Here is a 57671-nt window from a genome sequence, read left to right as displayed (position 1 = left end):
GAGAAAGGATAATAAAATGAAAAGTAGACTAAAAAGAAAAGTAAGCAAAAAATATTTAGCTGTTACTCCAACTAGAATGTTGGAGGACAGATATATATTACAAGGCGGAACCTTTATGGTAGGTTTCGATAAGAATACCTGCCGTAAAAACAGTAGAATTTCTAATAAAATAAGAAAGGAGTTTCGAGATGAAATTGCTAATGCCCGTTTTGGTATATTAGTAAGTATGCAAACAATAAGCCTAGAAAGAGATTGATTGAAAATAGGCTCATTATAAAAGAAAATAGTGAAGATGAAGAAACTTTTGATTTACCATTTTAATTAAAAAAAATGCCACCCTGATATGGGTGGTTATTTTTTAGTAGTCTCATCAGTTGCAAGCGTCTCATTAGCTCCTTCCAGAGTCAGTCGCTATTAGTTTGATTTTGTAGTGTTTTTTCACTATAAATTTATCATTACGAGGAGGACATAAAAATGTTCACTTTAATCATTACTATCATTGTTAAGGCTCTGTTTTTAGTAGGTATTGTTATTCCCGTAACAGTTGTTGCAGGAATGGCACAATACGCTGGAATCCGTTCCATTCTTAGTGCTAAGTACAGAGCGTATACGGTGAAATTGATGAATTCTGCAGGGCAAGAGTGGAGCCCTGCATACACTGTTTTGGGAGCAATTGTTTTGGCTCTCATAGCAATTGGTATTTGGATGTCCTTTCTGTCTCCAGATACTTGGGTAGCAGATTTTCAATAAAGGAGAAATTTATAATGAATTCAAAAACAAAGACATTAATAAATAAAATCCTGTCTGCAACAGAGTACATGTTGCGGACGGGATATAAAATCAAAAGAGTCCTGACTATTCACGAACTTTTTTACGGAACAGTCGGGATGTTAGCGTTGTACTCGATTTTGAGTATAACGTTCAAGTTACTCCCCTTCTTTACAGTTAGCGATTTAACTTGGTATATCGCTAACTTCTTAGTAGGAAGTTTTATAGTATATGAATTTATCAGCTTTGTGACAGGAGTAATTAAAGTGCTCCTGACCTTAGCTGGTATTGTTAAAGATTAATAAACTTCAGTAGTTGTCATCATCAGTCACCTAGTTATTAGGTGGCTTTTTTATTATAACGCATTCGCTCTTAAATATCCTACTAACTTGAACGATCAGCCACGGAAGATAATTTATCTGTTAGAGAAACGACACTTTAGTTAACAACAAATAAACTTGCTCAGAAACATTTTTGCTCTTTATAAGCTCCCTCCTGAGTCGGTCGCAATTAGCGTGATTATGTAGTAAGTAGGTTTAATTATAAATCTTATATTTTGAAACATTAGCTCCCTCGCGGTCGCTATTAGTTTGATTATGTAGGAGAAGTAGTGACCTACAAAAATATCATTAATTTTGGATTGCCCATAGAGGCAGAAAGGAGACATCATTATGTCATTTAACGTAAACACAGTAACATTAGCAGGTCGTATTACAAAGGAAATTCAGTTACAACAATCCCAAAACGGTACCGTATTTACAAGAGTAGGTATCGCTACTGACGGACGGAAACGTAAGGATGGAAAAACTCCAACAAACTTTATTTATGTGACCGTCTTTGGTCAAAGTGCAAACTTCTTAGCTCAATACGCTAAGAAAGGTACGACTATTTGGCTTGAAGCGCGATTAGAGCAAAATGTTTGGACAGACCAACAAACAGGACAACAACGTTCTCGTTTGGAAGTCTTATCAAATAATGTACAAATTGTGCACAACGCACAAGGAGTACAACAATCTCAAGTTGCACCTCAACAATTTAACCAAGCTCCTGTACAGCAAGCTTACACACAACCTCAAGCTGCACCTCAACAATTTAATCAAGCTCCTGTGCAACAAGCCTACACACAAGGTCAAGCACCTGTGCAACCACAAACAATGGAGCAAACTACTGTTAATTCAACAGACGTTCCGTTCTAAAGAAGTAGCCATCCCATCTGGGGTGGTTATTTTTAGTCCCCTCTTTAGTCATATGCAACTCATTAGCTCCCTCCAAAGTCGGTCGCTATTAGCATATCTATGTAGTAATATATTAGGTATACATACGGAGGAACTACTTATGGGAAAAATTTACAATTTAACTGGTCATGACGTTAACGTACTGGGTAGTGACGACGAAAGCATTGCTAACATTGTTTCAGATGGACTTATCCGTCTGGATATTCAAGAAGTACAAGTCGCTTCATTGGGTAACATCCCAGTAATGGAACGTCACCCAAAACTTTCTGATGAAGCTATTAAAGTTTTATCAGAGTTACCAGAAGGCGCTAGTGTTATTATTAGTGCTCAAATGGTACAACACGTTCAATCCGAAAGAGCTGACCTCACAGTTTATACTGTGGGGAAAGCCGTTTTCGGAGAAAACCATAGTGTAAAAGGGGTTAAGTACTTAGTCCGTAACTAACCCCCTTTACCATATAATAACTACTTACTTATTTGTAGGTGGTTATTTTTTTAACTCATCCCTTATAAGCCATATCCTATTCATTTGCTCCCTCGGTCGCTATCTGTTTTTTGTTGTATTATTGTTTCTTACTCAGATTAATTGGAGGTTAACGATATGAAGAAAAGAATGCAAAGAAAAATTGAAAATTTAAGAAAGGAGGTTGAGGACTGTGCATGGCTGATGAATACAGCTAGTCCAGACGAACTAGCATATTACATGGGCGATGATGATATTGTGACTTACATGTTCGATTCTGCACAACTAAACTCTAAGAAAACATCAATTTTAGTTGGTGCATATCGTCAGATAATCAAAGAGTATAGATAACCCGAATCAACCTTTAATTATAAAAAGTATCCACTCACTTATTTGTAGGTGGTTTATTTTTTCGATAGCTCCCTTCTTCGGCGGTCGCTATTAGTTTCACTATGTAGTCCATTAAGGATTACTCTAGTAACACTTCTCTAGTAGAACTTTTTTAATCATATTCCCCCTCGCCACTCCTAGTTGAGTGGTTTGTTTTTCTGTTAGCTCCCTTCTTCGGCGGTCGCTATCTACTTTACTATGTAACAAATATACTATGTACTTATAGGTACGAGGAGTCCAAGAGCCATTTACATTATTTTATGTAAGTGGTTTTTTTGAGCTAAAGCTCATATCTTTTTTTCTGTGTAGAGGCATACTACATTACATTTTAATATAGAACATTGTTCAAGTTAACCGCTTATCTTTTTGATAGGTGGTTACTATTTAATTAGCTCCCAGCTTCGCGGTCGCTATTAGTTTTACTATGTAGCCTGTTAAAGGTTACTCTACTCATTTTTATCTTTATATTGTTTCTACATTTCCACTCGATAAAGAGTGGTTTATTTTTTTGATAGCTCCCAGCTTCGCGGTCGCTATTAGTTTTATCATGTAGCCCGTTAAGAGTTACTGAATTGATTTTTATATTTTTTTGCCACTTACATTGTAGGTGGTTTTTCTTTCCACTATAAATTTGGCGCAGGGTTAACCTGCTATTTTTCATTCTTTGAAATAAAATTTAGGAGGAGCTTTTTATGAGTAAAAACAACACTAAAGAAATTTTGTTTGCCTCTCTGCTGTTGAAAGATAAACTAATTAAACGTGAAGATGTCGACGAACTTGTGAAAATAATTAGCAATTCAGGATTTAATTCAGAATACCTAAAAAACAATTTCAAAGATAACATTCAGTACAATAAGTATATCTTAGAAATGAATAGGATTATTTTGTATTGTACACGGTATCGAATTAATATCATACCAACTGAATCGCTTAAAGAATATTCCAACGTTATCAGCGAAGAGCCATTACCTCTTATAGTCTTTGCGCATGGCAATTTAAATCTTATTAGTTCTGATTCAAAAATACAGTTATCATACGATGATGATATTACAAAAGTCTACAAAGACCAAATTGCTTTGTTTATTCAAACACACCTGAATAAGGTATATGTAATCAAAGATGATTATACAGGAAACTTAATTGCAAATGCACTTCGAGCAAACAACACTCCATACATTTTAGTTGCTAATGATTTCAGTAACCAATCAGCATCGAATGCGTTCAGAAACAATAGTTTAGTTTTATCATTCAGTTTATCTAATAATGTATATGAGCATTACAACAACGAACTTATTACTAAGCTAACATCGACACTTCTAGTATTAAATGGAGACGACATCGAACTTGTTAATAAGTACAATCAAAATCACTTAATGACATTTTCATTCAACACTAAGTATCTTAATACGTCCCTAGTTAAAAATAAGGACTCATTTAAAAGTAATGCACTTGCACTCTACTCTACTCACTAAGTACACAAAAAAATCAATAAATCTCATAGACTTGAGATAAAAATCAAAAATTACGACTCAAGTCTATAGACTTGACACTTTTCCGGTATATCAAGGTTTTTCAAGGCTGCGAGTCTCATAGACTTGAGATTAAGAACTGAAAAACGCACTTAACCCTTAGAGCCACATGCGATACAACTATTTTAACAAAAAAATCTCATAGACTTGAGCAAGGGCATAAAGAAATAGGGCACCTACAAAAGAACAAAACGCCTTTATATCAACAAAAACTCGGATTTTATAGGGCACCTTTTTGCTTTAAATCAATCTCATAGACTTGAGGTTGATTTTTTTATCATTGTAAGACTGTTTGTTTTTTTGTTTTTTTCTTAACCTTCTATGAAATCACTCAAACTAAGACACTAAAAAATACAAAATAAAAAATAAGTGTGCACAAAATATTGTGCACATTTATTTTTCAAAGCGCATTTTAAGATGATAATCTCTAAAAAATCAAACTTACTACAAGTTCAACCTTGGCCCACATGTAAAAACAAATACCTTCACATATAAAAAGTAAGATGTACCATTTGTTGATTCTAAACAATCGAAAATCTTCATCTAAGTTTACCTTAAGAGAACTAATGTTTGTCGAAAACATTTAAACATTTTCTACATTAACTTGACACTAAATAAAATTATATAACCCCCTCACCTATGAGCTACAATACTTTAATCTCTTCAAAGAGCACCTTATATAATATGTACCTAAAAATAAAAAAGGTACGATAAAACGTACCTTAATCAACATTATCAACAACTAATAGTTGTTGATTTTTTATTCTAAACTGAATTCTTCATCTGAAGAGTCATCATTAATATCTTCAGCATCAATTACTTTTTCAGAAGAAGGAGCTACTTCATTTGATAAATCAACATTATGTTCTTCCTTGTACATAGACATAAGTTCTAAGAAATCATCTAAATTAATGTCAGTAGGAATTGCATCCTTGTATTTAGCACGTGCATACTCTTCTTCAACTACACTTAAATTAGCAGCTACCTTAGTTAATCGATTAGCAAGCTTTTGTAAAGCTTTATGCGATTCAGTTTCCTTAACAGAGATAACCTTACCAAAATCAGGATCTTTCTCTAATGAATTTTCTAACGTAGAAACCATTCTTTCCAATTTACTTAACGTCAATTTATTTGAACGTGTTACTTTTCCTTTTGCCATATTTTATACACCTCATAAACTATTTATCAATTTTAATTTTACCTGTTGGCTTAAATAAACTACTCTTACCTACACTAGTTTGCTTAGCTTGTTGCAACTTAATGTATTTCAATTTGTACAAGTTAGTATTTTGTGTTACAAGCCAATCACGTTTAGCTTCTCTAACAGTATCCCATGCACCTTGTAACTCATATACCAATCGTTAGCCTGCTTACCACCAGTTGATACCGTTGTCGATGAAGAACCTTTCCTAATTTGTGCATCATCTGCATTTGTATTTGAAGTAGATACGCCGTCTTTATTAGTTAAAGATGGTGGGTAAATAATATCATCTGGATCAGTTCCAGAAATCTTACTACCGACTTGTTGACCATTTAGGTATTTCCCTGTCTTTGGATTTACATAGTCATAAGGTTTCCAGTTTTCTTTCATCCACTTAGGTTGAACTGTTATTGCATATCCAGCATTCTCTAAGTTACCTTTTAACTTATTAGCTGTTTCAGTATAAAGTTTAATTTGTTTTTTGTCTTTGGCAATACTCTTCTTAACATCACGTACATCACCAACATCAAATAGTTGAGTATATAACTTTACAGGTGTTTTAACTGATGAAGTAACACGTGAATTCTTTTTAATATTAGTTGCTCCCGGAGATACAGTGAACGTTAACATGTCATGTTTCTTAAAGTATTCTTCGAACCCTTTATCCCCTTGTACCGCAGAAATATCCGCATAATCTTGTTCGTTAGAATCAGCTGATCTTAATCTAAATCGGTTTTCAATATACACATTTAAAACTTCATTAGGAATTTTTTTAGCTGAATGAATAATTAAAACCCCACGACCAGTAGAACCAAATAACACTAAATTACCTGTTGGTTTGTATGTTAGTGGACCATAAGCAGACTTAACAAAAACTCTATAATCATTTGCATCAGTACTTAAATTCTTAATTGAATCAAAGCTAAATGGAATATATGTTGTTTTCCTATCCTTAGACCAGTGCATTTTATCGAGTGTTAATTGAGCCTTAGTTCGTGAAAATACCACTCTCTTACCCGCTGAAGTGACCGTCAAAGCTTCCTGCTTTTTAACGCTATAATTGTGATACAAGCACATAGAGGCAGAAAATATAAGTGCTACAAAACAAATAGCAAAGCTTAATGTTTGACGTTCAAACTTAGAATGTTTACCAAACGAAAGCCAACTATTTTTTTTCGTATTTGGTTTTTCTTCTACGACACTAGAACTTTTGTCAATTGAATCTTTTGCCAAATTGATTTCCTGTCAAATTAAAATAACCATACGTAACTATCACTTATTTAATCACTAAACACATGCTTGTTATCATAACATCAGCTAATTTATCCAAAGTTAGTTAGACCAGTTTACTAGATTAACTAACAATTCCAAAATTAACTTTTTTAATAACATCCAAACAAAAATCTTTACCATAAATTTTTGTTAAAGCCCCTAGCCTTGCTCCGTATTTTATTTTTTGCTAGTACATGAGAATTGGTTGTATTTTAAACGACAGTTATAATCTCTCCTTTCACAAAAAATTATACACTATTTTTTCGTTTTTAAAAAATATATTTACGCCATACTTAATCCAAATGTTTTTTAAAAAATAATCAAAAAAAAGAGACACCATCAGGCATCTCTTAGCTCTGCTGCATTTAATTTTAGTACCAACCGTGTGATTGCCAGAAATCCTTTGCTCCTGCCCATGATCCATAACGTGATGTAACATAATTATTTGCCACACGTTCTTGATTAGCTGCTGAATAGTCTCCACCTAAGTAACTATCTGTGAGTTGGTAGCGACCAATATAACGGCCATTACGCGCATTGTATGAGCCACCACTTTCACGTTGAGCAATCCATTCCTTAGCCGCTTGTTCTGAAGTTGAACCACCGTAGTTATTAACTGTCGCACTTTGAGTCGCAGATTGCGTTGATGCGTTGTTAGAATAGTTGTTACTGTAATTTGATGAGTAACCATTTGTAGTTTGTTGTTGGTAGTTGTAACTAGGTTGAGTATAATTTTGAGTTTGAGTGGTTGACACTTGGTTATCAACGGTAGCTGTAGTTGTTGCTTGTGTTTGTTGAGCACCAGTATTAGTTGAACCGTTACCGTGTAATTGTAACACTTGGCCCACTAAAATCAAGTCTGATGACAAGTTATTAGCACTCCTTAATTCAGATACAGTCGTACCATTTTCACTTGCAATTTTACCTAAAGTATCTCCTGCTTTAACTGTATAAGAACCACTAGAATTTGAAGTTTGTGCTTGTTGGCCCTCTCCTTCGATTGTTAATGTCACGCCAGGAAGAATCTTATTAGCGTCAGAAATATTGTTCTTAGTTGCTAAATCAGAAACTGTAACATTATTTTTTTGAGCAATTTCACTCAAAGTATCTCCAGTTTTGACTGTATATGTTGAATCTGCATTAGCTGAAATGCCACTTGCAACTAAACCAACTGCAAGAGCACCTGCTGATGAAGCTGCAATTTTCATTGTTTTAAACATTTAAACACCTCGTTATATAAAAATACATTATTAATCAATATTTAGTGTGATTATTTCTAAATTTCATCTATTAATACACGTACACTATAACATATTTAATATCGACTTTTTTTACAAAATTTTATCGTTTATATAACGATTATTGACGTTTGAAATAATAGCAAAAGAAAACAGCACTTCGTTTCGGAAATAACGAAGTGCTGTTTGGAGAACTTTAATGTTTTGCCAAATGCAAAACGATTTGACTTTCGTAGGCGTATACATTTCAGTATACCATTGCTAGTCTCTTATGACTCTACCCACTGCTATTATCATAACACAAGAAAAGGGATAACGCTAATTAATAACTAATTGTACCTAATTCTTCATCAGTTTGTTTAATATAATTTTCAACGCTACCATAATTATCAACAATGAATTGGTGAAAGTCAGCAGGTATTTCACTATATCCACCATCTACACTATTGTAGTTTGCGTCTACATTCCCATATTCTTCGATTTGAGCATCCCTAATAGTATCTTCAAGGGTTTCCTTAGCCGCTCTTTCAACGCGTTCTAAGCGCTCTCTATCATCATGTAAAACATAGTTAATTTTAATTCCACAGAAACATTCTGTTACCATACTAATTTTCTCTTCTTTCTAAAAGCCCAGTGAGTCTTCAGCTTCGATACGCTTAGGATCAATTTCAACACCGCTACGAACTAATTCGTCAAGGCGTTGTTGTTCTTTCTCATAATTGTCAATATAATTTTTCCAACTGCCATAGATAAACTTTACCACATCAATGTACAAAACATTATCCATTAAATCAACAGTTTCAATCCATTCATCGACCTCGCCTGCAATCAAATCGTCTTCTTTACCACTAAAAACATCCATATTTGTATAACCAACAGCTTGACGCAAATACTTAAAATAATTAGGCCAACTTCCATAATGTTCTAATATCTTTTTTTCTAAATTAAGATATCGTTGTACATCTTTGTTGCCTTTGTCGGGTTTCATATCTTCAGGAATACACTGAGCATATTCATCATCTAGTTCGCTGAAAAGCATATCAAGACGTTGACGTTCTATCGACCGGTACGCTGAAAGATCATCAGATGTTAGTTTGTTAATATCAACATCTATACCATAAATCAAAGCGCATGCAGCAAGGTAATAATATTCATTAGCATTACTATAATGCTTACGTTTCCATTCTTCTTGCTCATGTTCATAATATTTTACTTTTTCATATCTTTCAATTTCTGGGTCTCTATCAACTCCGTTACGAACCAATTCATCTAGACGTTGTTGCTCTTTATCATAGTTATCGATATAACCATCCCAACTACCATAAACTAATGTCATTACGTTATAATATAATTCCCATTTTAAATAATGAGCATTCCAAAGTTTATCTTGAGATCCAGCATAACCAACTTGACGCAATCTTTCGGCGTAGTTTTTCCAAGATCCATAATGTTCTAATATCTTTTTTTCTAAATTAAGATATCGTTGTACATCTTTGTTATTTTTATCAGGTTTTCTATCTTCAGGAATATCATGAACATATTCATCATCTAATTCACAAAAAATTAAATCAAGACGTTGACGTTCTATATCAATCTTTCTTCTATAATTATCGCGATCACCATAAAGAAAATCACACACACGATCATAATTTTCCCGATTTTCCCCATACCTGTCACTTATCTCTGATTTTTGCTTAGTTTTATACCACCGCTCATTTTGATATCGTGCATAACTTCCGTATTTTGATATTGCATAATCATATTCCCGGTTTAGTTCTTCTTCCTTTCACGTGCCCATTCTGCATGAACTTCATCAGCCATTCTTTCTGCTTCTAAATATGCTTCCCATTCTTCATCATCCATGTTATAAAAGCCTCCTTACACTTATTTTTTCTTAGAGTTCAAAATTTTAGCGAATTGTCTTTCGTTCAGACTAGGGCGAAAAGGCAATCCGCCATCTGAAATGATCTTGCTAAATAAAACATTTACCGCAGCTGTTGGTGTCATCCCAACTTCCGCTAAAATTTCTTCGACCAAATCATATTTCTCTTTTTCTATTGTGACTTGCATTTTTTTGACAAGAGCTGCCACCGTTCTTCACCGCCTTGCTGATTTTTATACTACTATGATACTACATTCATACTACTTAAGCAACAAAAAAGATGATTCCAAGAGAAATCATCTTTTCAGTATAAACGTTATTAAACGTTATCAATCAAATCACTAAGACCATCGTCAGCTTCATTATTATCAATTCCGACAGAATTTACATCATTTTGATTATTAAATGGCACAGATCCATTACCAAAGCCATTAACATTACCACTTGCAGTTGCATATTGTAAACCTGCAACTTGAGGTTGAGTCTGCATTTGTCTTTGCACTCCTTCAAAGTACAGCCTTACTGCTTCTTTATTCTTACTAATTTGCTGAGAAACAACCTCTTTCCCACTTTGAACAGAATTATTAAAGGCTTGAACTTTTCGCTGTACAAAGTCTTTAACAGTTTGCGTAGCGCTTGGAGCAGGTGCTTTAGAAAGTTCACGTACTTCAGGAGCAGCTTCTTGCTTTTCTTCAATTTGAGCTAGATATTCAGAAAGTTTTGCTTTAGAACCAAAGTAAGGATTAGAATTGCGTTCTTTTGTTTCCAATTGCTTATCAAAATTAGATTCTTTAGCGCTCTTCACAAATTGAGTTGCAATAGCTTTCTTTAAATCAACATCATTTAGCATTGTCTCTAGTTCTTTTGAATTTTGATTAGTTTGATTTTCATCCGTATCTAACGTTTGAGCAATGTATTCATTTAGTTTTTTATCTGTAAAGATTTTTTCATGAGAATCATCTTTAGACAACTCTAAAATAATAACATTAGTTGCCACGTCTTGAGCTAAATTATCATAAGGTGATTTATATGAACCATCCATGATAGCTTTTTTCTCTTCAACAGATACATCCTTTAAAGCTCCATCGCTTTCAAGATACGAAGCGACATCTTCTTTAGCAGTAGCAATCTCAAGTTTAGTCTTTGGATTAATCAATTGATTAAAGGTTAAGTTATACTTAGAACGTTCTGGAACCGGAGGAACTTTAATATCAGGATTTTTCCTATTATTCATTTTTTTCTCGTAATTATCAAATTCTTTTTTAGACATGTAGTCTTTAGGGGCAAAAGGCTTTCCACCTTGCAATGCCTGTTTTTGTCCATGTTGAATAGCTAAATTCTTAGCAGCCGATGCACCCTTTAAAGCAACATAATCCATTGGAGCAGATTTCTGTTCAACCAATTCATCAATAGGACGAATTATCATTTCCTTAAGTGATTTAGTTGTTGTCTTAGGATCTTCATCAGACAAGTAAGTAGCAAGAACTTTCAAACCTTCTTCATCAACATCAACACCAACTTCGTCTAATAAGCGTTTGTAACGCTTGACAAAGATATCCGCCGTAAGAGCATCGTTCTTATCGAACTTATCATCATAAAATTTAGGATATTTTTCATTATCAATGGTATCATGACTTTTCGCATTGCCAACATAATTTGTTTCAAAAGATGTTGTTTGCTCCTCTTTATCAAGCCCAAGGTTTTTGCGGAATTTTTTCGCCGTAGAAGATTTATCATTGAAATTAAGACATTTTTTATAGTAATCTTCGGTCCCCTCAAAAAACGTATCCGCAGCGAAATCTAATTCTTCTTGATAACGTTTCTTTGAGTTGTTCAAGTCAACTTTATCGAACGCTAAACGTGGATTATCCGCTTTACCATTTAATAACAGTTTCATCTGACTATTGAACATTTGAATCATTTTAACCGCATCTTCGGCACTGTGCTTAACTTGCAAGTTACCTTGCATTTGAGGGTAAGCAATTTCTAACGCAACTTCAAGACCCATACCACTTCGCAACGCAGCTACTAATTTTTGTTCGTTTTTACCGGGCATCCCAGTATTTTCACTCTTAGCTGCATTAGCAATATTAACTTCACTATACTTGCTTTGGTAGTCAAAGTCATTCCCAAGCGACATAACACCTGACTTAGCTTCCATATTGCTAATTTGTTCTGGCGTGTAACCAGATTGAGCAAACTTCTTGTAAATACGGTTTTGTTCTTCTTCAACAGTTGTGCCATTTTCAGAAGCTCTTTGCGCAAGTACTTCCTGTTTCTTCTTAGGATCAACTGCTTCAAATTCAACCCCAGTCATGTAGCCTAAAGCCTCTGATAAGTCCTTAGTCTTACCTTTAAGCCTTTTTCAGATGCCCAGGCTAAGTCTTCTGCTAAATGGTCGATAGTATCAAAACGTACACCAGAGTGTTCAAAAGCATTTTCAAGACATTCTTCTTGTTCTTGGTTAAGCCACTTCATCGTGTTCATAGCGGATTCAGCAAACTCTTCTTCAGAATACTTGTCACGATCTTTGTAACCAACTAATTCGACTTCACTACCATCAATCGTAACTGTACCACCATTAAGTACTTTATCCTTGTAGAAAGCATTTAAAGCTGCTTTAGGGCCTTTAAACTCACCATTTTCATCTAAGCGATATTTATCATCTAGGCTATCAATTTTACCGCTATTGATAGCACCTGCAAGCCAAGCACCACCAGTACTTAAATTCAAATCAGGGTCATTTTTATTTGTCCCGATGTTAACCAAGTTAGTAGCGACAGAAAGTTTAGTGTGTAAATCACGTTGTCCTTTTTCGGAGTTAATAGGCAAAATACCAAGATTATCCCCGTCAAAGTCCCCGTCTAACGCTCCTACAAAAGCAGGATTCATCTTAACACCGTCGATACCGTCAACTACTCTAACCTTAAAGCCTAAAGTCCCAGTTGAGTGCCATACAGGTTGCCGGTCAACGTGCATCATGTCCCAATCGGGATGACCTTTAACATGGAGGTAACCATTTTCATCAGCTTCCATTGACTTAAAGTTTTTGGCAATTTTCTTCGATACTAAGATTTCGTCAATCTTACAACTAGAAGAACCGTTTGCCATAACAGCAGTTACCCCGTCTTTGACTTTGTTGGACAAAATTTTATCACGCAAATCACCATGTTTAGCAGCAGTATCATCATTACCTAAGTGCTTTGCTTGTACACTATTAGATAACCTTAAAGCGTTACGCTGAATATTTGCTTCTGCCTTAGATAATTCATCGTTTAAATTGTTAAGGTATTGTTGCTTTTGTTCTTCAGCAGTTACGTGTCTGTATTGGCCGGTGGCTTTACCTTTCTTATCTCTAACCTTAATATCAGCTGCAACAAAAGGAATGTTTCCTTGTTCTATCTGTTCTTTTTCATAGGCGTAGAAAGCATAAGCTGTACTTTCTTTCAGAATTTTATCGTATGCGGAAGTGAATTCAGAAGCTACAACCGTACCATTTTCGTTCTTATGTGATTTTCTCATTTCAGGTGGAACAATTGGTAAAATATCGGTCTTGGCGCCACTAGCTAATTCGATTTTAACAGGTAATTTTAAGCTACCACCACGATTGCTAAATTCTTCTTTAAATCGTAAATCGGGTTCTAATAAATCAATAACCTTATCTTCTTTAATAAGTCTAGCTTCAGTCGACTTGTAATTAGCTAACAAGTTCTCTTTGACATCAGCTTTAGTAGCCATATATTTACCGACTGTTGAATCATAACTAATACCGTAAGTACTTACGTCGAGTAAACGTTTTAAAGGACCATTTTCATCATTAATGCCTAAACCTTTGTTAAGAAGAGACCTTAAATCAGTAACTTCATCATCTGATACAACTCTATCAACGAATCCAAGCTCATTATTATCGTCAAACGCATAACCAGCTACACGATAGGTTTCTTTAAGTTCCATCAAGTCACGATAATTATTACCGTACATTTCTTCAACGATACCAGTTGCGCCACGTTCTAAGTCCGCCCATGCCATTTGTTGAGAATATGCACGACCTTTAAATGAGGTACCTGCTTCTGCTGTCTTATTAGTGGTAATAAATTCCATTTCAGCAATTTGTGCATTTAAGTCCATATCCTTACCAGTAACAGGATCAGTAACTTTAATTGTCGAACCGTCCCCTTGGTAAGTTTCTTCCAAGCGTAATACTTGACCCGCATTCTTACGAGATAAAATCGTGTATGGATTTGCGACAACTTCTGCACCCGTTTGTTTAAAAATAGCGCTTAACCTTGCTTTTTGGCGTTCTTCAAAATTCTTTGGATTGTCATTTACATAATCTGGGTCAATAACATCCGCAATCGTCATCTTATTCCCAGAACCATCAGAAATCTTATCCCCAACACGTAATGGACGAGTTGTTGGTCGTTGTGATTCATCAGTAATAATCCGACCGCCTCTTGCGATAGAACCAAAGGTTACTTTAGTTGCATTACCATTTTCATCCATCATAGCAAAACGGTTTTCCCCAGTTTTCACTGAGTACACAGAACCACGAGCAGTTAACTTAAAGTAACTACCATCTTTCTTGACACGTACTAAGGCTAAGTTGTCTTGGTTGATTGTAGTATCACTAGTTACATCTTCAGGAGCAAGAGGTAAACCAGAGTCATTAATTACCGTTAAACGATAGTGTAGTGCTTTACCACTGCGAGATGAAGCATAGAAATCCTTACCAATCAAATTACGAACATTAGAGTTTCCTTTTTCGGTTAAGGCAACCATCTTAGCATCACGCCGTTCTTTTTCCATATCAAGAGGAATACCTGCTTTTTCAGCATATTCCTTAGAAATAATACCGGCATCTTCATCTGTCAAACCACCCAAATTTGCCAACATAACCTTAGTACCCTTGTTAACTCCATGAGCTTCTAACAACATATGAGTAACAATTGTCTTACGGTCAGTAGGGTTTGCATACAAATCATGTTTAATTTCTGGATAAGCTTTTTCTAACGGAGTAACAACTTCTCTACGTTCCCCATTTTCATCAACTAATGGTTTAATGTGCCCACTTTCATCAATTTGATCTAGGCTTTCTAAGTAACGGTAAATACCTAGTGAACCCCCGTTGTGAGTAACATTTTGAGAGAAGTAACCTTTATTGTCTTCATGAGAAATATCACGTACAGTAATACCACCATGATTTGACATATAAGTTCCTACTAAAGACATTTTTTCTTCATAACTTAACTCTTTAAATTCATTAATCGCTTGTTTTTGAAATTCAATTAATTGTTCTGATGTATATGGACCAGTTACATTTCCTTTTCTTTTATTTTCAACAATTAAATGTTCAGCCCTAAACTTAATCCAGTCATGTGTGTTTTCAATAATTTCATTATGATCGTTGTATAAACCAGTAGCACTCATTGAATCTCTTAACCCGTCTGGCAATTTAACTTGTACACGATATTGTTCAATTAAAGCATCAATTACTTCTTGAGGGTGATTTTCTGAAACAATTAAATCTTCAGGTTCAAGCTTAGTAAGAATGTCTGATTCTCCATGGTATAGCTTGTATAAGTCATAAGTTTCTTCGGCGATTGATAAGTCTCCTGCCGTATTAGAACGAACTAATTGGCGGCGAATAGTTTGGCGCAAGTGATCTGCAAGGTAATCACCATATTGTTTTACTACTACAGACTGTGCCAAGCTTGCATTAGGATTACTGTTATTATCAATATGAGCCATTAAACCAGCAACAAAAGTCGTTTCGCCCTTGCCATGTCCCGCTTCTTCAACGTGAATCAAGCCTTTATCATCTTGTAAAAATACTTGGCCCACATCACCATAAACGTTAGCTCTTACCTCTTTAAAGTTCATCGAGCCATTAGCATCAGTTAAATTGCTACCTTTAACCATTGACCTAGTTCCCGACCAACGCACAATCCCATTTTTGTCTAAGAAGACCATTGGCGCTTGCACATTTTGTCCTTGATTATTTCTGTAAATTTGAGGGCTAACATTTTGTTGTGCAAGTTCTTCTTTAACGCTATCAAACATTTCTTTGAGGCTATCAATCGAGCGAGCTGAATTAGGGTCGTATAGGCTAGGGTCAACCTTTGTTAGTTTACCTGTGTAAGCTGGTGTCTTAAAGTCATAGACCTCACCATTAATCATTCCATATCCGTTAGCATCAATATTTTTCAAAGTACGCTTAGAATCGTGTTGCAAAATCCAGTCAATGCTTGTATCTGTAATCGCTGATTGTTGGTCGAATTGTAACATACGTGAAGCCAATTTAGTTTTATTGAAGTCTTCTGTCGCAACTACCATATCTGCCATACTTGATAAAGAGAATGCGTCTGTTAATTGTTTTTCTTCTGCAAGGTAGTCAGAAGTAGTCGTTAACCGAGCCATATTTAATACATTGTAAGTATTGAAACCATCTCCAAGATAGTTGTCCATATCATTTAGAGCACCCATGACATTTCTAGCCACAAGCAAAGAATAATTTTGAAATGATTCTTCATCATAGTCATTATCCTCATTTTGATAACTTTCACGTAAAGCGTCACCTAAGACTTTAATAGCATGACCCTTAGCATCATCAGCTGCAGCACTAAAATCTAAAGTTTCACCTTTTTCGTTTACACGTTGAATGCCCATAAAATCTAACTTACGTCCATATTCAGGTGTATTAGGATTTCCTTGATCTTCACTCTTTTGGAATAAAAGACGGCTTTCATCTAAAGATGTAGCATAATCCTTCATTGCTTTATAAACAGCATCCATAGTATTAAATCGAGAAAGTCCGTCAAATTTTGCATCAAACTTTTCTTTAATCTCATCGAATTGTACAGAAGCACCAGTATCATAGAACATAGTATTAACATATGCTTCACGAGCATCCCTAAATTTGTTTGCAAGGTCTCTTTCAACTTGTCCCGAAGCAATTTCTACACGATTGTATGATAAACGTTCCTTAGTGCTTTCAACAGGCCACCGATGACCATCAGCCATTTTAATTGGTTCTCCTGCATTAGGTCCTAGAACTTCACGATATACGTTTCGACTAGCAATGCGTTGGCGAATAGGATAATTATTAGCCTTTTCCCCACCCTTAAACAAATTTCCAAGTCTTACATTAGTTCCTTTTTGGTAGAGTTCAAAACTTTGGTAGTGATTCCGATTAACAGACGCTGACATATTATTACGCAATTCAACATCATCAATTCCAAAATCAGATAACTTACGTCCTGACGCATAAGCTAAAGGAGCGATAACCAAAAGCCGCTTGTGCTTATCATCTAAGGCATCGTACATTGCATGTTCACGAGCATTAGGATCTTCCGCAGGTGATGGAGGGAATTGGTTAGGATTTTTGCCTTCCATAGTAAGTAGGTCCGCAATTAATGCTTCATGTCCATTGTTACGCCCTTCTTGATCGGTGTATGAAAAGACTGGTCCAGCATAGGCACCAAAACTATATTCAGGGTGTTTAGATTCAACCACAGTTTCACCGGCATTTGTCTTAGGCGTAAAACCATCTACTACTTGGTAAACAGTTAGCCACCCTGATTCACCATTATTAACAGTGACTTGAATTCTTCCATACTTGTCGTTAGTAGGCCTTAAACTATAAGATAGCCCTGCATCATTTAAAGCTTTAAAAATTTCAATTGTACGATCTTGATAGTTATCATATTCTGGTAGAAGTCCACTGCCTTTTTTACTGTCATTATCAGCGTTGCTTAATAAATCTTGGTATTGCTTGATAAAATTGTTTAATTGCTTTTTACCCATGTAAGGAGCAAGACGACTTCTAAAGTCTTGAATACTTAGACCATTAGACTTTTGAGAACTAGGAGTTTCAGGTTCAGCAACAGCAGCCGCACCATTTCTCGAATATTGTACTGATACTTGTTGTGGTTGGTAACCCGGTTTTTGACGTTCTAATTCTTCTTGACGCATTGCCTTAAAAACTCGGTTAGAGTAAAACGTATTTCTTCTAGTATTCTTTAATTGGCCCACTTTTGGAATGTCGAAACCGTAATTAGCTGGATTTAATCTAACTAGAGAATTAACCCCATTCATATTGTAAGCATCTAACGAACCATTCGCAGTCCCACCATCCATGTGATTCCATAGAGAAAATACAATCTGAGAATTACCAATCATATCTTTATTGCGTTGTTCAAGCCTTTGTGGAATCGACATTGACTCAGCCTCGGGATGCATTTCATAAGTATTTTCTATTCTGTCCGCTTGGCTCAATAATTGATTGTAAAAATTACGAGATGAAACAGGCCAGTTGGAACCTTGATTTTCATCGGGAATATTAGCCACAAATTCAACTTGATTAGGGTGTCTGCTCTTAACATTTAAAATAGCCATAGCCCATGCAGTGTCAGCCCCTAAAGCCATCCCACTATGCGCTTCAATTGTATTACCTTGAGCAATAATCTGTTCAAGTTTATTTTCAAGGTCTTGTCTAAAGGCGCTCCATTCTGGATTGTTATAGTTGTAAGCATTGTTTGCACGGTCTACAACGTTTCCCCAAGTATAAGTTGCTTTAGTATCAGGATCCTGATAAAACATATTAGGATCAATTTGATAATCTTTAAGATTTTTATCTAAACCAGTAAATTTTTTAAAAGCATCACGACTCATATATAAGTCTGCAGGTCTATGACCTGTAAGAGAAATTTTTAACTTTTCTGGCATAATACTTGCCCCTTTCTTTCTGACATTTCTTATTTCTAAATTTTAAAAAAGTCTTTTTCATTTGATTGAAAATAAAATCTTTCTATAATTTGATTTTATCAACCCTCTAAAAGCCAGATAAACTATATATTTAGGTTAGGCAAAAACATATATACATTAGGCTTTTCCGCTATAATTTTTGAAAGGATAACAACCAAAAAGCACCTGCTTATCAGGTGCTTTACTCTTGCTTACTAAAAAAGGTGACAACATCTCTGTTATCACCAATTTTGGAACTATTCGGATATATTTAGATATTCTTGGATATTTACGAAACATCCCAACAACTAGCACATTAACTAGTATTAGTTGTAAGAATTAGTTAGTTGGGATGGCGTCGTTCACCTCTACTTTAGTTATTTTATCACCAATTGCATTAACTGTATAGGTCTTACTCATAGTTGTTAACTTATCTTCTTGATATAAGTCACTTTTAGCAACGTAAGGTAAGTAGTCAATAACAACCATATACGAGTTATCATCATTAAGAGGAACAACCGCAACATATTCATTTTTCATCAAGACACCAGTTTTATCAACGATATCTTTAGAGCCGCCTAAATACTTATTAATAAAGTCTTGGTCGGTCACATATTTCTTAATGTAATCAACGTTATTATTAAACTCAACTGAACTTTCATAGTCAGTCATTCTCCTAAAGACTCTTTTCAAAAGTGATAAAGTTTGTTCTTGTTGTTTAGGCATTGTTTTTTGCCCTTTTGGGACTTTGTAGATAGGCTTAGATAAATATGCCTCTCTAGCATCTACAGCCTTCTGATAGTAGTTTATACGGCTTACAAGAGCAATATTTTTGTTTTCAATTTTCTTAGCTTGATTTCTAAAATACACCGCACCTGAAAACACCGCTACGACTACTAGAAAAACGGTAATATAAATTTTTTTCACGAAAATCACCTATTCTTATTAATCGACATCTTCTTTTAGGACAGAAGAGCCTTCTTTTAACTTCTCATCAGCAATTTTACCCATTTCTTCTTCAAAGTCAAACGTAAAGTCTTGTGTCGGAATTAGGTCAGACCAACTATCGAGCTGTGCTAAATCCTTAGCTAATTTTTCTAATTCTTTCATATCAATACGAATATCTGAACTTAAGTCGTTAGCAACGTCCTCATCTTCATCTTCTTTGAAGATAATGTACTGCTCTCCATTAAGTTCTACCTTGAAATCTTGTCTTGGAACTTCTTCATCAGAAATTACAGATTCATCAAAAACGGCACCTTCATCTTCATCAGTAACTCTGACAGCTAAACCTAAGTATTCAGGAATATCTGAGTTCGCCTTTACTTTATCATCATATACTTCTGATGCTTTTGTAAAGAGTTTTTCTAGAGTCTTTTGTAAGACTTCTTTTAAACCGTCTAACATGTGGTTAGCACTACCTTCAGATAAATCAGCACGACTAAAGTGGCGGTGTGCATAACGTTTAATTTGTCTATCTTGAGCAACAGCTTGTTGTTGCCCATTTGCTTCTACTTGTTCCTCATTCACTACCCCACCATTATCATGAATAATGTATTTTTCAGGATTGCTATCAATCTTCTTACGAACATAACGCATAATAACCTTGCTTACATCATCCATATCTTTCAAAGATACATCGTAATCACTATAATTATTAGCTTTCTTATAACGTTCCATCATATCTTCAACTAATAGAGCTTGACTAATACGTCTTTCAACCATTTCGAAAAAGTCTGGTTGGTTTTTAAAAACATCGAAGTCAGAAGCACCATTTAAAGCAACAGTCTCTAACTTAGTTGACTCTTCATCTTCAAAATCTCTTAAACGGTTAGGATTGTGCAATTCACGAGCAACCGGTAAAGCTAATTGGTTTCGAGACCAGACTGGATAACCATTCCCAAAGACCATGTTATTTGAAGGTGGAATCAAACGCATATCATTAGGAGAAATAACAGGTACTTCCTTAACAGATACAGTACGGCTTACAGCTGCATCGTTAGCTTGTACTAACTTATCCGCATGACGAGTAACATTTTGTGATTCCGTCTTTACTTGGCTCATAGTCCCAGACATTTTAGATAAGTGTTCTAAAGTCTTTTCATTATTTGATTTCAAGTAATTAATAATCAAAGCATTAGATTGAATGGTTTCTGATACATTTTCCCCATAAACAGCAGGGATTTGTGAGAAGTCTTGTTCAATCAAAGTAAATTGTTGGTCTTGCCCTAAACCGATAGACAACTTACGTTCAAGGAACGGAATACCTTGGCCCCCAGATTGTAAGTTACCAACTTCATCAAGCATTGCTTTAGTTTTGTAGTATGGCTTTTGATCTGCCGTAGCCAAGTAAGCTGCATTAACTTGTTGGTTAAAGATTTGGTCTAACGCAATTAACAAAATACGGGCGTGTTCAGCTTGTTAGGCGGTGTTACGAAATCGACAAATTTTGTCTTTTCAGAGTAGTGAACATCCGATTGATCAATAACATTAATTTTATGCTTTGTTTTCGCATACAACGAATTAAGCAAGTCAACTTCTTCAACTTCATCTTCAACACTACCAATGACAAACTCCTTTTTAGATTTATCCCAAACCATTTCTCTCAAGTAGCCATCTTTGATAATTTCTTCACCTGTAACTTCATCAATAACAAAACTAGTTTCGTCTGAATTAAGCATGTAGCGCTTTTCAAATTCAAAGTAAAAGTCTGCCATTACATCCCTAGTACGCTTAGAGAAAATTTCTAATTTTAAGTAAACAATATTATTAGGGAAAATACCTTTAGTACGGTAGAAAATCCAGAATTGCGGATCAATTACCCCATCATATCTAAAGGTTGATCCTAACTCATCTTCTTTAATTTCATGCTTAAATTCTTTATCTTCGTAAACTCTCCATCTGAACCGTTCCTTAGCATAAGCTTTTCTTTCAGCAAAATTCTTTTCTAAGTGAACACCAATTCGTCTAGGGAAACCTAAACCTAAAATATCAAAGTTCTGGGATGGTTTACCTGATGTTAAAGCCTTAATCAATGGGTCAGAGAATAAAGCTAAGGCTGTCAAAGAAATACCTTGAACAGAAGCTAATGTTTTAGATGACTGTGCCATAGCACGTAATGGTTGGTCTTGGTCGGTAACTTGTTGACGTAACTTATCCTTAGGTAACATACTTGTTGCATCGAAGAATAAGGTCAAGTAGTCTTTTGACTTAGCTGTCTTATCAACAATATTAACTAAGCGTTCATCTTGCGATTTACGGGATGATAACTGGGACATCATTTGGTAAACGTTGTATAGCGTAACCTTCCCCCACATGTTATCTAAGTAAACATCGAGTTTTTCAACAGACCAGTTTTCTTTAACTGCTTTATCACGAATATAATATTCTTCTTCCAAGTAGTAATCAATCATCCCTAATGCTGTACGCTTATACGAAGCATTAGCGGCATTATTCCACATTGGATCTTGGCCCGATACTGGTGGGAAGAAAATATCACCAATATTCTTGACGTGTTCCGCACATTCTTCATAACGTCCTTGACGAGCAGCAGCTACTGCATAACCAAGTGGATTATAGATATTTGTGTTTGCAGGGTCTTCCAAGTTAAACGCAATAACTTCCATCCCACGTTTACGTGCAGGATAAGAAAAACGAACTAATAATTCACCTTTAGGGTCATTAACAACAATATTTGCGGGTTCATCCATTCGAGTCCACATATCAAGTGTAGGCTCAATAATAGTTTGACCCTTCCCCGCACGAGTCATAGCAACTACAATCGAGTTGATTGCACCAGTAGCTACGACATAAAATCCACCTGGGCGTTGAACTTCATAATCTGGAAACCACCAGTCATTATTAATTTTATCAGCAACCGTTAATTCATTTGTTTTACCAAATATCTCTTTACCGGGGTTATTATACAAAAGTTTCCGAGGATTATAAGTAACCATAGTACGCTTAGTGATTCCCGAAGCTTCAGCATTCTTTTTACCAAAAGCAATATCGATAAATGGTACTTTCTTAGTTCTTAATTCTTCATAAACATCAGAATCATAAGGGTCCAAATCATATGGGTTCCACAAAGTTTTCTTTTCATCAACATAATTATTTTTATTTTTCATATGCTTAACGCCATCTTTTTTCAAGATATAGCGATCCACAAAATCAGATTTACGGTCACCCATTTCTATTTCTTTAATACCATCATTAGTGATATAAAAGTGACTAATTAAAGCTGATACTTCTACTGAAGAGTGAGCCCCCACATCAGGAAAAATATCAAAATTACGGACCATTTCTTCTGGTTGCAATAAGCGACTTTCCCCTTCATTCTTGTTCAACTCTTCTGTATCAGTTTCAATATTTTGTAAGCGATAGTTACGTTCTAAACGAGCATAAACAATAGATGTTAAACCTGCTGTCGCTAACAAAACAAATAATTTTATTTGTGGTAAAGTAGCAGGATTTAAAGCCATCGACCAAAAAGTCTTAGTAAAGGATATCACCACATAATCGGGATGTTTAGACTTATAAATCGAAATTAATATCATGACTACTAAGGCTGTTAGTAAAACATATACCGCAGCAGCAATAAATGTGGTTACATAATAAATCCACTCTTTAGAAGGAGCATCTTTTCGCTTTGTTCTTCTTGCATCAGGATTGCGGTAAATATCACGCTCAGACTCGTCATACGCCTCATAACGCATTTCCCCTTGGACTTTACGTCCTGCACGATTTGGGTTATTAAAATCGAAATTAGCCACCTTCTCGCGCATTTGATCCCATAAGGACATAGGCACCAAACCTCACTTTCTTAATTCACATTGTTGAGAATCACCAGTTGAAAATCATTATTAAGCAAGCCTCGAAGTTCAAATAAAACAATTAATGCAATAATGAATCCTAATAAGATTAGTGATACTAAGATTGCCTGTTTAAACTTCAATCTATCAATATTGGCTTGACTCAAAATCAATCCATTATCAAACATATACTCAATTAGATACAAAACTAACATTAGGCCCACACATAAGCCCAACCATCCAGAAAAGGAAAAAACATCATTTCTCAATGAAATACCAGAACAAACTAAATCTGCAAAGCTAAATGCTGCATAAAACAATGCGCCCCAAATAGCTTTCTTCTTTCCTGCCAAATTTTCTTTTACACTATTTTTCGTGCTAAAACACCAACTTTCTAGTTGTTACTATCTTTTCTCTCTTTCCTTTTGCCAACGTACTTCTTAACCTTGTCAAAACTATCGAACAAGACATAACCATTAAAAGATTTTTTTGCTAATTCTTTTGGCCAAACCTCTTTTTTAGTGTATGTATTGTCCCTATGAATTTTGACTAAATACAACTTCTTTACTTTGCTAAACTTAGTTCTTACCCATTGAACAATTGTTAGAATTATAAGAGTTGTCATCTTTTATCGCAGAAACATCTCTTTTCTTTGCTTCTTCGCTACTTTTTTTATAAATGGTTAACATCAAACTAAATCGCCATTTCTAGCCCATTTTTGATTGTTTCACTAATTAAGCGTTTAGAGTTAGATAATTCTCGATTATCAATAACAATTCTGACTAATTTTCCAACTTTTAGAATTGTTCTATCTTCCATCTTCGTAAATAAGATTTGAATAGTATCTTCAAAATCATTCAAAATTTTGACAATAATCTTATTTTCTCTAACACTAATACTTTGCCAATCATCAAATTTCAACAATTCTCCTTTAATTGTTGCTTGCCATTCTTTTTCAGTCATATTGATTCCCTGCTTTCAATATTTAAATTGGTTGATTTTTCTAACATGATAGTCCATGTGCAAAAATACAAGCTTTATTTTTCTATCAATTAATTTTTTCACGAAACGCCTTCTTCCGCTAAAAACTCTTACCCACGAATATCGCAAATCATAGATTGCAACCAATGATAAAAGTATTAATAAAATACAGAACGATAGAACTCCAGCATTTTGCAAGTCTTTAAAAGTTAAATACGCAACTATTGCTAACACAGTAAATGCAATAAAAACAATACTTTAACTCCAACAACAAAATATTTGACAATATTTTTCATGAAACTCACATCCTAACTTAAGTTAGTAAGCTTTATCAATATCTCCAACACACAATTAAGAATAATCACAGCGGCTGTCAATAAGAAAAGACAAGCCACGACACTTAAGAAACTAAAAAAGCCAATAAACTTAAGCAGTGCTACTGAAACTATCAAAGAAAATACAATAAAGCTTAGGCTTAAAACAGTCGTTAATACGTTCATAACGCTTTTAACTTTTTCACGTATTTTACCGTCTTTGCCGTAGAAAATAGCCTTAAATAGCGGTCCTGCTTCATTAACATTGAATTCAGATACCATAACTAAGAAAAAATAAGCACATCCTAAAAATATCCCAAATTCTACTAGAACATCCGAAATGCTAAAAGCAGTATTAGGAGTAATATGAGTCAATTTCGAATAATTAGGATTTAGGATATTAACTGACAGTGTGAACAGCACAAAGCCACAAAATGTTGCAAATATTTTTTCAAACGATGTAATCGCCTCACGAATAATTTTTAACATAAAGCTCACCTTTCTAAAAAAGGGGATATTTTTTAAATATCCCCTCTAAATTATCTTGTTTGACTATTATTACTGTAATTAGAATTTGATTGTGAGGTTGTAGCATTCGATGCTGATTCTTGATTAGAATTATCTTCCTGACTTACACCACTCTCACTTGAACTTCCGTTATCTTTAGTACTCTTTTCAGATTTATCAGATTGACGGTCAGACTCTTTAGCACTATGTGAACTAGAAGCTTCAGAGTGGGATGATTGACTTACAACTTCTGTCCGCACAGGTTCACTTTTATCTGTATTACCCATAAAGTGTTCTGTAATAAACGGAATTGAAATACCAAACAAGAACGTAGCTATCATACCAACAGTTGTAAATGCCTTCGTATTACGTACTGCACGTGTTGTTTCCATATCCTTTTGTTTCATACGTTCAGTCATCGCTTGTTCTTTAGCTTGCATCTCAAGAGCTTGTTGTGTCTTAAGTTCACGCACTTTAGAATCATATTCATCAACTAACTTGCGTTTTTCATCGTCAAAGTTACGACGTAATTCATCGTATCTGTTCTCGTTAGCACGCATTGACTTAGAACTTTCATTTTCAAGCTCATTAATCTTAGCTTGTTGCTTTTTAAGTTCTTTGTCCTTTTCTTCAAGAGTCTTCATAAACTCTTCATTGCGTTTAAGTATTTCAGAGTCATATTGATCTTGAATACTCTTAATACGCTCTCTAGCTTCTGTTTCTGAACGATTAAGGGCATTATTATTATTGATAATAAGTGCTTGCTTAGATTCTTCAGTTTCAGCCAGTTTCAACTTAAGGTCTTCAACGGTCTTATCATTATCAAGCTTATCTTGAACAGTCTTTTGACGAGCAATTTCATCCTTAAGGTATTGTTCTGAAATTTCTTCAATCTCTCGACTAAATTCCGCTGATAATTCCTTTTCAACATTATAGAATTTAGAATTATATTCTTCAGAAATTCGATTAATTGTTGCTTCGTTAATTTCATCATATAATCTTGCAATTCTATCTTTACGTTCTTTGGATAATTCATCTAAATCTTTTTGCTTATTTACTTCTAAAGTATCGTCCAATTCGGCCCGCTTGCTTGATAATTTTTCTTCTAAGCCTTGACGGTGCATTGTTTCATATGATTCTTTAGCGCTAGCTGTAATTTTATCAAGATAAATTTCAAAAGCTTTGTCGTAATTTGCTTCTTCAGCCTCTTTATAAGCCGCAAATAATTTATCATTATCATCTTTCTTATCGCGATATTCTTGTTCAATTTCTGCTTTTTTACGACCAAATTCATTCTGACTCTTGGTTAAATCAGTTGCTTCTTTAATCATATTGAACCCTTGTTGCATAGAGTTCTTATACAAGCTAATAATTGACTTAATGTTGTCGTCGTGCATTTTAGCTAAACGTTGGTTAGCATCACTAATCTTAACGTTTAACAACTCGTTTAAATTATTACCAACCACTTCATCTTTAAATGGAATACTAAAAGTTTTCTTAGATAATAATGCGTCTAATTCACTAACATCTACTTCTAATTTTTCTTCCTTACCTAAATCAGCAGCAATCTTCTTTAAACGTGATGTGTAACTTGTTGCGTCTGTAGTATCAACATTAGTATTACCTAACGCAGAGTTTTGATTGTTTAACCCTTTGAATAATAAATCATCTGATAAAATGTCTTCCTCGTCATCATCTTCAACTACTGTTTCTTCTGAGGCAGCAGATTCAACATGTGTTGACAAGTTATTAACATCTTGAGCTTCTGAAGTAATATAGTTGTCCGCTAAATCAGAATTATCAATGACGGCATTATTTTCATCATTACCAAATGGCAATACATCAACTTCTTCATTGTCTAATAAAGCATCAATCTTATCATTTTCAGATAATGTATTATCAGAATCAACGACTAATCCGCTTTGATTTTCTGCATTACTATCAGTTTCGTCTTCAGTAACCAATTCAGAATCAGAATCTAAACCTAGAACTGGTACATCACCCTGATCATCTTGAATATTGAGAATAGCGTTTTTTGTAGCTTTCACAAGCTCCGTTGGCTCTTGGGCTTCCGGCACATCTAATTCTTCCGCAACTTCTTCTTCCTCTTCTTCACCTTCACTAGATGAAGATACTTCTTGTTTTGAAATTACCTCCGTAATTCCTCCATCAGTCACCGAAATATCAGCGTCAATCATGTCATGTTGATCGTTATACTTGATATTGGTCAACTTAAGTTCCGCATTTTCACTAACACTTTCTGATAACTTAGATAATTCATCATAAGTAACTCGTGATTCCAAAATATAGGCTTTAGCAGTATCTACCGCACTATCTGAAATGTTTTCTGGCAAGACAGCCCAAAAGAATCCATCTTTATATTGTCTTAATTCATCGAACTCACCAATATTTTCCAAAGCGGATTTACTTGGCACTAAAACAACGTACCCTTGTTCAATATTTGTTGGTAATGATGCCGAACGAATTAAATCCTTGGAAATTGAGTTAGTAAATTCTCCAAAGTCTCGCGGATTATCTGAACGTGTAAGTTTTGATTTTTTAAAATCTTCTTCAGATAAAGCAATGACTAAGAAACCTTTTTCCCCTTCATGTTGTTCAATGTTATTAAGCAACACATCAAACGAATTAAGCATACCCTCTTTACTGTTAGCCAAAAAATCAAGTAATGAAGAAGGCGAAATTTTCTTTAATTTCATTGAACTAATCAGTGGAAATTGAGTTCTACTTTTTTTGCGACTGTTTCTCTTCTTTTTGCGATACAAGGCTTCATTTTTGTTTTTTGATACCTTGCTATTATCGCTATCAGAGTTCTTTTTTTTCTTTCCAAATAACCCCATCAAAATAGCTCCTTTACATCAATATTTTGCATTTATACATTCTGTATTATTTACGAATATAAAAATACATATTTATATCTTGATTTTATCACAACTTTAACGTAAAAAAAACGTGTAAATATATATGTATTTAGAAAAAAACTATATAAAAAAGGCCTGACGAAAAGCCAAGCCCATTTTTTACATATTATAAGCCGACAAAGCTTAATAATGTATTGGTTGCAATCGTAGCAACAGGTGTTACAGCTTGGAATAACCCATTAACTGTATCTGTAGTTGTTCCCCCTAATGAAGTCCAACCACTTAACCCGTTGAGGTAGAACAATGCTCCAAAAATCAAGGCAACAAACCAAAGTACCCAGTGAGCACCGCCTTGTTGTTGACCCATTAAGTATCTCAAAATTGCCCACGAACCAAAGATAAAGGCAACTGCCCCAATAGCTTTAATAATAGGGTCAGCGATACTGTTAGCAACGTTACGTTGGAAGTTGTTAAAGATATCCATAGCAGCTGGGTTAGCAACAAATGAATCAAACAATAAACCGTTAATAAAGTCCAAGATAATTCCTCCTTTCTTAATCAAACCAATAGTAACAATATCCTCTCTATTGAGTGTACAATAATCTTCGTTTAAAAAACAACAAAAAAATCAATATATATTTACGATTTAATCAAAATAAAATCGAATAAAATACATATTGATTTCCTCAAAATAATTAGTTTGTATTTACGTACGCATCCATCATCAGAACTGTATTGTGAATGTTTCCAGAAGAATTCTTCAAAACAGAATTTTTAACACCGTAGGAGTGCAGTTGTTTAGCCAAACTTTGCATTTCATCCTTAATAGCATTTTTCTCTGGATTTATACCCGTCTTAATCATCTGCTCCGCTTCTGAACGAACTTTAGCGTAACGATTAAGAGTATTTCTCACATCACCAACGGATGCTTGTTTAAGTGACGATGTAGGAGTAGCAGTTCTTAAGATACCTAATTTTGGAGCATCTCGAACATCTTGGTTGATTTTTGCTGCACGTGCTAAAGCTTGTTGATTAACCAATTCTTGTTTCAACTTGGTATCGCTTGGATTATCACGAAGTTGGCTCTTAATTTGAGAAGCACGGTTAGTAGCTTGTTTAACAAAGTTATTCTTTTGTTGACGTGACATTGCAGACATATCTTTAGTTACCTTAGTGTAACCACCATTTGCCTTAGCATTTTGAACAAAAGTACCAGTCTTATTTCTATTAACAGTAACAAGATCCTTGTTACTATTTCTTGCCACTTGCTTTTGTGCTGTAACTTGACTAGCCCCGACAATATTACCATTAGCTGTTTTAAAGTTATTTGTTGCCGCAACTCGTGTATACCTTCCGTTTTCAGGGTTAACATGGAAGTTACCATGCTTAACTTGATTTTTACCGTAGGTTCTACCTTTTGCATCCACAAAATTACCGTCTCCATTTTGCTTTAATAAAGCCATCTGACGCTTCCCGTTATTATTTACCATTGCGTAAGGTTGGTTAGCCTTAACATCTGAAGCATCATAAGTTTTAGATGGATCTCTTAAATCTCTATACTGTTGTTGAACAGTTTGACCTGAAGAATCCTTAGCAACTGACGCTAATGTATTAGCTACCGGTGAAACATTAGCAACTCTAGTAAATGTACCATCAGCATTTTCACCAGATAAAGCAACTTTTTGTCCATCTTTTGTTTGGTAGAAACCATTTGCATCCTGTACTAAACTACCATCACTATTAGTCGCTAAGCTTGAAGGATTCATCTTCATTTTAGCAGTGTAACTACCGTCATCATTCTTTTCAAAACTTTCAGCAGTGTCTGCTAAGGAGCCAGACATAATTTGACCTGTATCATTGTCAACGTAATCGTTAGCTTGGTCTGTCAAATTACCATTTTGATCGTAGTATCCATTTGAAACTTGATCTGCAGAGTAGCCTTGATTATTATCATCAACATATGACATGTCTTGAACTTCTTCTCTACCATCAGCAATTTTGGCAACTGTTCTACCATTATCTCCCATAGAGATTGGAGTTTGACTATTGTCATACTCATTACCTTGCGAATCAACGTATTGACCCGTATCAGAAACTTGTCCAACAGGAACACTTTGACCCTCGGCATTTCTTGCATAATACCGCCCTGTTTCACGACCATCTACACTCTCAGGAATAACATCATCTTGAGCATAAACATTACCTTGCGCATCTCTAAACGATCCACTTTCCGTGCCGGGCTTAGGAACTACGTCGATATTTTTAAACTTATCAGCGTAAGTCTTACCATCTTTTCCTTGGTAAACATCAGTTGCAGAATATTTATTTCCACTTTCTCTGTTACCGTAAATTGAATTAGCAAGCTTTCCTGCTACTTGTTCACCAGTCATAGCATTTTGATAGCCGCCATAACCGTCAGGAACAACCTTAGATGAATGAACGGCATTACCTTGTGAATCTACAAATTCAGAAACAGCACGACCCTTATCATCAACATACCCTTCTCGGGCATTAGCACCATCATACGCATTACCGTTTTTATCAAATGCTTGTCGATCTACAAAGTCATTTGCTTGCGCATTAGCCTCGTCAGTATCTCCATAACTTGAATCTGTCACAGAAAGATTATTATTAGAATTACCATTAATTCCTTGATTAGCACTCTTTTCAAGCTGACTTTGATATTCATTGGCATTTCCCAATTCTTTCATATTATCGTCCAAGTTAGCATTATAGATACCACGTAAATCACTTGCGGTGTTAGAACCTATCAACGTATCCAAGCCCTTACCACCTGCAATTACCGCAGCTTGACCGGCCATCTTTCCTAACGCTCCCAACTTATCTCTAGCAGTTGCATCAACAAAAGAATCAGGTGCACCGCGTTTTGCCATTCGAGCACGTGTTTGATCTTTATAAACCGCTTGAGCATTTCTTAATTTACCAAGCATACCTTTTGGATTACCTAATCGATTAGTACGATTCATAGATCCACCAGTCACACCACCATCAGTAGGAGACCCACTAACAGCTCCCGGAGTACCCCCAGCTGCAGTTTGAGCACCAAAATTACCCATACCACGAGCAAGGTTATCACCTACACTACTATTTCTTCCATCCATGCCAACACCACCAAGGGCATTGTTATTTAATGGAGCGTGATTACCTGCAGTACCACCAAATGCGGCTGATTCAGTCATATTTAACATTCTAATAACTTCGTCTAGCCACTCTGTGAATAGAGATAGAATTGGCCCACGAATCTTAATTAAGAAGAAGGCAGCAAGCAATAATAGTATCCCTGATAATGAATTAACTGCAGCATAAGCAAATGTTGAAGCACCAGCATTTAACCCAATAGCTCCTACTGGCATAATTGCTGCAAATCCATCACCAGAATATGCATCTCCTGTAAAGAAGGTTGAATCAAATGATTGACCTATACCTATAAGAATTTCCGATGTAATACCATATAGCAATACAGATCCACCAACAGAAATTAAAACACCAAAGGCTTGAGTAATCATCAAACCAAAACCTTTTCCAGTACCTAAACTTCCCATAAAGAAGGAACCGAACATCTTAGGAATGCTTTCAATCAGTGCTTTAACAGTCCAATAAGCGTAACCGAACCCAAGGACCGCACCTGCAAACATGAGACCTAACATAAAGATATAATTACCAAAAGCAACGATACCACGTCCAACTAAACCAACAGAATAATGCTCATATTGGTAACCAGACCCCGAAAGCTTTGATGTATCATTATGACTCATACCAGTATTAGAAAACAGAGTTCCTAAATAATTGTAAGTACCTATTGTCGATAACCCTTTATATCCTTCAGGACTTTCTGTAGAATCAAAAGTGACTGTCATACCCTTAGCATTTTGACCGTCATTTGCAGATAAATGTCCATTAGCATTGTAATTAATTTTGTCATTCTTACCTATTAAGGCTTTCTTTAAGTCTTCTAAAATTTTTTCAGGTTTATCATCTTCCTTAGCGTAATTAGCAATATAACTATTTTGTACTGCCGCTGCATAATTAGAAGCTGAATATCTATCATTAGTCATCCATGACATAATCATGTTTGTTGCTTTATCATCAGCAGTGTGAGTTTCATTTGCAGATAAAGAGTCTTTGAACGTTCCTCCATTCGTATATGGTGAAGCTGAATCAATTCCCGCACCTTTTGAATTAATTAAAGCAACTGACGAGTGCGTGATAGTAGGAACCGAGCCTGTTGCAGTTGATGTTGAAAAGGAACCTTTTAAACCTGAAGGCAACTGCAATCTAGAATTAGTTACCCATCCTTTAAAGTCAACTAAATTCGTATAAACCGCATACTCAGGGACATTTGTTCCGATTCCACCTTGTGAATTTTCCATTGAACTCTGAATTGACCCAATCATTAAACTATATAACGTTAGCATAACAACTGGCAAAGCAATCATTGTAAAGACACGTTTCAACAAATGCCAAAAGGCACTAAAGAGTCCAATACCTATTCCTCGACCCATAGGAGGCCCCGGTTGATCGGAAACACGCATACCGACAAGCGCTAGTACTACCGCACCTGCAAAACAAACAAATGCACCTACCATACCTAAGGATACGAACGCGTCATAAATTTCCTTTACTTTTCCAGCAACAGTTTGGAAAACTCCTCCAGAACTTGCACCGTTTGCGCCATTAACAATCCAGTCAAGAGGATTAAAGTAACCTAAAACTTTTACAACCCATTCAAAAGTAGTTGATACAAGTGAAGATATTAGGTAAACAACCAGTATAATACCGCCGAATAAAAAGCGTCCAATAAGACCAATACTATTTGACGTATCACCTCTTGAAATAGAATGATCTATACCTGTTTTATACAACACATATCCGTAAGTTGCGGCAAAATAGCGAGCTTTATTCATAAAACGTGCCGTAGCATTACCACCGCTACCACTACCATTATTACGTAAGGTTGAATATGAGACAGAATAATCCGTCATATTACTCATACCCCAGAAAACAGACTTAGCACCCATATAGCCCCAAACATCACCAACGTTAGTGTTTTGTTTAATAGCCTCTTTTTGTTCTTTATCTGTTTTCTCACCTAACTCCTGAGCGGCATCATTAAAAGCACCAGCTACATCTTTTTGAGAACTTCCACCACTATCACTGTCTTCTTCCTTGTCCTCATCATCTTTCTTATCGTCTTTGTCTTTATCGTCTTTGTCCTTTTCATCGTCTTTTTTCTCTTCAGTTGGCGGATCAGCATGAACTATATATTCACTCATAAGCGGTCCCCCGCAAAAAAGCGTAATTAGAAACGAAGCCATTAGGACATACAAAAATTTTCTGACGCTTTTTTTCAAGAAAATCCCTCCTTCCATTTTTTCATGATAATACATTTATCAACGTCCATTAAACTATATATATTGGCTGTAATTATCATAACGGTCAATAACTCACCAAATTTTTAGCCATCTTACAAGATTAAATCAAGTTTAAACAACACTTTTTCTCTATCCCTTGACAAGTAATACAATAAATCATCTTTTGAAATCAAACTATTTTCCAATGCGGAAGGAATAGTCGCTTTCATCGTTTCCTTATACGCTTCAAGTTCATCAGATGACATAGCAGAAAATAACGTATAATCTGCTGATGTTAAATCATTAAAGTCTTTATCGTTAATTGCACTCATAACATTGTCATAAAGATAAGCAATTCGTACATCTCTTCTTGTTAATTTTTGAAGATTATCTTTGACAAACTCTTTTACTTCAGGAGCAAGTTGATCTACACCATGAATAATAACAACATCACCACGATGAAGATTTTGAGTTGCATAACCTAACGTGTTAATAAACTGCGCCATAGCAATCCCTCTACCACGTTCTGAAATACTTGCAAAATCGTAAATAACTTGCGGAATTGTTTGAGCATTATCAACTACTGAAGATGTATGCTTATCGAAAATATCACCATTTTCTTCTTTCATACGATCCACAACCCCTTGAATTTTTTCAAGAGATTTAATAGCTTGTTGATTACCTTGCTTTTGATAAATAGTAAAAATTGTAGAAAGATATAAACTAAAATCAGAAAGTAAAGGATATTCATTATGCGGCAAGCCCACCAAAGAAATTGTATCAATATTTTCCTTTGCATTAGGTTTCCATAATCCCTTATCTTCCATGAATTCCTTCAAAAGTTGAGTAAAATACTTATTCAAGTCAACATCATTTAATGACGGAGACATTTCTTTAAACATCAACCGTAATTTTTCAGTCAAAGTAGGATAAACATTTAATTTATCTTCTTCACGACCAAAAGCTTCAAATGGATTTATTGCACCTTTACCCATATTTATATTTGAAGTATGTTTTGATAAATCAGCTCCAATTTTTCTCTTACCAATGTCTTCAATATCTGTATTGTTCAAAATAAAATGAACAACACGGTGATTTTGAATCATAGCATCTTCTGCAATTTTAACGCCCCACAAACTAATTGATCGTAAGTGATCTCCAAATACTTCTGTACTATATGAACCTGTCCTTGGGCCAAATTTACTTGCAACAACGATATTCCTGGACCAATCATCAACATCCATTAACATAGCAGGATTATTGAAGTCCCCTTCTGAAACACCAACGTACTTCCCCGTTATATCGTCAATACCTTTAGACATTAAGTAATATCCACCAGCTAATTCTTGGCTAGTGTACATTTTCTTTTCATGACCTATTTGCGCATCAGCTGACTTCAGAAGATTTTCAAAATCATCTTTCTGCTGTCCTTCAAAGACTTCTACTGTTAGACCTCTAAAATTATTTTTTAAACGCAATTTATATTGTTCACGAGCGGAATCTAACGTTTCAACATCTGGAGCCTTTAATAGAATCTTATATTCTGAACCGTGGTACTGCCCCCCTCGCAAATCTTCGTTGATTTGATGCATATCTTGTACTTGGAAAGCAATATCCTGATTACTAGGGTCATTTACTTTACGTTCACCGTATGCTTGTCTTACAGCCGCATCTGCTTTAACTTCATTATCTTTAGTCCATTTTTCCGTTTTAGTCGAAATAGGTTGTATAAGTCTAGCAGTTACATTTTGGCCCAACCCTCTTGGTAGCATTCTCGTAACCCAAAACGGAGGTAACTGTCTATCAGCATTTTTAGTTGGAACAATAGTCAATATTTGAGCAACGCCATCACCAACTTCAAAATAATCACTATGAAAGGTAAAACCCTTTTTAGGAGAAATTTGTTTTAAATAAGAATCAGCAACTAAGCCAGATTTTTGGCGTTGCTTTTTTTCCTCCGCATTTTTATTCCATGCCATAAAGAGCTTATTACTCTTTATCAAGCCACGACTTGTTTGACTCTTTCCTTTTCCGATTTTATCAATTTTACTAACAGACTGAACAGACTGCCTATCAGTAGTTTGTTGACTATCAACCGGCTGTTTTTTCTTTTTAAAGAACTTTTTGAAAAAAAACAAATATAACACTCCTTTTCTTAATTATTTGGCTTGAAACCTAAATAAGTGTTCCCTTTATAAGTTTGAATTGCTAATTTGCCTTTCACCTTATAACGGACGCCATTCTTACTCATCGTTGAAAAGCTAATGGTCTTCCCTGAATCCAAACTTTCCAATTCTGCCTTTGAAAAAATATGCGTACCATAACTAACCTTGTAGCTCATTTCCTGACCTTCAAAATTAACTTTATGCTTGCCTAGCATCTTTTTAAATTGATTCGTATTGATAGGATAGTATTTTTCTACAGCATCAAACAATTCTTGTCTCGTCCATTGTTCTCTCGTAGCAAGTAGACGAATAAACGGTTTAATCACTTCAACTTCATCTGCATTGCTTTGCAAGCTTTTTACTCGTCTAGCAAAAGCAAAAGCTTCTTTCTTGTTAAGATCCGCAATATCTTTATCGTTATAGGTGACCCCTATTTGAGCAAAAGCGTGATTAATATTCATCCCTGCATTCACATATTTTTCACGCACTTCCATTTGTTCTGATAACAGTTGCTTTTTATGATTTTGTTTTACCCGCTCCAATTCTTCTTTGTAAGCCATTTAAAAAACCTCCTTCCATCAATAAAAACAATTTCAAAATTCAAAATTTGTTTTAAGTTTCATTTTCTAATTGGTTTCAAAATTCGATTTAAAATAATAATTACAATTCAAAATAATCATCATTATCAATATCATTCAGATACTTGTTGATAAAACTATGAATTTCCTTGTGAAAATTCTTATTATCTTTTTCTAATTCATCATACTTATTAGCAAATTTCTCGCTTTCTTCATTTTTCTCTTTTAAGCAATCATGAAGCTTTTGATTGACCTCTAATAAGTTGTCTATTCGGACCTGTTGCTCAATGCTCTTGTACATCAAATGATGCATGTAACGTGTTTGTTCATCAAGTAACTCTTTGACATCATCTCTGACATCATCACCTAATAACCTGTACAATTTTTCTACTTTTTGTTCAAAATATTCGTCATAATCCTTGTAGACAATCTTGTATTCACGAGTATCTTTTTCCATTGTTTTTCCTCTAATCTTCGTTTACTAAGTCCATTCCGTAGAAGTTCTTGAAGTACTCTTTGATTTCTTCTGGTTCATCAACAATACGACCAGTTTTTAAAAATGCAGTATTCATAATCTGATTATTCAAGATATCCTCAATTCTATATAGTTCTTCTTCACTTCTAGATTTAATAATCATATATTGCCTAATAGTTTCGAATCGCTTACCAACGAAATCTGTTAAAACATTTCGTTGTCTTTTCAATAAATCTTCTAAAGGACCATCTTTAAAAATAGGGTTTAAATTTGCTAATTGTTCATCCGTATAAGCTACTTGGCTCGCAACACGTTGTGGAGATGAAACCGTATCAAAGATAATAGTACATTGGTCATTAATTGCACGATAGAAAGAAATAACATCATTAATAACCACATCTTGGTCTTCTAAGAACATTAGTCTACTTGCCATACCAGTAACTTCAACTAATTCTCCTATTTCACCATCTTTAAAGTGTAAATAACCATCAGAAAAATCTTGATCTTCTAAATTAAACAGTTTTTCCAAACTATATAAACTTGCAACTGAACGAGTTGAAATATTTCTTGCGTGCTTATTAAAATATCTTGGGATTACTGGTATATATGAATACTTAAAATCACCAGTTGGTGTTCTAAAACTGGTAATATAAATGGCCCACGCATAAGAGAAAATGAATGCAATAGTCCAAACGCCACCCTTACCTATAGGGGTTCTAAAGAGTAGGAAAATACCAATAATTGTTGCTACCATAGCAGTAATAACAACTCTTAAAGTAATTTTCTTTTTAAAGTCAATGACCTTAACATCCGAAAAGTCAACATCCCTATCTAAAGTTCTAAAAAGTAAGTTTGTTGGTGATAAAATATAGGCTCTTCGGTTTTTTATGGTTTCCGTTACTTGTGACTCGTTTTCTTTGTTATCCATAACTTACCCCTTTCCTACTAATATATTTTTAGTCTCGTCTTAATCTTTTTTTGCTTTATTTATGTTCCAAATAAAACTTACGATATTCATTAATATCCGAAATAACTTGAGCTACTTCTTCTTTATTCATATCCATTAAACTTTTATCATATCCGAAGTTCTTTAACCCCTTGTCTAAAAGCTTAATTTTGCGAATAGCTTTTGAACCATACTTACTTTTCAATTCACGATATTCAATATCATATTTTGAAACTACCATAATATCCCTACTTTCTTATATTTCTACTTGATTTCTTTAACCGAAATATTCTTTTCTTTTGCTTCCATACCTAAAAAACTAATTGATAACTTAGTTTTTACATTATCACCTTTAAATTTAATGTCTTGAAACTTGATAAAGTCTTTCACGGAATAAGTATTACCGTTTTTATTAGTAGTTAACGAAACACCTAAGTCATCACCATCAAATTTGTAAGTAATCTTACCACCGATAGTTACTTTCTTATATTGCCTATCAAATGACTGCTCACTAGTAGTAGCTTTTTTTACATCTTTCTTAGAATCAGAAACTAATAGACGATCGCTATTCTTATCAAGTACTACGTAGAAAGAGTCGTCTCCTTTAGCTAGGGAGTTAAGTTGACTGTTTTCCTTGTTGTACTTTACTTGGTATGCGCGACCCGGCATCCGATATGCAGGCACAGTTTGATGTTGGTAATACTTATAACCACCAAAACCAATAGCACAAATAACCACTACACCTGCTGCAACTTTCGCAATAAACTTCTTATCTTTAAAATTAGTTTCCATAAAAACATCTCTCACTTTTTATCACTTAAATTTTTGTCGCGGAAGCGCGCGAGGAAACTCGGTAATTTATTACCGAGAGGAAAGCGCCCCCTTGTTAAAAAAATTCCTTTTTCGTGGAATATAATTCCTACATTTTTTCTTCTCTTAATCCGTTAATATGATGTAAACACCTAACATTGGTAGGTTTCGTAGACTTCCCAGTTTGAAAAACTACGGATTTACCTCTATTAACAACACTTCTCACGGTTTCAATTCGATTAGTCTTTGTGTTTAAAACAATATCATGGGGTCTTAATTGATAATGATTACGCCTGATTGAAACCCGTCCTTTAGTGACTTTTTCCTGACGGTAGATTCTTTGATTCTTATAGTCGAGTTCTCGGGAACGCTTTGTGCGACCAGAGCTCAATTTTTTGCCAGGCTTTATCTTGCCATCACGGCTGTCAATATAGCGGGCATCATAAAATTTTTGGAGAACACGATTGTTGTTTGCCACTTTCGTACGTGAGTAAATATTACTAGTACGCAAACAAGTGTCTGTACCTCCGGCAATGATAAAGGCATCATTGCGGTGTGATTTTTCTATGCCGTATAGGGTTCTTAGATTAGCGGTGATATAGCCTTGCGTTTGAATGTAATTTGCAAAATAAGTAGGTAAGCGCTTGGCTAAAACACTCATGAAATAAGCACCACGGTAGTTCGTATTAAGGTCAGTTTGACGCTCAGCTGCTAATTTAGCTAAAGTACCGTCAACGTGATTGGCTTGATTATGATTGACATCTGATAAAAGCACCAAATTATCTGGTTGGTTTGTCCCACCGTCCTTGCGTTGTACCAAATGATGGACCCGTAATTGACTAGCAGGGTAAACCTTACCGTCTAAAGCATCACGATAACCGTCGCGAGCTAATAAGTAGTCTTTCACACTCTTAAAGCCATGCATTCTACCTTGGGTGTATTCCCATGGTTTAATGTTAGGGTTAGCCAACTTTTGATTATCAAAAGGAGCAACCTCCACGACTAACTTACTAATCGGCAAGAATTCATATAATCGTTTAATTTCCCTAATAGTAAAGTCTAGTAGGTGTTGAACCGATGGTGCTAAAGATTTCTTTTGACGTTTCCGATTCTTAAAGCGCTTTTTGCGATGACGCAAGCGATTTCTTCTTCCTCGGCGTAAATCTCTGCGATGTTCAAGCTTTTCTTTTTCGCGTTTCGAATCACGAACACTTTCAGAAGCATAATATTCACGCTGGTTATCAACACTAACGACTGATAAACCTAAGTGGAAACCTGCATCAACACCTAAGGTTAGCTCTTGTGTATTAGTAGTAATCGGGCGCACAAACTGGATAGTCTTACGACTATTTCCGTACCAAATTGCTTGCCCCGACTTTAACCACCGACGAACCATGCCTAGTCTTGAAGTGGGCATGACTGGCTCGCCTTTGGAGTCTACTACATAAATATATTCAACTTTTTTCTGTGGCATCTTGGCCCACTCCTTTCTTTAATAGGTTGTAAGTCGTATCATCCCCGAAGGGTGATACGTGTGTACCCTGCGCCAATGTTATCCGCTGGTTTTAATTCTTATACCCACTGAGCCGTGAACCGCAGCTCTGTTTAGAAGCATAAGCGTAGTGTTTGGAATTAGGGTGGCGTTCCAAAGTACCTAATTTCAGCGGTAACGTAGTAACTTAATACTTAAGCTAATCAACCGGTCGTCATTAAAACAACGGAGCTAGTAGTTTTCACTACAAGCCCGTTATTTCAATGACGGGTTCTGTTGACTTATTTAAAATCAACAGATTTGATATCATAATGCGAATCTAACGTATATTCTTCAGTTAGATACGGTTTCTTCTTAGCAACATCAAATCTTACATATTTGACCACAATCTTATCAAAGCGCAATTCTCTTTTTCTCTTTCGCAATTTTTTTAAAAGTTCCATTTAAACCACCTACTCATAATTTAGTTACTACCTAGTGATTAATGGCTTAAAAATACAATTAGCATTATTGCAAAACCTACATAACCTAATGTTGATTTCATGTTTTCGAAAGTCATAACATCAGGTTTAAAAATGTAAGCTAACACCATAAAAGCACTAAAACATAAGTATCCTAAAGTCAAATACAACACATCTTTTTTCACGATAAAATCTCTCTTATTATTTTTTTGCTAGAACATGGCAGTCTCTCTTAGAGGACCAACTTCGATTTCTGCCGTTGAAATAGCATGAGTAGTATCGTTGTATACTAATCGTCCCTTAACACCCACAGCCACACGCTTAGTTGTAGGATTGTTGTCTATGAAAATAGCAATTTCACTAGCTATTTCTGCATCAATCTGACGCTTAATAGAACGCCCGTTACTACGGTTTGTATCATTCCCAGAATTTTCATATACAAGATATTCCAAAACTTTAGAGTCAAAACTAACCACAACTTCAGTCTTATCAAAGACTTCTTGTCTCAATTCTGCCAATTGTTTCTTAGCAATACCTTCACGCACTTGAGCGGTTAATGGGGCAAACGGTACAATCACATCAAGACGATTAATAAGTTCAGTTGGAAAAGCCGAATCCCCTTCTAAAGAGGTCTGAATTAATTTAGTATAGTCAGATAACTTTTTAGCCATTTCTCTTTCATTAACCTTTTTGGTAACCCCAATATTTTCACCTAAACCTTTGTAGACTTCTTGAGCCACGTTAGTAGTCATAATGATGTACGAGTCTTTAAACGAAACAACACGATCATGTCTATCAGATAAGCGGGCATCATCTAGAATTTGTAAGAATAAACGTGAACATTCGGGTGCTGCTTTTTCAATTTCATCAATCAAGATAACGTTGTGTGGTGTTTCCCAAACTGCTTGAGCCAATCGTTCCCTAAGCTTTGTTACGGTAGAAGGTTCTGAATATTCTGACATATCAAAACGGATCATGTGATTTTCATTTCCAAACAAAGCCTCTGTTAAAGCCTTAGCTAATTCTGTCTTACCAGTACCAGTAGGCCCAGTAAATAAGAATGACCCTTGTGGTCTATTAGCATTATTCAGGTGCAATTTAGAAAGATATAACCGCCTTGTAACGGCTTCAGTAGCCAAAAACTGTTCTAAAACACGTGCATTCATTATTTCCTTTAGCTTTGGAATATCCAAGTTCCAACGAATATTAACACCAACTTTTGAACGCATGATTTCAGCTAAGTTTTCGGTATCTAAGTTATACTTCTCGTGGAAGATATACCCCCCACGAACACGTCCTAACATCGAGTCTAAAATTTTCATAGACTTACGTGGTTGACTGTTTTGTTGCACATAACGGTCTGTATAAGTAACAATTTTATACAAGATATTACGTTCCATTTGAGTTCCACTCGGCAATAACCTACGGTTGGAATTAACCATGTTATTCAAAATATTCACAGTAACCTTAGTTGAGAGTTCAGGTAAACGAATGAAGTTCATACGAGTATCAAACGCCTCATCTTGAGCGACATACTGTTGGTATTCTTCATTAGTTGTTGCAAACGCAAAGATTAAACCTAATTCAGCAGAAGCAGCTAAGTCCTTCTTCATAGCTTGAGCTGCAGCACCTTCACCGATTTTAAAAAGGATGTGCATTTCATCAATAAAAATCACATTTTTAACATCATTGGCGAAATCCTCTTTCGCAATTTCCTTTAAATTAAGCATTACATCCCGCATTAACGAATCAAGAGGACGACTATCATTTTGCATATCAACAATGTTTAATTCATAGATAAAATAGCCATGAGGTTCCAAATATTTTTTAGCACCTTGTACCAAGGCTGTTTTACCTGTACCAGCGTTCCCTATCAAACATGGATTGTTCATTAAAGGATTGTGAATACTGTAAATAAAGTCTTTTAATTGTGCGTCACGCCCTTCTAATGGTCGTGGCAAATCTTCCAAAGGTGTCAAATACTTTTTTAATACAGGATATTTTTCAAACTTTTCTACTGGTTGCATATTCTTTTAAAAGCCACCTTTCTCATTAAAAATATTCATCATCATCAACATCATCTAAATCATCGTAATCCTGTATCAGCCCATTGTCGTTAGGGTCAAAGTCTAAAGTACGTCTATCATTTTGTGCTGTTTCCTCTGACGTTTCTACTACACTTTCTAATGCTTCTGCTTCACTCAATGAAACAGATTCACTTTTTGACAACGATAGTGATTCTGATTGTGACTTAAACAATGACTCTGATGTACTTAATGATTTAGAAACACTTAAACTTAAAGAATTTTGTGTCTCTTCTGATAGACTCTCCACCTTTGAAATACTTTCAGATTCGCTTAATGATTGAGCAATACTTTCTGATTGCTCTACACTATTTGATGAACTTTCTGATAAGCTACGTTTATTTGCGTTAGCCACTTTCATCTGTGATGTTGCTACTTGTTCTGCAAGACTTTCGCCTTCTGATAGGCTTATAGACTTTGACAAGCTCTCACTTTCTGATGATTGTTTCTCTTCTTCAGTTTCTTTTGTAAAGTCGTCTTTGAAAGCTTTCTCTTTTTCTACTTCATCGTTATCTGACTTTGTTCCAGAATCATCAGACGAAATGTTATCATTAATTGAATTGTCGATATTGGCATCAGAATTAGCGCTATCGACTTCATTTAACTCACTTGTTGATGTTTCATCATCCTTTTCGGATAAAAGTGATTCATGACTAGTTTGCGTTAACTCACTACCTTGTTTTTCAGACTTATCTAACATAGATAATGGTGAATCATCTTCGTTTTGAGGGGTATTAGTAATTTGAGTAGTTTGTAATTTCTTCAAATCCTCATTGTCATTCTCATTTGGAATCTCTCCACCAATTGAAGTAAGAATAAAATCAGCAAGATCTTTAGAAAAGCCAACACGATCAATCTTCATCTGTTTTTCAATATCCGAAATTCTTCTATTTTTATCTCTTTCCTCCTCATATTCCGCAATTTTATTTTCAAGTTCTACCTTCATGGTAGCTAATTCATGCCTTTCTTTACTAATAACACTCCGCATCTTTTTGATATTCGAAAAGATTGTTTGATAGTCTACCGCATTAATAGGCATTATTAAATTACCTTGTTTTCTCATATCATCATTCGACTGATACGCCACTACAATCGCATTATAATAAGTCGAATACCCTTGTAAAACATGTTCTGTATCATCCAATAATTGATCGACACTATAATTCAAATTCGCTGGCATTTTCTTTTGCACCTCGTTCTATAACGTTTCTATGTTCTTCCGAAATAACTTTAGCTGCATCAAAGCCAATAGTATTTTCTGAACTATTTGACAATGACGCATTGGACGACTGGTTATTATACTGATTAAAACGATCAGTTAAAGTTTCACGCTTTTCATTGACACTTTCATTTTGTTGTTGATAGTCTTTAAAATTAAACTTCTCTTTTAAACTTTCTCGAACTTGTTCAAGTCGTTTTTCAAAACGTTGTACTAACGCAGAATTTTGAAAAGTCTTTTTTAAGTATGCTTTCGCCCTATCAAAAGCAATAATCCTTCTTTTCGAAATATTTTGATATTTTCCCAAATTTTTAGGTGTTTTGCCTAATTCAAGATAGTCAATTTCTTTATCAATCTCATGTTTTTCCCGAATAACAGGGTATTTTATGAAGCCTTTTTCGCCTACTACTGTTAAGCTATCTTCAACATCTGCTGCTGATAATAACCTTTGTAAAAAGCCTTTTTTAGCCCTTTTCTTCATCATCCGTTGATACTTGATAAGCTCATATTGAGTACTAGGTGAAACTTTAGCTTTTAATCGTTGATTGTCTAAATAGGAGTCATCAAACTCTTTTTCCTTCCTAAGTTTTTCAATCTCTTGCTTAGACAGTTTTTTATCGGGTGGAACAGGTGTACCTCCACCAAGTTTCAGCGCTAACGGTAAAGGTAAATTATTAGTTTCATTCTGAAGATCACCATTTTCCATAGCACTCTTTAATACTCTATTACGCTGAATTAGAAGGTCATCTGTTTTATCTTTGACCGGCCTAAACGGTAAAAACTGGCGGTACTTTTCCGCAGCTTTTACCTCATACATTAGCTCACTTTGATAAAAGTCTTGCATTACCTTACTCTCAGCTTTTGGCTTCAAGCTAGGATCTTTAATGCCTTCTTGAACTTGTTTATCATAGTAATCATCTGCCGCCATAAATCGTAAGCTCGATTTAAGTGTTCTCTAGCACGTTGATTTAGTTGTCTTGGGATGTCTAACAGTTTATTCAAACGACTTCTTTTAGGAACTTCTTCATGGTGGGACAAGTTTTGATTAATACGTTGTTTAGCTAGATTAAGAGTTTCTTTAGACATTGATAAACCATGATTAAGGCAAACATCTTTAACATAGTCGTCCATAGTTATATCGCCTTTTATATACCTCTGAAGACCAACCGCATCTTTTACATTAGCAATCGTTTCTTTTTCCGCTTGGTTTTCTTTTTCTAACAAAAAATCTCTTCTTCTGTTAAAGTTAGGCGCATAATCCTTTGTTAGATTTAAACTTTGCTCAAATGTTGTTCTGATAACATCTTTACCCTTATCATTTAACATTCCTGTAGGATTACCATTAAAAACAACGTGTGCATGAGCATGCAAGGTGTCAAATTGAAGACAACCTAGCCAATCAGTTTTCTCATCAAAGGTATCTTGGTACGCGTTTAAAGCCTTTTTTAGTGAGTACCTTAAACGTAACTCATCGACATTTTCGAACAAATCGCCTCTTTTTTGAGGCTTTGACCTAATTAAATTATGTTTTAGCAAATAATCAGAATCAAAAGAAATAACCATTAACATAGATTTATTATCTTCGCTCTTATCAAGCCATGCCTGCATATCTGAAGCTTTATTCCTCATATCAGAGCGTGATAAAGACAAAGAGCTATTATCAAACGCTAAGCCATCCAAATACTTATAATCTTTCTTATCTAGTTGAGCATTACCCAGTTCATCATAGGTCGGATAAATTGCTTGTGTTGCACTTTCACGACTTGAGTATTGTTCAATATATTTTTTTAGATTTGCATGTTTTCTATACATATTCCGCAAAACAATATTTCGCTTCAAAAAAACACCCCCAATCTTTTTTGTTATTGAAAGAGGCACGTCAGGAATCGAACCTAAAACATCACTGTTATTTACCAATAAATCATGCCTTACCAATTGAATTATTATTTGAGAAGTATCTTGCAAACAGATAAGAACAACACAATATTCTCTCGAGTTAAGAGTTAAGTCGTGTTAATATTTTTTGATATGAAAGAATATGCGTTATTCAAATCTAATTTTTTCTTACTAACCTTGTTTCCCCTTTAACCAGAGAACTAAGGCAATTACAGCAACGATAATTACTAAGCTCCAAATAGAGCCAAAAAATGAGCTAAATAATGAACCAAAAAGTGACATATAATCACCTCCTTTCAGTTGTTCCCCTAAAATACACATTTCCTAAGAATTATAGTTCAAAATCTTCTTCATCATCGTCAAATTCATCAATACCCAAAGTTCTAACTTCCTCATTTAGAATTTGAGATGTATCAATTGCATCAGAAGCATGTTCTAATGACCCTAAATCAATTGTTGATAACGAAGTAGCTTGCGATGTTGTTGACGCTAAGCTTAAGCTTTCTTCTTCCAGAGATTTACTTTCAGCTTTAGACTGTGAAAAACTTGTAGACTCAGATTGACTTGTTGCTTTGTTCTTAGATTGGCTGTCTTCTGCATACTTGATCTCACCAGTCTCATAGTCAATTTCAAAAGAAGGTAATGACTGTGGCTGTTGTTGTTCCATACTACTAATTGCATCTAAATTCTTACGTTCTTCTTCACTTTCACTACTTAAACTTGTTTCTGATTGTTTTTCTGATTCAGAGTGTTCTTCAGAAATATTTGTTTCCTCAACAGAACCTAAGATTTCACTTTCAGATTTTTCTACTTCTTCAGATAGTTCTTCAAAGCTCTTATCTACCGGCTTATCTTCTAGTGTTTCTAATTCCTCGTTGCCAGTATCTAACTCAATAGCATCCTTGCTTTCTTGTTTTTCATCTAACGCACCCAAATCAAGTTCATCAAGCATAGAAACCTTCTTGACTTCTTCACGTTGACTAGCAAGCATTAATTCAGCATTACGCTTAGCTGATAATTCTAGCAATTCTTTTTCTAAGCTAAAGTTAATTACTGAAGAATCGTCTAAATGAATGTCCTTCCATTCTTTATCTTGACTTTCATAAGCTAAGACTGGAATATCATTCACTTTACCGGTGTAGTATGACGCTCCATTATCAATAGCAAATTCTTTGCCTTTTAAAGTTGCATTCAAGCCATTCAAAAAGCTTTGGTAATCACCACGATATAAACCAGAACTAACTAACTGAACAATTTCTCTATCGTTTAATTCATAAACAAAATGATCTAATTTATCATCGTACTTAGTTGTTTGACCGTCTAAATCGACTAGGTTGTACTGTTGGTTATCTTTCGCAAAACCAGATACTGAAGTATTAAGAACTAAACGCGGACGGGTTAAACCACCATTTTCATAGTCTTCGTCACTAAAACTAGCTACTGGCGAGAACTCTGCAGGCATGTAAGTAACAGAGTGAATGTAATTATAAACAGTCAAGCGCTCTTTTTTACGATGTAAACCGAATCGTTTAACTAATTCAAGTGAACGGCGATTTTTTAAATTTAACGCATAATTTACTTTTTCCATTCGTTAGTTTCCTCCTTGGAATAATTGGTATTGTTTATGCAAGCTATCGTATGCTGCTTGTACATCAGGTACGATTACGGTATTTAGTACCGTTTGTTGTTCGTCTGGGCCCATATTTTGAATTTGATCGACATTAGTAGCCAAACGGGAATCACGACTTTCTAAGACCTTTTGGACATAGTTACGAACAAAACGACCGTTACCATTTGAACGACCATTACCATTGGCTTCCTGACTTAAGGCTTTTACGCCTTGTCTTAATGCCTTGCGTGTGTTTTCATCGTATAGGACATGACTGTTTGCCATTTGAAGTTCCATGATTTCGTTTAACTCTTCCGTTGAATAAGTATCAAATTCAACCCATGTATTAAATCGAGATTGTAAACCTTCGTTCCCATGAGCAAAGAAGTTACGCATATCAGTCGTGTAACCCGCCATAATAACGATTAAGCGATCACGATTGTTTTCCATTTCCTTAATCAAGGTATCAACGGCTTCATGGTTAAAGGAAGAGTTTTGACCAGTTTCATCCAACCCATACGCTTCATCAATGAACAGCACCCCGTCAAGCGCTTTTTGAATGGTTTCACGTGCCTTTGGTCGAGTTTGACCCACAAATTCAGCCACAAAGTCTTCTGCCCCTGTTTCAATAAACTTATTTTCTTTGAGCACACCACCTTCATATAAGGCTTGCGCTACTAAACGAGCAAAAGTTGTTTTACCAGTACCAGCCGGTCCAGAAAAGACCATGTGATTGGAAAAACCTTTTGGTTGCTTGTATTCTTGACCGTTACGTTGCGCATTAATCTTCCGAATGTTATTCATCTTAGCAGCATTAATGATTTCTCTTAGGCGTTTCTTAACCCCATCTTGACCAATTAACTTGTCCATTTTTTCTAAAGCCGTTTCGGTTTCTTGTTTCTGCTCATTGCTATTGAATAAGTTACTTGTCGAATTACGGTTTGCCACCGTAGTTTTCTTAGGGTTATACCGCCAACTTAAATGGTCTTCGGTATTTTCTAAGATTAAATTCCCTGAATGGAAAATTGCTTGACCTTCAGGTAATTGTGACTCAACAATACTAATGCTTGTTTTGTCTCCCATGATTTCTAGCATATTAAAGTCTTTGTCTACTAAGGAATTCATAAGCTCCTTGGTTTCTGGACTAAGTTTTAATAAGCGTAAGTTCTTAATACTCCCCGTAGCACCTTGGATTCTTAACAAAGCTGTCCCTGAACTAAGTGCCGTATCGTTATTCCGAACTTCATCGTATTTCTTCAATTGCTTAGAATTCATTTCTGCCAAATTGAACTTAGCTGTTAAATTATTGACATCAACATTTCCGAAAATAGAAACATTGCCTTCTGAGGTATCATCATCACTCTTTAGGATTCTTTCCCCATTCAACAAAGCATTGGTATATCTGTTGTCATGACTAATAATTTGAATAGCTCGAATACCGGCTGTTGGTGAAGTCAAATTTCCAAAAAAACTGTTGGAAATCTTAACTTGTTCCGCCGCTACATGTATGCCTGTTTGAAAATTGCAATTTTCAATGTTTACAGTCGTTCCTTGTTTGATAGACTTCCCATCTTCAGTAAACTCATCAATCCACAGCGTCGAAAATTTTTCTCTCGTTCCTACGCGCCACATGTACTGTATTGAAACATTTGACATTGTTAAACTAGTGTCAGAAGCCTTGATAGCTCCCGATTGTTTTGAAACTTGAAACTTAATATCTTCAAGTTCAACCTTGCCACTTTCAATAATCATGGCATATTTTTTTCTTGGGGTTGTGATGGTATGATTATTCCCCCTAATAATTACGCCACTTGGAACCATAGCTGCCTGTTGTGGCGATACATTCTTGTGCAGAACAATCTCATCACCTGTAAAAGCAACTCGACAAGCTTCTTCTAGGGTTTTACATTTTTTTCCAAATAAAACCACACCACCGACATGAATTGTTGACATAAAAAGCCTCTTTTCGTCTTCACATTTGAGTAATTTCAGATTCTGAATAATCTAAATCATTTAAAACATCCACAATCAATAAAGCGGTATTTTCTACCACATCAGTTAATAAATCAATCATCTAAATCACCTTCTCACGCCGTTGTGAAAATACAAATTGCAGCACAAATCATGACTAAAATAAATAATTTGACATACATGACTACAAAAGCAAATAAATTTTGATTAAAAATTTTGATTACACGCATAAATTAAATTCTCTTTCCCCATTCAACAATTTCTATTTTTTTATACTTTCCAGAACCGTCTACCAGTTTTACAACCGCATTACTGTTTTGTTCACCATTGTTTAAAGTGATTACTGGTATCGTAAGGTTCCTACCATTTTCAAGAATTTCTGCATCTGCATCAGTAATTTCATGTCCTCTAAATACTCGTGGATAAAACTTACCATCTTTAGCTTTGCGGTTTGAGTCATCAGCTTTAAAGCCAAGATACTCAATGACTTCGCCTTGCTTATTAGTGAACTTTTGCCAAGCTAACTTGCCAGTAATGGTTTGCTTGTACGATTTACCCGTAGTCGTTTTACGTGACACATCAAACATAATCTTTTTACCTTGTTCCAGTGCATTAATTTCAGACTTGGTAAATTTATGACTAAACCGACCTTTTTGGCTGTAAGTAACTTTATAGTAACCTGAGCGTCCTTCATACATAATTTGACGAGTATTCGAATCCTTTGAAGAGGACACTAACGCCTCAGGTTTCACATCACCTAACACATCTTTTAAATTCTGAGAATTCTTCTGCATTGTTACAAAGTCGTTGGAGAACATTTCGCTAAAAATGTCATAGATTTTGTTTAACTTCTCTTCACTAGGATTAGTTTCAACTTCAGCCATTGCATCTTGTAAAACACGAGTTGCTTTTGGATTTGATAGGAAACAACCACTCAACAAAGCATATTCAACTTGGCCCAATGGAGTTAATGAGTAAACACCTTTTGAAACCAACAACATAGGTTGAAGAGGCCTACCATCCGGTCTCTTATCTCTTACTAAATCATTAAGTGTTGATAACCGAGTTGCCCCTGTACCGACATCGTTTTTTATCAAGTATTTAAAGATAAAGGTTGAATTTGGTTTGGATGGTTTCTTATTACTTCCCGAGAACACAAAACTAGAAGCTGTTGTCCCAAAATCTCGAGGATATAATTGTTCTTCGCTCAAAGGATTTAGGAATTTTCTGAAATTTAACTCAACAGGCATATTGAACTTAGAAATATATTCAGGGTGATTTTCCAAAGTAGCAATTCTCACATCATAGACATAATCTTCACACAAAATAGCTAAGAAAGATTTTGCTAACGTGGTGTAGATTTCAACCCCAACTTTCCCATACTTAGTTTCTAATTCTTTTAAGCTAGAAGGAACTTTTTGCCCCGGGCGGTTTGGCCCGTGTTCACACGCCTCTACTTTGTGCGTTGAACGTAATTCTTTATGAGTCAATAACGCAGTTGAAACACCAACAACCGTTGCAATCTCGTCAGCTAGTGGTAAAAGTTCATCAAACTGTACCTGTGAGAATTTTTTATCAGCCGTTCTTGGATAGGAAACATAGCCGTCTTGGTACATGTTCTGATAAACTTTTTCAATCGTATCTGTCCCATAACCCTTTTTTTGTACTAAAGAAGCCATACCAGATAAATCAAGTAACAAAGGTGGGCGAGCAGTTTTACGTTTTGACTCCAATACTTTAGGAACATCATCACTAAGATTTTGTACTTCTTGTTCTGCATGAACTTTTCCTGTATGCCTAAAAGTATCTCCTTCTTCAAACTTACGGGCATATTCATGATTGCTATTATCCTTATAACGAGCTTCATAGAACGGTTTTTTAACATAGCCGTTAATCGCAGCCCATTGTCTACCAACAATCCCAAGAATTAAAGACTTTAATCGTCCCGCTTTAGGCGTACCATAGTCATATCCCATTTCTTTACTTTTGATTTTGGCAACACGACTATATTGCATTGATAAGTAATCAAAACGTTGGCGAGATAAACCTTTAAGGTAAGCACCATCAGTGTTTCGATTAACAATTTCTTTAGGATGTTCTAAACCATGTAAAATTGACTTTTCAGAATCTTCAAACTTAATACGATAAACTTTCTTAGTCCAGTTAATATACTCTAGAATTTCCCAACCTAAAACATCACCTTCACCCGAAGGATCGTTATCAGTAGCAATTACAATACCGTCTTTATCTCTAGCATCCTGCTTGATTTTATTTAAAAGTTCAGTACTACGGTTATTGCTTCTAATTGGAATCTTTTTCCAAGTAAAATCTGTATAATCCCAAGGGATGTTTTGTAAATCCCAAGTTTTGTAATAATCTTTCTTATCTTCACTTACTTGATCTTCTGGGTCAGCTAATTCTAACAGGTGTCCACTAGCGTTGGTTAAATAATATTCATCATTAGGAGTAACGATACTATGTACACCTGAACGACCATTTAACGCTTTTTCAAACGTCTGTCTAGCCGAATTCTTTTCACATAAAATCAGTAACTTCACTCGACAGCACCCCTTCCATAGTTTCAATTTCATAATAGCATATTTTACGAAGAATTTTGATATATATTTTAAATATATAAACATCTAAAGTTTTCGTAAAAAATACGAATGAAAAACAATATAAGTTGTGATACAATAAAATCAAGGAAATTTCTCTGAAGATTTTCAATAAAAAAAGCTTTATATCAAGGTTTTCAAAAACGATGAACCTTGTTATAAATAAAAAAACAAAGGAGACATTTTTTATTTATGGCTAAAAAAAATACGAAGAAAAATAAAATGATTACCGTTACAAAATTACCTGATTTTGGTGATTATTTAGAAAATTTCACTAGTCGAATTGGCGCACCTTTTATTCCATCGGAACAAAAAAAACAAGAACTATATCACATTGCAACTGGGAAACAATGTAATAGATATATGCTTGGAGGTGCTAGAGTCGTTAAGACTGCATCTTTCCAATTTGAAAACAATAAGCTATATTTAGTGAAACAAGATACAGACGGTCAAAGCACTTTCCTAACAATTGAGCCGCTATCTTTAGTTAAGTTTGAAACTCAACACCACTTCATCAACCATGAACAATTAGCTAATAACGTAAAAGTTCTCTTATGCCAAACAATCTCTCAATACGCAATTGATCGGATTGATTTTTCTAATAACCAAGAGCTTTTCACAATTAATCTTTACGAAGATACAACTGGGCTATTTGCTAATATTCAAAACACTACTCCAATTCCAAGAGTCTATGCCCAAAAAATTGTTAAACTATTAGCGCCTAATTTTGCGTATGGTGATTGGAATTACAAAAAGAGTATCAGAGCAATTAACAAAGATATGACCCGAACTCGTGATGGCAAATACTTGCAGTTCAAGATGACAGTTCAACTATCTTCATTTTTCTAAATTAGAAAAAAATGCTGCTTGGAATAGTCCATAGCAGCACTTTTTTATTTATGAAAGGAGGTCAAGATGTGAGAGAGTCTAAAACAGACCTAGTTAACAATCTTTATAAAATCTTTTGCGATAACCTTGATGAGTATCTAATGCAGAAAGATAAAAGCTTTTCCGCTTATGATACAAATGCTTATCATTGGTTATCTATAACTAGCAATGAATTAATTGATTACATTTCAATTATTAAAAGATTCAAACTTGATCGCATGTTGAAAAAAGAACATCCACTCGGAATTAAGCCACATCAAGGCTTATTGCTTAGAATAAGTGAAATTGACGATGAGATAACTTACATTGCTCCACTTTCTCCACTAGGAGTTTGTTTAGCATATCCTCGTGACGAGCAAGATGAGGTTAATATGAAGATGAAGAATTATTTTATTGACTGGGTTAAAGAAGAGAAGAAACAAGAATTTGACAATGCAATTAAAAATTATTGGGATAATATCTTTGGAATTAATGATTTAGACATCAATATTTCCTATATTGCCAATAAAAATCAACTAACCTTTTCTGTTAGTACACACTTAAAAAACAAGAAAAATCTCAGAAAATATTATTGGAAAATTTCACAAAACTTATATAAAGGTGATGGACTTAGTCAAGCTTATGTTAATAAGAGAAAGCAACGTGTTGTTTTAACATTATCCATTTTTGATGAAATCTACATTCCATAATATATTCTCAGAAAGGAGAACCTTTTGACTTATGCTTACTACAACTTTTAAAGACCTATCAGAACAAATCCGTTTTGAATACTGTGATGACTTAGACGATTTTTTAGTTGCCAAAAATCCCGTCCTGAGACATCAAGAAACAGACAACTATCATTTACTGACTTTAACAGGTATTGAATTACTTAATGCTTTTGGTAATACACCAGAAACCAGGAAAGAACTAACGCAACTAATTCGGAAATCGTCTAATGACAAAAAGTCCGGTTTTATGCCATATGGTGTTTATGTATGCACGATTGACAATGACAATAAAATTTATTATTTAGACTATATTTCCACTAACGCAATTGCTTGTTCCGTACCTCATCGGGTCAACGATGAATTTAGTGCTGATATTGCTTCTTTACTCACCTATTGGTTAGACTATATCAACCTTGAACGACTTCATCCCTTATTTCAAAAGTTCTTCAAAGAACATTTGAATATGGGATTTGAACATATTGAGTTAAAAATCGTCAAAGACCAATTAAAAATTGACGTTTTCACCACACTAAAACAAAAAGTCAATAAAAAAGCTTATCGTAAAATTCTACCTAAAGTATTTGGAACAGGAAACTACAAACTCGAGGAACTAGCCTCAACATACCAAAAATTAACCTTATACGTTGATTTCTAAGAAATAAGAAAGGACTGCATTTATATGGGGACAAACACCAAAGAAAAAAATAAATCACCTCAATCAAAGAACAAAATTAGAAAAGCTATCGGTATTGTCGAAACAGATATTGGCTATATCATGTTAGACAGCGACAACAATTTCTTCAACATCACAATTCAAAATATTAAAAATGGATATAAACGCGACCTGCTAAGGAAAATTTGGAAAACAATTCCTAAAGACAAAATTTTAGATAACACAGAAATAGGGGTTATTCAAGAACAGGATGGAAACGTTGATTATCTTATTCACGTCTATAAAATTAGAGTTGATAAAAGCCTCAAACAAGATGAAATTCCAAATCAAAAATGGCTTCATCTAGCACAAGTCAATGAGCTCGTATCTTCAGGAACTATTAAAAACATCGGTATGTTAGCTGCATATCTATTTTATCTAGGATCTTAATCATATTCGATAACCAATACTCAACGAAAGGACTTTTTTCATGAATAAGCAACAAAGATTCCGATTACCAATCATCTTAGCTATTTTATTGGTTACCCTTTTAGGAGGAGGACACTTTGCCTCAAGCTCCTTTGGACAAGCTACTAAGACACAAGGAAACATCTCTCTTTTTGAGAAAGCTAAACATCCTAACGCTAAATACATTGCCTCTTACAGCAACTACCCTACTAGCCAAATTGCTTTTGAAGGTTTTCCAGATAGCATTCAAAAAAAGTATGGCAAAGATAACTTTAGATACAACGGCCATGGAGCTTTTATCATCAATAACAACCAAACTGATTTAGATGCAAACGTATCATCAGCACCATACGCACAAAACACAGTTGACTCTCTTGGTAGGGCTAGTGTAGCCAATGCCCTAGTTAACAAAACTAGTCGTCAATACCGCAACAGAGAACAAACAAATAACGGAGCTACTAATTGGGCCCCTCCTGGTTACCAACAACGGAGTAACTTACGAGGAACGTATAAATACGCTTATAACCGAGGACATCTCCTTGGTTACGCTATTGTAGGTAATATCAGTGGTTTTGACGCTAGTGAATCCAACCAACAAAACATTGTTACTGAAACGTCTTGGGCAAATCAAGCAGGATCAAAAGATAACACCGGTCAAAACTATTACGAAGGACTTGTTCGACAAGCACAAGACCAAAACCGTACTGTGCGCTATCGTGTTACACCAGTATACGAGGGAAATAACCAAGTCCCTACTGGCATTCAACTTGAAGCTAAATCATCAGATATGGCATTACAATTCAACGTTTATGTTCCTAACGTACAAGGAAACATTATTATCAATTATGCTAACGGAGCCACTACTCTTAGAAAATAGCATTACACGAAAAAAAGCTTACTAATTCAGTAAGCTTTTTAATTATGCTATGGACACCATTTTGCAAAAATTATAACCGACCAACCATGTAATTAATCATGCAACAGCCATAGGACGCAACCATTAGAAAATTAAAACTATGGCTAAACTATGGAACTATGGGGATGGTTACCATTAGTTAAGATCCTGTTCAACTTTTGCCACAAGTTCGGGATATTTTTTGATTAATTCTTCCAGTTCTTTTTGTTCTTTCTCGCTTGATATTTTCATCTTAGCTCTAAGTACTTTTTCTTTAACTAACAGATAATTTTTTTTATCCTGTGAAAGCTTTGATGGTTCATAGCCATCACGAGCCCAATTCGGAAGTGATTCCTTTTGGACTATTTTTCTAGTATTGGAGTTTTCTTGTAAGCTTTTTTCTCGGTTATTCACTGAATTTAGCAAGTAAGAAGCCATGCCTTTTTTATCAATGTTACCAACCTTAGTTGCAATATATCCGATATGACGTTTAAGTTCTGCAAAGCCAAAATCATGTTCAAATTTAGCGTATGCTCTAAATAATGTGTCAAAGGACATCATGTATCTGGCATCACTATAATCTAGCAACGTAACGATTTCATTTTCTATCAACAAATCCATGTACTTACTGGAAATAACTTTATTTACTAATTCCTCATCAATGGCTACAGGTTCTTGTTCCTCTTTTTCTGTTAAAGCAGATTGTTCATTATTATCTTGTCCCACCAACTTATCAACATAGTTTTCAAGGCAAGATAATAAATAACTACCAATTAAGCTATCCTCAATTTCAGTTGTCGTCTTACTTTTAACGTATTTAACATGCTTTTCAAGTTCAGAGAAAGGATAACGTTTTTCAAACTCTTTATAAGCCACCATAAGTTCATAGAGGCTTGCAATTTTTTCACGTTGAGACATGAAGATAGGTGTGATAAAATCAACAGACTTCAATAATAAATATTCTTTTTGGCATCTACTTACGAACATAATCTTTTCATCAAGACTTAAATCATTGATATTAGCTGTACTACTATCCGTCAATAACAATTCTGTCCTATCAACTTTAAACTTCAATGCTGCAATGTGCCGACCACTTTTTATCTTGTCATACGTAATTGTAAAGTCCGTTTTTTCGTTTATCTCATCAGTAGCTGATTTAACTACTTTTTGAAGCCAGACCGCAGAGTTCTTAGTGTACTTATTCTTAGTATCTGTTAGTTCTCTCAAATCAGATAAAGAAATTGTCGGATTCTTATACTTGTCTAAATCAACATTGGAAATTCCTTTTTTACTATAATTTTCATATTGATTATAAAAGACCATGATTATTTTGTATAAGATAATGCTATATTTCTTTTCCAGTTGCGAAATATCAGTCAAACTATATTGAGTAAATTCTCTCTTCAAGTCGGTAATATAAGGCATGATTGAATCTGTAAACGTAATAACTAATTTGTCGTAACCTGCATCACCGTAAGTCGCCTTCTCGATTGGAGAAATAATAACTTCAGGCAACTTTTTTCCTGTCTCCGCATCAATACGCCTTGGAAAAACAAATTGAGAGGAGCTCATTAAGTCACGCATGATATTTCTAAATCTTATGACCTTGTTATTTTTTATATTGAACAACTTGCAAACTTCATTAAAGTCCAAAACAACTTGTTTTTCATTTTTCTGTGGGTCAACATTTCCTACTGCCAATTCAAACAATTTAAGCGGCTGACCTTTTAATCTTGCAATACTCATTATCAACGCATTTTTTTGAACAATTTTCTGTTTATTAAGGGCTTGCTTTTCCAAAAAATCACTCCTAAATACCTATTTTTTCTTGTTATAATCTTACCATAAAACATATATACTTTTCAAGAAAATGTAAATAAATAACTTTTTAAAAAAAGTATAGAGATGAGCACATTTTAGTGTACAAATATAACGAAACGTGTATACTTTATCGAAAAAAGTATAATTTCAAAAAATGAGGACACATTTTAGTGTATAAATGAGCACATTTTAGTATACATATGGGCACATTTTAGTATATAGTTCGGCACATTTTAGTATACATATGGGCACATTTTAGTGTATAAATGGAGCCCGAAAATCCCGGTATTATAGGATTTTTCCCGCTACAAAATATAAATATTAAATATATA

Annotated in this window: 45 protein-coding genes; 12 read left to right on the top strand and 33 right to left on the bottom strand. The window is 34.9% G+C overall.

Annotation, left to right across the window (positions count from 1 at the left end; all coding sequences use genetic code 11):
* Positions 1–16: 16 nt before the first annotated feature.
* The 7 genes from JCM10991_RS01640 (at position 17) to JCM10991_RS01605 (ending at position 4328) form a co-directional block, all read left to right on the top strand.
* Positions 17–256, top strand: a complete 240-nt coding sequence (locus JCM10991_RS01640; protein ID WP_025020361.1) for a hypothetical protein — start codon at positions 17–19, stop codon at positions 254–256.
* A 218-nt stretch (positions 257–474) separates the two neighbouring features.
* Positions 475–750: a hypothetical protein gene (locus tag JCM10991_RS01635; RefSeq protein WP_025020360.1), complete on the top strand. Its 276-nt coding sequence runs from the start codon at positions 475–477 to the stop codon at positions 748–750.
* A 14-nt stretch (positions 751–764) separates the two neighbouring features.
* Entirely contained in the window at positions 765–1070 is a 306-nt protein-coding gene (locus JCM10991_RS01630; protein ID WP_025020359.1) for a hypothetical protein, read from the top strand.
* A 369-nt stretch (positions 1071–1439) separates the two neighbouring features.
* Positions 1440–1964, top strand: a complete 525-nt coding sequence (locus tag JCM10991_RS01625; RefSeq protein WP_025020358.1) for a single-stranded DNA-binding protein — start codon at positions 1440–1442, stop codon at positions 1962–1964.
* Positions 1965–2103: 139 nt separating this feature from the next.
* The gene (locus JCM10991_RS01620) at positions 2104–2448 is read left to right on the top strand and encodes a hypothetical protein (protein ID WP_025020357.1); all 345 of its coding nucleotides are present in this window, start codon (positions 2104–2106) and stop codon (positions 2446–2448) included.
* A 156-nt stretch (positions 2449–2604) separates the two neighbouring features.
* The gene (locus tag JCM10991_RS01615) at positions 2605–2817 is read left to right on the top strand and encodes a hypothetical protein (protein WP_025020356.1); all 213 of its coding nucleotides are present in this window, start codon (positions 2605–2607) and stop codon (positions 2815–2817) included.
* A gap of 731 nt (positions 2818–3548) precedes the next feature.
* Entirely contained in the window at positions 3549–4328 is a 780-nt protein-coding gene (locus JCM10991_RS01605) for a hypothetical protein (protein WP_025020354.1), read from the top strand.
* Between the two features lie 817 nt (positions 4329–5145).
* On the opposite strand, the gene JCM10991_RS01600 is transcribed toward JCM10991_RS01605, so the two are convergent.
* The 32 genes from JCM10991_RS01600 to JCM10991_RS01420 form a co-directional block, all read right to left on the bottom strand.
* Positions 5146–5544: a hypothetical protein gene (locus JCM10991_RS01600; protein ID WP_025020353.1), complete on the bottom strand. Its 399-nt coding sequence runs from the start codon at positions 5542–5544 to the stop codon at positions 5146–5148.
* Positions 5545–5679: 135 nt separating this feature from the next.
* Positions 5680–6819 (bottom strand): hypothetical protein, encoded by a 1140-nt coding sequence (locus tag JCM10991_RS01595; protein ID WP_025020352.1) that lies wholly within the window; start codon positions 6817–6819, stop codon positions 5680–5682.
* A gap of 410 nt (positions 6820–7229) precedes the next feature.
* Positions 7230–8078, bottom strand: a complete 849-nt coding sequence (gene apf, locus JCM10991_RS01590; protein WP_023859263.1) for an aggregation-promoting factor — start codon at positions 8076–8078, stop codon at positions 7230–7232.
* Positions 8079–8418: 340 nt separating this feature from the next.
* Entirely contained in the window at positions 8419–8700 is a 282-nt protein-coding gene (locus JCM10991_RS01585; RefSeq protein ID WP_023859264.1) for a hypothetical protein, read from the bottom strand.
* 18 nt (positions 8701–8718) lie between these two features.
* Positions 8719–9735 carry a hypothetical protein gene (locus tag JCM10991_RS01580; RefSeq protein ID WP_025020351.1) on the bottom strand — a complete coding sequence of 339 codons (1017 nt, stop codon included), beginning with the start codon at positions 9733–9735 and terminating at the stop codon, positions 8719–8721.
* Positions 9736–9980: 245 nt separating this feature from the next.
* Positions 9981–10166, bottom strand: coding sequence for a type II toxin-antitoxin system RelB/DinJ family antitoxin (locus JCM10991_RS01570; protein WP_156409495.1), 186 nt, complete (start codon positions 10164–10166; stop codon positions 9981–9983).
* 131 nt (positions 10167–10297) lie between these two features.
* On the bottom strand, positions 10298–12295 hold the full coding sequence (locus tag JCM10991_RS01565; RefSeq protein ID WP_025020349.1) for a hypothetical protein: 1998 nt from the start codon (positions 12293–12295) through the stop codon (positions 10298–10300).
* 5 nt (positions 12296–12300) lie between these two features.
* Positions 12301–18702 carry an SLOG family protein gene (locus JCM10991_RS01560; protein ID WP_025020348.1) on the bottom strand — a complete coding sequence of 2134 codons (6402 nt, stop codon included), beginning with the start codon at positions 18700–18702 and terminating at the stop codon, positions 12301–12303.
* A gap of 357 nt (positions 18703–19059) precedes the next feature.
* Positions 19060–19446 (bottom strand): hypothetical protein, encoded by a 387-nt coding sequence (locus JCM10991_RS01555; protein ID WP_155889545.1) that lies wholly within the window; start codon positions 19444–19446, stop codon positions 19060–19062.
* 219 nt (positions 19447–19665) lie between these two features.
* Entirely contained in the window at positions 19666–21120 is a 1455-nt protein-coding gene (locus tag JCM10991_RS01550) for a TraM recognition domain-containing protein (RefSeq protein WP_025020346.1), read from the bottom strand.
* Positions 21114–23522 carry a type IV secretory system conjugative DNA transfer family protein gene (locus JCM10991_RS01545; RefSeq protein ID WP_025020345.1) on the bottom strand — a complete coding sequence of 803 codons (2409 nt, stop codon included), beginning with the start codon at positions 23520–23522 and terminating at the stop codon, positions 21114–21116. The genes JCM10991_RS01550 and JCM10991_RS01545 overlap by 7 nt, the downstream gene beginning before the upstream one ends.
* A 20-nt stretch (positions 23523–23542) precedes the next feature.
* On the bottom strand, positions 23543–23884 hold the full coding sequence (locus JCM10991_RS01540) for a hypothetical protein (protein ID WP_025020344.1): 342 nt from the start codon (positions 23882–23884) through the stop codon (positions 23543–23545).
* Between the two features lie 340 nt (positions 23885–24224).
* Positions 24225–24494 (bottom strand): hypothetical protein, encoded by a 270-nt coding sequence (locus JCM10991_RS01530; protein ID WP_023859272.1) that lies wholly within the window; start codon positions 24492–24494, stop codon positions 24225–24227.
* 326 nt (positions 24495–24820) lie between these two features.
* Complete coding sequence (locus JCM10991_RS01525) at positions 24821–25315, bottom strand: hypothetical protein (RefSeq protein ID WP_023859273.1); 495 nt, start codon at positions 25313–25315, stop codon at positions 24821–24823.
* Positions 25316–25365: 50 nt separating this feature from the next.
* A complete protein-coding gene (locus JCM10991_RS01520; RefSeq protein WP_025020343.1) occupies positions 25366–28191 on the bottom strand; it encodes a hypothetical protein in 2826 nt (941 codons plus the stop codon).
* A gap of 187 nt (positions 28192–28378) precedes the next feature.
* Positions 28379–28750 carry a hypothetical protein gene (locus JCM10991_RS01515; protein ID WP_025020342.1) on the bottom strand — a complete coding sequence of 124 codons (372 nt, stop codon included), beginning with the start codon at positions 28748–28750 and terminating at the stop codon, positions 28379–28381.
* A 157-nt stretch (positions 28751–28907) separates the two neighbouring features.
* Positions 28908–33506 carry a hypothetical protein gene (locus tag JCM10991_RS01510; RefSeq protein ID WP_025020341.1) on the bottom strand — a complete coding sequence of 1533 codons (4599 nt, stop codon included), beginning with the start codon at positions 33504–33506 and terminating at the stop codon, positions 28908–28910.
* Positions 33507–33697: 191 nt separating this feature from the next.
* On the bottom strand, positions 33698–35722 hold the full coding sequence (locus tag JCM10991_RS01505) for a hypothetical protein (RefSeq protein WP_025020340.1): 2025 nt from the start codon (positions 35720–35722) through the stop codon (positions 33698–33700).
* A gap of 17 nt (positions 35723–35739) precedes the next feature.
* Complete coding sequence (locus JCM10991_RS01500) at positions 35740–36309, bottom strand: hypothetical protein (RefSeq protein ID WP_023859278.1); 570 nt, start codon at positions 36307–36309, stop codon at positions 35740–35742.
* A gap of 100 nt (positions 36310–36409) precedes the next feature.
* Entirely contained in the window at positions 36410–36784 is a 375-nt protein-coding gene (locus JCM10991_RS01495; protein ID WP_023859279.1) for a hypothetical protein, read from the bottom strand.
* A gap of 10 nt (positions 36785–36794) precedes the next feature.
* The gene (locus JCM10991_RS01490; RefSeq protein WP_025020339.1) at positions 36795–37730 is read right to left on the bottom strand and encodes a hypothetical protein; all 936 of its coding nucleotides are present in this window, start codon (positions 37728–37730) and stop codon (positions 36795–36797) included.
* Between the two features lie 55 nt (positions 37731–37785).
* Positions 37786–37989: a hypothetical protein gene (locus JCM10991_RS01485; protein ID WP_023859281.1), complete on the bottom strand. Its 204-nt coding sequence runs from the start codon at positions 37987–37989 to the stop codon at positions 37786–37788.
* Positions 37990–38012: 23 nt separating this feature from the next.
* The gene (locus JCM10991_RS01480; protein ID WP_023859282.1) at positions 38013–38540 is read right to left on the bottom strand and encodes a hypothetical protein; all 528 of its coding nucleotides are present in this window, start codon (positions 38538–38540) and stop codon (positions 38013–38015) included.
* Positions 38541–38667: 127 nt separating this feature from the next.
* On the bottom strand, positions 38668–40032 hold the full coding sequence (gene iscB / locus JCM10991_RS01475) for an RNA-guided endonuclease IscB (RefSeq protein ID WP_025020338.1): 1365 nt from the start codon (positions 40030–40032) through the stop codon (positions 38668–38670).
* A 299-nt stretch (positions 40033–40331) separates the two neighbouring features.
* Positions 40332–40493 (bottom strand): hypothetical protein, encoded by a 162-nt coding sequence (locus JCM10991_RS15065; protein ID WP_023859284.1) that lies wholly within the window; start codon positions 40491–40493, stop codon positions 40332–40334.
* A gap of 230 nt (positions 40494–40723) precedes the next feature.
* The gene (locus JCM10991_RS01460; RefSeq protein WP_023859286.1) at positions 40724–42538 is read right to left on the bottom strand and encodes an AAA family ATPase; all 1815 of its coding nucleotides are present in this window, start codon (positions 42536–42538) and stop codon (positions 40724–40726) included.
* A gap of 25 nt (positions 42539–42563) precedes the next feature.
* Positions 42564–43787: a hypothetical protein gene (locus tag JCM10991_RS01455; protein WP_162149482.1), complete on the bottom strand. Its 1224-nt coding sequence runs from the start codon at positions 43785–43787 to the stop codon at positions 42564–42566.
* Positions 43753–44742, bottom strand: a complete 990-nt coding sequence (locus JCM10991_RS01450) for a hypothetical protein (RefSeq protein WP_025020336.1) — start codon at positions 44740–44742, stop codon at positions 43753–43755. The genes JCM10991_RS01455 and JCM10991_RS01450 overlap by 35 nt, the downstream gene beginning before the upstream one ends.
* Positions 44682–45779 carry a hypothetical protein gene (locus JCM10991_RS01445; RefSeq protein WP_162149481.1) on the bottom strand — a complete coding sequence of 366 codons (1098 nt, stop codon included), beginning with the start codon at positions 45777–45779 and terminating at the stop codon, positions 44682–44684. The genes JCM10991_RS01450 and JCM10991_RS01445 overlap by 61 nt, the downstream gene beginning before the upstream one ends.
* 262 nt (positions 45780–46041) lie before the next feature.
* A complete protein-coding gene (locus JCM10991_RS01435) occupies positions 46042–47298 on the bottom strand; it encodes a hypothetical protein (protein WP_025020334.1) in 1257 nt (418 codons plus the stop codon).
* 3 nt (positions 47299–47301) lie between these two features.
* On the bottom strand, positions 47302–49272 hold the full coding sequence (locus tag JCM10991_RS14245) for an AAA family ATPase (RefSeq protein ID WP_023859291.1): 1971 nt from the start codon (positions 49270–49272) through the stop codon (positions 47302–47304).
* Between the two features lie 251 nt (positions 49273–49523).
* Positions 49524–51848, bottom strand: coding sequence for a DNA topoisomerase (locus tag JCM10991_RS01420; protein ID WP_025020333.1), 2325 nt, complete (start codon positions 51846–51848; stop codon positions 49524–49526).
* A 249-nt stretch (positions 51849–52097) separates the two neighbouring features.
* On the opposite strand from JCM10991_RS01420, the gene JCM10991_RS01415 reads away from it, so the two are divergent.
* From JCM10991_RS01415 to JCM10991_RS01395, 5 genes are all read left to right on the top strand, one after another.
* Positions 52098–52754: a hypothetical protein gene (locus JCM10991_RS01415; protein WP_023859293.1), complete on the top strand. Its 657-nt coding sequence runs from the start codon at positions 52098–52100 to the stop codon at positions 52752–52754.
* A gap of 68 nt (positions 52755–52822) precedes the next feature.
* Complete coding sequence (locus tag JCM10991_RS01410; protein WP_025020332.1) at positions 52823–53482, top strand: hypothetical protein; 660 nt, start codon at positions 52823–52825, stop codon at positions 53480–53482.
* Positions 53483–53513: 31 nt separating this feature from the next.
* The gene (locus JCM10991_RS01405) at positions 53514–54158 is read left to right on the top strand and encodes a hypothetical protein (RefSeq protein WP_023859295.1); all 645 of its coding nucleotides are present in this window, start codon (positions 53514–53516) and stop codon (positions 54156–54158) included.
* 24 nt (positions 54159–54182) lie between these two features.
* On the top strand, positions 54183–54605 hold the full coding sequence (locus JCM10991_RS01400; protein ID WP_025020331.1) for a hypothetical protein: 423 nt from the start codon (positions 54183–54185) through the stop codon (positions 54603–54605).
* Positions 54606–54645: 40 nt separating this feature from the next.
* Positions 54646–55500, top strand: a complete 855-nt coding sequence (locus JCM10991_RS01395; RefSeq protein ID WP_023859297.1) for a DNA/RNA non-specific endonuclease — start codon at positions 54646–54648, stop codon at positions 55498–55500.
* A gap of 174 nt (positions 55501–55674) precedes the next feature.
* Here the strand turns inward: JCM10991_RS01395 and JCM10991_RS01390 are convergent, their stop codons facing one another.
* A complete protein-coding gene (locus tag JCM10991_RS01390; protein WP_025020330.1) occupies positions 55675–57318 on the bottom strand; it encodes a replication initiation protein in 1644 nt (547 codons plus the stop codon).
* Positions 57319–57671 lie beyond the last annotated feature (353 nt).

This window comes from Ligilactobacillus equi DSM 15833 = JCM 10991 (assembly GCF_000615765.1).
Classification (GTDB): Bacteria; Bacillota; Bacilli; order Lactobacillales; family Lactobacillaceae; genus Ligilactobacillus; species Ligilactobacillus equi.
The sequence above is the reverse complement of the archived record's forward strand: the minus strand, read 5'-3'. Positions and strand labels throughout refer to the sequence as shown.

What these genes read in the sequence shown, in the direction of transcription:
- JCM10991_RS01415 (WP_023859293.1), top strand. Translation starts at nt 52,098, where the DNA reads ATGGCTAAAAAAAATACGAAGAAAAATAAAATGATTACCGTTACAAAA.
- JCM10991_RS01625 (WP_025020358.1), top strand. Translation starts at nt 1,440, where the DNA reads ATGTCATTTAACGTAAACACAGTAACATTAGCAGGTCGTATTACAAAG.
- JCM10991_RS01570 (WP_156409495.1), bottom strand. Translation starts at nt 10,166, where the DNA reads ATGCAAGTCACAATAGAAAAAGAGAAATATGATTTGGTCGAAGAAATT.
- JCM10991_RS01620 (WP_025020357.1), top strand. Translation starts at nt 2,104, where the DNA reads ATGGGAAAAATTTACAATTTAACTGGTCATGACGTTAACGTACTGGGT.
- JCM10991_RS01555 (WP_155889545.1), bottom strand. Translation starts at nt 19,446, where the DNA reads ATGCCTAAACAACAAGAACAAACTTTATCACTTTTGAAAAGAGTCTTT.
- JCM10991_RS01640 (WP_025020361.1), top strand. Translation starts at nt 17, where the DNA reads ATGAAAAGTAGACTAAAAAGAAAAGTAAGCAAAAAATATTTAGCTGTT.
- JCM10991_RS01525 (WP_023859273.1), bottom strand. Translation starts at nt 25,315, where the DNA reads ATGTTAAAAATTATTCGTGAGGCGATTACATCGTTTGAAAAAATATTT.
- apf (WP_023859263.1), bottom strand. Translation starts at nt 8,078, where the DNA reads ATGTTTAAAACAATGAAAATTGCAGCTTCATCAGCAGGTGCTCTTGCA.
- JCM10991_RS01600 (WP_025020353.1), bottom strand. Translation starts at nt 5,544, where the DNA reads ATGGCAAAAGGAAAAGTAACACGTTCAAATAAATTGACGTTAAGTAAA.
- JCM10991_RS01520 (WP_025020343.1), bottom strand. Translation starts at nt 28,191, where the DNA reads ATGGGGTTATTTGGAAAGAAAAAAAAGAACTCTGATAGCGATAATAGC.
- JCM10991_RS15065 (WP_023859284.1), bottom strand. Translation starts at nt 40,493, where the DNA reads ATGGAACTTTTAAAAAAATTGCGAAAGAGAAAAAGAGAATTGCGCTTT.
- JCM10991_RS01435 (WP_025020334.1), bottom strand. Translation starts at nt 47,298, where the DNA reads ATGGAAAAAGTAAATTATGCGTTAAATTTAAAAAATCGCCGTTCACTT.
- JCM10991_RS01450 (WP_025020336.1), bottom strand. Translation starts at nt 44,742, where the DNA reads ATGGCGGCAGATGATTACTATGATAAACAAGTTCAAGAAGGCATTAAA.
- JCM10991_RS01585 (WP_023859264.1), bottom strand. Translation starts at nt 8,700, where the DNA reads ATGGTAACAGAATGTTTCTGTGGAATTAAAATTAACTATGTTTTACAT.
- JCM10991_RS01545 (WP_025020345.1), bottom strand. Translation starts at nt 23,522, where the DNA reads ATGTCCTTATGGGATCAAATGCGCGAGAAGGTGGCTAATTTCGATTTT.
- JCM10991_RS01400 (WP_025020331.1), top strand. Translation starts at nt 54,183, where the DNA reads ATGGGGACAAACACCAAAGAAAAAAATAAATCACCTCAATCAAAGAAC.
- JCM10991_RS01495 (WP_023859279.1), bottom strand. Translation starts at nt 36,784, where the DNA reads ATGGAAAAAGATACTCGTGAATACAAGATTGTCTACAAGGATTATGAC.
- JCM10991_RS01530 (WP_023859272.1), bottom strand. Translation starts at nt 24,494, where the DNA reads ATGACTGAAAAAGAATGGCAAGCAACAATTAAAGGAGAATTGTTGAAA.
- JCM10991_RS01480 (WP_023859282.1), bottom strand. Translation starts at nt 38,540, where the DNA reads ATGGAAACTAATTTTAAAGATAAGAAGTTTATTGCGAAAGTTGCAGCA.
- JCM10991_RS01500 (WP_023859278.1), bottom strand. Translation starts at nt 36,309, where the DNA reads ATGGCTTACAAAGAAGAATTGGAGCGGGTAAAACAAAATCATAAAAAG.
- JCM10991_RS01490 (WP_025020339.1), bottom strand. Translation starts at nt 37,730, where the DNA reads ATGGATAACAAAGAAAACGAGTCACAAGTAACGGAAACCATAAAAAAC.
- JCM10991_RS01405 (WP_023859295.1), top strand. Translation starts at nt 53,514, where the DNA reads ATGCTTACTACAACTTTTAAAGACCTATCAGAACAAATCCGTTTTGAA.
- iscB (WP_025020338.1), bottom strand. Translation starts at nt 40,032, where the DNA reads ATGCCACAGAAAAAAGTTGAATATATTTATGTAGTAGACTCCAAAGGC.
- JCM10991_RS01615 (WP_025020356.1), top strand. Translation starts at nt 2,605, where the DNA reads ATGAAGAAAAGAATGCAAAGAAAAATTGAAAATTTAAGAAAGGAGGTT.
- JCM10991_RS01485 (WP_023859281.1), bottom strand. Translation starts at nt 37,989, where the DNA reads ATGGTAGTTTCAAAATATGATATTGAATATCGTGAATTGAAAAGTAAG.
- JCM10991_RS01605 (WP_025020354.1), top strand. Translation starts at nt 3,549, where the DNA reads ATGAGTAAAAACAACACTAAAGAAATTTTGTTTGCCTCTCTGCTGTTG.
- JCM10991_RS01635 (WP_025020360.1), top strand. Translation starts at nt 475, where the DNA reads ATGTTCACTTTAATCATTACTATCATTGTTAAGGCTCTGTTTTTAGTA.
- JCM10991_RS01560 (WP_025020348.1), bottom strand. Translation starts at nt 18,702, where the DNA reads ATGCCAGAAAAGTTAAAAATTTCTCTTACAGGTCATAGACCTGCAGAC.
- JCM10991_RS01630 (WP_025020359.1), top strand. Translation starts at nt 765, where the DNA reads ATGAATTCAAAAACAAAGACATTAATAAATAAAATCCTGTCTGCAACA.
- JCM10991_RS01565 (WP_025020349.1), bottom strand. Translation starts at nt 12,295, where the DNA reads ATGACTGGGGTTGAATTTGAAGCAGTTGATCCTAAGAAGAAACAGGAA.
- JCM10991_RS01510 (WP_025020341.1), bottom strand. Translation starts at nt 33,506, where the DNA reads ATGAGTGAATATATAGTTCATGCTGATCCGCCAACTGAAGAGAAAAAA.
- JCM10991_RS14245 (WP_023859291.1), bottom strand. Translation starts at nt 49,272, where the DNA reads ATGTCAACAATTCATGTCGGTGGTGTGGTTTTATTTGGAAAAAAATGT.
- JCM10991_RS01395 (WP_023859297.1), top strand. Translation starts at nt 54,646, where the DNA reads ATGAATAAGCAACAAAGATTCCGATTACCAATCATCTTAGCTATTTTA.
- JCM10991_RS01460 (WP_023859286.1), bottom strand. Translation starts at nt 42,538, where the DNA reads ATGCAACCAGTAGAAAAGTTTGAAAAATATCCTGTATTAAAAAAGTAT.